General features: G+C 40.3%; 59 protein-coding genes and 1 riboswitch (1 of these 60 running past the window's edge). Of the genes, 41 read left to right on the plus strand and 18 right to left on the minus strand.

Annotation, left to right across the window (positions count from 1 at the left end):
• Positions 1-1,287: Ig-like domain-containing protein (locus tag BUB93_RS09085; protein WP_073271288.1), on the plus strand; the 1,287-nt coding region annotated here is incomplete at its 5' end.
• 28 nt (positions 1,288-1,315) lie between these two features.
• Complete coding sequence (locus BUB93_RS09090; protein ID WP_073271290.1) at positions 1,316-1,510, plus strand: hypothetical protein; 195 nt, start codon at positions 1,316-1,318, stop codon at positions 1,508-1,510.
• Positions 1,511-1,569: 59 nt separating this feature from the next.
• On the opposite strand, the gene BUB93_RS09095 is transcribed toward BUB93_RS09090, so the two are convergent.
• Complete coding sequence (locus BUB93_RS09095) at positions 1,570-2,007, minus strand: universal stress protein (RefSeq protein WP_073271292.1); 438 nt, start codon at positions 2,005-2,007, stop codon at positions 1,570-1,572.
• Between the two features lie 207 nt (positions 2,008-2,214).
• On the opposite strand from BUB93_RS09095, the gene BUB93_RS09100 reads away from it, so the two are divergent.
• The gene (locus tag BUB93_RS09100) at positions 2,215-3,594 is read left to right on the plus strand and encodes an alanine/glycine:cation symporter family protein (protein ID WP_073271294.1); all 1,380 of its coding nucleotides are present in this window, start codon (positions 2,215-2,217) and stop codon (positions 3,592-3,594) included.
• A gap of 46 nt (positions 3,595-3,640) precedes the next feature.
• Here BUB93_RS09100 and BUB93_RS09105 read toward each other — a convergent pair whose 3' ends face one another.
• Positions 3,641-5,260: a peptide chain release factor 3 gene (locus BUB93_RS09105; protein WP_073271296.1), complete on the minus strand. Its 1,620-nt coding sequence runs from the start codon at positions 5,258-5,260 to the stop codon at positions 3,641-3,643.
• Between the two features lie 241 nt (positions 5,261-5,501).
• On the opposite strand from BUB93_RS09105, the gene BUB93_RS09110 reads away from it, so the two are divergent.
• The 22 genes from BUB93_RS09110 (at position 5,502) to BUB93_RS09215 (ending at position 22,730) form a co-directional block, all read left to right on the plus strand.
• Positions 5,502-5,894, plus strand: coding sequence for a hypothetical protein (locus BUB93_RS09110; RefSeq protein WP_073271298.1), 393 nt, complete (start codon positions 5,502-5,504; stop codon positions 5,892-5,894).
• A gap of 47 nt (positions 5,895-5,941) precedes the next feature.
• Positions 5,942-6,742: a J domain-containing protein gene (locus tag BUB93_RS11480; RefSeq protein WP_073271299.1), complete on the plus strand. Its 801-nt coding sequence runs from the start codon at positions 5,942-5,944 to the stop codon at positions 6,740-6,742.
• A gap of 83 nt (positions 6,743-6,825) precedes the next feature.
• Complete coding sequence (locus BUB93_RS09120; RefSeq protein WP_073271301.1) at positions 6,826-8,172, plus strand: APC family permease; 1,347 nt, start codon at positions 6,826-6,828, stop codon at positions 8,170-8,172.
• Between the two features lie 18 nt (positions 8,173-8,190).
• Positions 8,191-9,198: a nucleoid-associated protein gene (locus BUB93_RS09125; RefSeq protein WP_084117184.1), complete on the plus strand. Its 1,008-nt coding sequence runs from the start codon at positions 8,191-8,193 to the stop codon at positions 9,196-9,198.
• Positions 9,199-9,395: 197 nt separating this feature from the next.
• On the plus strand, positions 9,396-10,376 hold the full coding sequence (locus BUB93_RS09130) for a PstS family phosphate ABC transporter substrate-binding protein (protein WP_073271303.1): 981 nt from the start codon (positions 9,396-9,398) through the stop codon (positions 10,374-10,376).
• 95 nt (positions 10,377-10,471) lie between these two features.
• Positions 10,472-11,395 (plus strand): phosphate ABC transporter permease subunit PstC, encoded by a 924-nt coding sequence (gene pstC, locus BUB93_RS09135; protein ID WP_073271305.1) that lies wholly within the window; start codon positions 10,472-10,474, stop codon positions 11,393-11,395.
• 46 nt (positions 11,396-11,441) lie between these two features.
• The gene (gene pstA, locus BUB93_RS09140) at positions 11,442-12,341 is read left to right on the plus strand and encodes a phosphate ABC transporter permease PstA (RefSeq protein WP_073271398.1); all 900 of its coding nucleotides are present in this window, start codon (positions 11,442-11,444) and stop codon (positions 12,339-12,341) included.
• A 14-nt stretch (positions 12,342-12,355) separates the two neighbouring features.
• Entirely contained in the window at positions 12,356-13,135 is a 780-nt protein-coding gene (pstB, locus tag BUB93_RS09145) for a phosphate ABC transporter ATP-binding protein PstB (RefSeq protein WP_073271307.1), read from the plus strand.
• Positions 13,136-13,147: 12 nt separating this feature from the next.
• A complete protein-coding gene (phoU, locus tag BUB93_RS09150; protein WP_073271309.1) occupies positions 13,148-13,795 on the plus strand; it encodes a phosphate signaling complex protein PhoU in 648 nt (215 codons plus the stop codon).
• 152 nt (positions 13,796-13,947) lie between these two features.
• Complete coding sequence (locus tag BUB93_RS09155; protein ID WP_073271311.1) at positions 13,948-14,433, plus strand: Na+/H+ antiporter subunit E; 486 nt, start codon at positions 13,948-13,950, stop codon at positions 14,431-14,433.
• Between the two features lies 1 nt (position 14,434).
• On the plus strand, positions 14,435-14,695 hold the full coding sequence (locus BUB93_RS09160) for an MrpF/PhaF family protein (RefSeq protein WP_073271313.1): 261 nt from the start codon (positions 14,435-14,437) through the stop codon (positions 14,693-14,695).
• Positions 14,692-14,997: a monovalent cation/H(+) antiporter subunit G gene (gene mnhG / locus BUB93_RS09165; RefSeq protein WP_242945486.1), complete on the plus strand. Its 306-nt coding sequence runs from the start codon at positions 14,692-14,694 to the stop codon at positions 14,995-14,997. The genes BUB93_RS09160 and mnhG overlap by 4 nt, the downstream gene beginning before the upstream one ends.
• Complete coding sequence (locus BUB93_RS09170; RefSeq protein ID WP_073271314.1) at positions 14,994-15,548, plus strand: Na(+)/H(+) antiporter subunit B; 555 nt, start codon at positions 14,994-14,996, stop codon at positions 15,546-15,548. The genes mnhG and BUB93_RS09170 overlap by 4 nt, the downstream gene beginning before the upstream one ends.
• Positions 15,538-15,804: a Na(+)/H(+) antiporter subunit B gene (locus BUB93_RS09175; protein WP_073271315.1), complete on the plus strand. Its 267-nt coding sequence runs from the start codon at positions 15,538-15,540 to the stop codon at positions 15,802-15,804. The genes BUB93_RS09170 and BUB93_RS09175 overlap by 11 nt, the downstream gene beginning before the upstream one ends.
• Positions 15,794-16,183, plus strand: a complete 390-nt coding sequence (locus BUB93_RS09180) for an MnhB domain-containing protein (RefSeq protein WP_073271317.1) — start codon at positions 15,794-15,796, stop codon at positions 16,181-16,183. Before BUB93_RS09175 ends, BUB93_RS09180 begins: the two co-directional genes overlap by 11 nt.
• On the plus strand, positions 16,183-16,530 hold the full coding sequence (locus tag BUB93_RS09185) for a sodium:proton antiporter (protein ID WP_073271319.1): 348 nt from the start codon (positions 16,183-16,185) through the stop codon (positions 16,528-16,530). The genes BUB93_RS09180 and BUB93_RS09185 overlap by 1 nt, the downstream gene beginning before the upstream one ends.
• On the plus strand, positions 16,531-18,129 hold the full coding sequence (locus BUB93_RS09190; RefSeq protein ID WP_073271321.1) for a complex I subunit 5 family protein: 1,599 nt from the start codon (positions 16,531-16,533) through the stop codon (positions 18,127-18,129).
• An 18-nt stretch (positions 18,130-18,147) separates the two neighbouring features.
• Entirely contained in the window at positions 18,148-19,749 is a 1,602-nt protein-coding gene (locus BUB93_RS09195) for a complex I subunit 5 family protein (protein ID WP_073271323.1), read from the plus strand.
• 108 nt (positions 19,750-19,857) lie between these two features.
• A riboswitch (cyclic di-AMP (ydaO/yuaA leader) is annotated at positions 19,858-19,993 on the plus strand.
• A gap of 96 nt (positions 19,994-20,089) precedes the next feature.
• Positions 20,090-21,322, plus strand: coding sequence for a KamA family radical SAM protein (locus BUB93_RS09200; protein ID WP_200789498.1), 1,233 nt, complete (start codon positions 20,090-20,092; stop codon positions 21,320-21,322).
• A 133-nt stretch (positions 21,323-21,455) separates the two neighbouring features.
• Positions 21,456-21,968 (plus strand): GNAT family N-acetyltransferase, encoded by a 513-nt coding sequence (locus BUB93_RS09205; protein WP_073271325.1) that lies wholly within the window; start codon positions 21,456-21,458, stop codon positions 21,966-21,968.
• 29 nt (positions 21,969-21,997) lie between these two features.
• Positions 21,998-22,489, plus strand: a complete 492-nt coding sequence (locus BUB93_RS09210) for a hypothetical protein (protein ID WP_073271326.1) — start codon at positions 21,998-22,000, stop codon at positions 22,487-22,489.
• A gap of 1 nt (position 22,490) precedes the next feature.
• The gene (locus BUB93_RS09215; protein WP_073271327.1) at positions 22,491-22,730 is read left to right on the plus strand and encodes a GIY-YIG nuclease family protein; all 240 of its coding nucleotides are present in this window, start codon (positions 22,491-22,493) and stop codon (positions 22,728-22,730) included.
• A 14-nt stretch (positions 22,731-22,744) separates the two neighbouring features.
• Here BUB93_RS09215 and BUB93_RS09220 read toward each other — a convergent pair whose 3' ends face one another.
• Positions 22,745-23,956 carry a cofactor-independent phosphoglycerate mutase gene (locus tag BUB93_RS09220; protein WP_073271329.1) on the minus strand — a complete coding sequence of 404 codons (1,212 nt, stop codon included), beginning with the start codon at positions 23,954-23,956 and terminating at the stop codon, positions 22,745-22,747.
• A 66-nt stretch (positions 23,957-24,022) separates the two neighbouring features.
• Complete coding sequence (locus tag BUB93_RS09225) at positions 24,023-24,688, minus strand: HAD family hydrolase (protein WP_073271331.1); 666 nt, start codon at positions 24,686-24,688, stop codon at positions 24,023-24,025.
• A gap of 158 nt (positions 24,689-24,846) precedes the next feature.
• On the opposite strand from BUB93_RS09225, the gene BUB93_RS09230 reads away from it, so the two are divergent.
• From BUB93_RS09230 to BUB93_RS09240, 3 genes are all read left to right on the plus strand, one after another.
• On the plus strand, positions 24,847-25,749 hold the full coding sequence (locus BUB93_RS09230; RefSeq protein ID WP_159432075.1) for a diacylglycerol/lipid kinase family protein: 903 nt from the start codon (positions 24,847-24,849) through the stop codon (positions 25,747-25,749).
• 100 nt (positions 25,750-25,849) lie between these two features.
• Positions 25,850-26,146: a DUF2325 domain-containing protein gene (locus BUB93_RS09235; protein WP_073271333.1), complete on the plus strand. Its 297-nt coding sequence runs from the start codon at positions 25,850-25,852 to the stop codon at positions 26,144-26,146.
• Between the two features lie 163 nt (positions 26,147-26,309).
• Entirely contained in the window at positions 26,310-27,518 is a 1,209-nt protein-coding gene (locus BUB93_RS09240; protein WP_073271335.1) for an NAD(P)-dependent oxidoreductase, read from the plus strand.
• A 38-nt stretch (positions 27,519-27,556) separates the two neighbouring features.
• On the opposite strand, the gene BUB93_RS09245 is transcribed toward BUB93_RS09240, so the two are convergent.
• Entirely contained in the window at positions 27,557-27,757 is a 201-nt protein-coding gene (locus BUB93_RS09245; protein ID WP_073271336.1) for a cold-shock protein, read from the minus strand.
• Positions 27,758-28,006: 249 nt separating this feature from the next.
• Here BUB93_RS09245 and BUB93_RS09250 point away from each other — a divergent pair, with 249 nt between their 5' ends.
• The 11 genes from BUB93_RS09250 (at position 28,007) to BUB93_RS09300 (ending at position 43,345) form a co-directional block, all read left to right on the plus strand.
• Positions 28,007-29,074, plus strand: a complete 1,068-nt coding sequence (locus BUB93_RS09250; RefSeq protein ID WP_073271338.1) for an NAD(P)H-dependent flavin oxidoreductase — start codon at positions 28,007-28,009, stop codon at positions 29,072-29,074.
• A gap of 187 nt (positions 29,075-29,261) precedes the next feature.
• Complete coding sequence (locus BUB93_RS09255; protein WP_073271341.1) at positions 29,262-30,416, plus strand: ABC transporter substrate-binding protein; 1,155 nt, start codon at positions 29,262-29,264, stop codon at positions 30,414-30,416.
• A 79-nt stretch (positions 30,417-30,495) separates the two neighbouring features.
• Positions 30,496-31,368 (plus strand): branched-chain amino acid ABC transporter permease, encoded by an 873-nt coding sequence (locus BUB93_RS09260; RefSeq protein ID WP_200789501.1) that lies wholly within the window; start codon positions 30,496-30,498, stop codon positions 31,366-31,368.
• Positions 31,369-31,371: 3 nt separating this feature from the next.
• A complete protein-coding gene (locus BUB93_RS09265; protein ID WP_073271343.1) occupies positions 31,372-32,388 on the plus strand; it encodes a branched-chain amino acid ABC transporter permease in 1,017 nt (338 codons plus the stop codon).
• Entirely contained in the window at positions 32,388-33,146 is a 759-nt protein-coding gene (locus BUB93_RS09270) for an ABC transporter ATP-binding protein (protein WP_073271345.1), read from the plus strand. The genes BUB93_RS09265 and BUB93_RS09270 overlap by 1 nt, the downstream gene beginning before the upstream one ends.
• An 11-nt stretch (positions 33,147-33,157) precedes the next feature.
• Entirely contained in the window at positions 33,158-33,865 is a 708-nt protein-coding gene (locus BUB93_RS09275; RefSeq protein WP_073271347.1) for an ABC transporter ATP-binding protein, read from the plus strand.
• A 171-nt stretch (positions 33,866-34,036) separates the two neighbouring features.
• Entirely contained in the window at positions 34,037-38,620 is a 4,584-nt protein-coding gene (gene gltB / locus BUB93_RS09280) for a glutamate synthase large subunit (protein WP_073271348.1), read from the plus strand.
• A gap of 14 nt (positions 38,621-38,634) precedes the next feature.
• Complete coding sequence (locus BUB93_RS09285) at positions 38,635-40,119, plus strand: glutamate synthase subunit beta (protein WP_073271349.1); 1,485 nt, start codon at positions 38,635-38,637, stop codon at positions 40,117-40,119.
• Between the two features lie 150 nt (positions 40,120-40,269).
• Positions 40,270-41,355 carry a DUF362 domain-containing protein gene (locus tag BUB93_RS09290; protein WP_073271351.1) on the plus strand — a complete coding sequence of 362 codons (1,086 nt, stop codon included), beginning with the start codon at positions 40,270-40,272 and terminating at the stop codon, positions 41,353-41,355.
• Between the two features lie 244 nt (positions 41,356-41,599).
• Positions 41,600-41,953 (plus strand): P-II family nitrogen regulator, encoded by a 354-nt coding sequence (locus BUB93_RS09295; RefSeq protein WP_073271353.1) that lies wholly within the window; start codon positions 41,600-41,602, stop codon positions 41,951-41,953.
• 153 nt (positions 41,954-42,106) lie between these two features.
• Complete coding sequence (locus BUB93_RS09300) at positions 42,107-43,345, plus strand: ammonium transporter (RefSeq protein ID WP_423230809.1); 1,239 nt, start codon at positions 42,107-42,109, stop codon at positions 43,343-43,345.
• Between the two features lie 55 nt (positions 43,346-43,400).
• Here BUB93_RS09300 and BUB93_RS09305 read toward each other — a convergent pair whose 3' ends face one another.
• From BUB93_RS09305 to thrC, 3 genes are read right to left on the minus strand one after another with little or no spacing between them, the layout of a single operon-like run.
• A complete protein-coding gene (locus BUB93_RS09305) occupies positions 43,401-43,835 on the minus strand; it encodes an ACT domain-containing protein (RefSeq protein WP_073271355.1) in 435 nt (144 codons plus the stop codon).
• Between the two features lie 13 nt (positions 43,836-43,848).
• Positions 43,849-44,757: a homoserine kinase gene (thrB, locus tag BUB93_RS09310; protein WP_073271357.1), complete on the minus strand. Its 909-nt coding sequence runs from the start codon at positions 44,755-44,757 to the stop codon at positions 43,849-43,851.
• On the minus strand, positions 44,754-46,223 hold the full coding sequence (gene thrC / locus BUB93_RS09315) for a threonine synthase (RefSeq protein ID WP_073271359.1): 1,470 nt from the start codon (positions 46,221-46,223) through the stop codon (positions 44,754-44,756). The genes thrB and thrC overlap by 4 nt, the downstream gene beginning before the upstream one ends.
• 136 nt (positions 46,224-46,359) lie before the next feature.
• On the opposite strand from thrC, the gene BUB93_RS09320 reads away from it, so the two are divergent.
• Positions 46,360-47,592 carry a homoserine dehydrogenase gene (locus BUB93_RS09320; protein WP_073271360.1) on the plus strand — a complete coding sequence of 411 codons (1,233 nt, stop codon included), beginning with the start codon at positions 46,360-46,362 and terminating at the stop codon, positions 47,590-47,592.
• Positions 47,593-47,627: 35 nt separating this feature from the next.
• Positions 47,628-48,836, plus strand: a complete 1,209-nt coding sequence (locus BUB93_RS09325; RefSeq protein ID WP_073271361.1) for an aspartate kinase — start codon at positions 47,628-47,630, stop codon at positions 48,834-48,836.
• Between the two features lie 49 nt (positions 48,837-48,885).
• Here the strand turns inward: BUB93_RS09325 and BUB93_RS09330 are convergent, their stop codons facing one another.
• From BUB93_RS09330 to BUB93_RS09375, 10 genes are all read right to left on the minus strand, one after another.
• Positions 48,886-49,362: an S-ribosylhomocysteine lyase gene (locus tag BUB93_RS09330; RefSeq protein WP_073271364.1), complete on the minus strand. Its 477-nt coding sequence runs from the start codon at positions 49,360-49,362 to the stop codon at positions 48,886-48,888.
• Positions 49,363-49,427: 65 nt separating this feature from the next.
• Positions 49,428-50,156 (minus strand): ABC transporter permease, encoded by a 729-nt coding sequence (locus tag BUB93_RS09335; protein WP_073271366.1) that lies wholly within the window; start codon positions 50,154-50,156, stop codon positions 49,428-49,430.
• A complete protein-coding gene (locus tag BUB93_RS09340) occupies positions 50,140-50,883 on the minus strand; it encodes an ABC transporter ATP-binding protein (RefSeq protein ID WP_073271368.1) in 744 nt (247 codons plus the stop codon). The genes BUB93_RS09335 and BUB93_RS09340 overlap by 17 nt, the downstream gene beginning before the upstream one ends.
• On the minus strand, positions 50,876-51,457 hold the full coding sequence (locus BUB93_RS09345; RefSeq protein WP_073271370.1) for a UbiX family flavin prenyltransferase: 582 nt from the start codon (positions 51,455-51,457) through the stop codon (positions 50,876-50,878). The genes BUB93_RS09340 and BUB93_RS09345 overlap by 8 nt, the downstream gene beginning before the upstream one ends.
• The gene (locus BUB93_RS09350; protein ID WP_073271372.1) at positions 51,457-52,326 is read right to left on the minus strand and encodes a UbiA-like polyprenyltransferase; all 870 of its coding nucleotides are present in this window, start codon (positions 52,324-52,326) and stop codon (positions 51,457-51,459) included. Before BUB93_RS09350 ends, BUB93_RS09345 begins: the two co-directional genes overlap by 1 nt.
• On the minus strand, positions 52,310-53,755 hold the full coding sequence (locus BUB93_RS09355) for a menaquinone biosynthesis decarboxylase (RefSeq protein ID WP_073271374.1): 1,446 nt from the start codon (positions 53,753-53,755) through the stop codon (positions 52,310-52,312). Before BUB93_RS09355 ends, BUB93_RS09350 begins: the two co-directional genes overlap by 17 nt.
• A 17-nt stretch (positions 53,756-53,772) precedes the next feature.
• Entirely contained in the window at positions 53,773-54,738 is a 966-nt protein-coding gene (locus BUB93_RS09360; protein ID WP_073271376.1) for a polyprenyl synthetase family protein, read from the minus strand.
• 6 nt (positions 54,739-54,744) lie between these two features.
• Positions 54,745-55,266, minus strand: coding sequence for a Gx transporter family protein (locus BUB93_RS09365; protein WP_073271378.1), 522 nt, complete (start codon positions 55,264-55,266; stop codon positions 54,745-54,747).
• A gap of 13 nt (positions 55,267-55,279) precedes the next feature.
• Complete coding sequence (locus BUB93_RS09370; protein WP_073271380.1) at positions 55,280-55,627, minus strand: NusG domain II-containing protein; 348 nt, start codon at positions 55,625-55,627, stop codon at positions 55,280-55,282.
• Between the two features lie 81 nt (positions 55,628-55,708).
• Positions 55,709-57,671, minus strand: partial view of an FAD-dependent oxidoreductase gene (locus BUB93_RS09375; protein ID WP_073271382.1) — the 3' portion only. It continues 29 nt past the right edge of the window; 1,963 of the gene's 1,992 nt are visible here — the last part of the coding sequence; the start codon falls outside the window, past its right edge — the gene reads right to left on this strand; its stop codon occupies positions 55,709-55,711.

The raw sequence follows: 57,671 nt of genomic DNA on the forward strand, positions 1-57,671 counted from the left end.
ACCCTAACCATGAAGACAGGTGTCGTGAATCCTGATGGAGTGAAGGCTTCGGCACAGATAGTAGTCAATGAAAAGCCTGATCTCAAGGTAGCAAGCGTAGCCAGCGTATCCACGAAATACGTAGACTATGGCACCCCATTTGGGTCAGTGGGCTTGCCATCAACCATAGAAGCTACCTTAGAAGATGGAAGCAAGACAAATCTCGGAGTGACCTGGAGCAAGGGAAGCTATGACGAAAACGTAGCCGGAACGTACACAGTGGAAGGCACCCTAACCATGAAGACAGGTGTCGTGAATCCTGATGGAGTGAAGGCTTCGGCACAGATAGTAGTCAATGAAGAGCCTAATGCTAAAGTATTTGTTTCTTACAATCCTTATGGCAAGGTAAACTGGGATACTTACAGTCAGAATAAGGCAAATTTTCATACCCATACGAGGGAAAGCGACGGGGGGAGGGTTCCAAATGAAGTTATAGATCTTTATCATGGAGCCGGCTATAAGATACTGTCTCTTACAGACCATGCATATGCAAGTGGACACCCGACAACCTGGCCATGGACAAAATGGGGAAAAGATCCTGTACAGCTTGGTATGCTTGCGGTTGAAGGAAACGAAGTATCAGGAACTGATCATACTGGAAGCTTCTTCAGCAGTTATGATGGAAGTACAAATGATATAAGAACAGCTCTGAATGAGATTAAAAGCAGAAATGGCATGGCTGTATTCTTCCATCCTGGAAGATATAATCGTTCAGATTCTTGGTATCAAACCTTTTACAATGATTTTGACAAAACTCTTGTTGGAATGGAAGTATACAACCAAGGTGACAGGCATCCTGGTGATAGAGCTAAGTGGGATAGAGTAAATGCACTGGTAATGCCAAATGTAGTGGTATTCGGCTACAGCAACGACGATATGCATGCTGATCATGAGTTGTTCAGAAATTACCAGTTTATGTTGATGCCGTCGCTAACAGAAGGAGCATTGAGGGAATCCATGCTAAACGGAGCATTTTACTTCTCCTATGAACCTGGGGGAAGCGGAAACATAAATCCTCCGGTACCTAGAATCAGCAGGATCGAAGTGACATCCGGGGGCACGGTAATAACAATAAGCGCCACTAATACAAGTTCTGTGACATGGAGAACAAATAAAGGGGTTGCAGGCACAGGAGCATCCATCGACCTTAAGACGCTTGATCTGGAAGGCGCCAAATTTATCAGGGCTGAGCTTCAGAACGGATCAGGCAAGTCCTACACCCAGCCATTTGTTTTGCAGTCAAATTAATAAAAATCCTGTAAAAGAGGTCTTTAGAGTGAAGCGTTATTTTATAACAGAAAAATTAAACGAAGCATTGGATGCAGATGCTCATAATTCCATACCGCAGAAAACGATGAAACACCCCAGAGAAGAAAGATGGGCAGTGCTGATTTTGGAGGACAACAGATACATGTTTTCTCAACTGAGCGGGTATTTAGTCAACGAACTTACTAAAGATTGGTACAATTAAAAATAAAGAGATGGCTTCTATCTTTGTATAGAGCCATCTCTTTATTTGAATAAAGAATCTTATGTAACGACTAAAACAGGTACGTGGGTGTTGTGAAGCACTCTGTTGGTTACGCTGCCTATGAGAAGCCCCTTGAGTCCCCCGCTCACACCTTGAGAGCCCATAATGATAAGGTCTATGTCGTTTTTTTCAATGTATTTAATTATGCTGATGGATGAGTCGCCCTCGATTATCTCAGTCTTTACATCTTTAGCAGCATCTTTTAGAAGCTCTTTTGCCTCTTCGAGTATTTTTTTTGAACTTTCTCTAGATTTATCCATCAAAACGTCGAAGGCGCTGCTAAATTTAACTGTGGCTTGACCGGGGATGGCAAATTTTAGGTCTAGGACATTAAGCAATATTACCTCGCTGTTGAAAGCTTTCGCAACTTCGGCTCCTTTTTTTACGGCTTTTTTTGAATAGTCGGATCCGTCAACTGGAATTAAAATTTTCTTCATAACAAAACCTCCCAAAAATAAAATTTGTAAAACCTTTATCTATTACATTGATACCCTTATTGACAAATGTTATTCTTTAAGGTGTAAAGGAATTCACATATAGGCATAAGCCTTGATTTGCCTAGATTTTTATGTTATTATATCGAGGTCAATCGTTCGATCCGGACGGTTTTTTTATTTTCTAATTGAATAAACGGGGGAAGTAAGATGGATAGTATTCATGAGGTAGTAACGGAAATCAATAGCATTCTTTGGGGACCGGTCATGTTGTTTTTGCTTTTAGGCACAGGAGTAATATTTACATTTAAGCTTAAATTTATTCAAATCAGAAAGCTGAAAAAGGCGTTCAAAGAATCTTTTTCCAATGTCTTTGGGAAAAAATACAAGGCCGATGAAGACGGTATGTCCTCATTTCAGGCCCTTTCAACGGCCATAGCTGCCCAGGTTGGTACGGGAAACTTAGCGGGAGTAGCTACTGCAATAGCTGCAGGAGGTCCCGGAGCTATATTTTGGATGTGGATCAGCGGATTTTTCGGGATGGGAACTATATTTGCAGAGGCCATACTTGCTCAGGTTTTCAAGAAGAGGGAAGGTGGGACTGTAGTAGGAGGACCGGCATACTATATCAGGGATGGACTTAAAAATAAGTATCTGGCAGGTTTTTTTTCAGTAGCTATAATACTTGCCCTCGGATTCATGGGTAACATGGTTCAATCGAATTCAGTAGGTGAAGCCGTCAGCGTCGCCTTTGGCATACCTTCCTTAGCAGTCGGCATAGTGGTTGCTATCATCGTAGGGATGATAATTATTGGAGGCATAGGCAGGATAGCCAGCTTTACTGAAAGAATAGTACCATTCATGGCGGTCATATACATTGTAGGAAGCTTGGTGGTAGTTTCTCTCAACTGGGATAGCATTTTGCCTTCCTTGAGAATGATCATCTATGGTGCCTTTAATCCACAGGCGGCAACGGGAGGCATTATAGGGGTGACAGTCAAGGAAGCGTTCAGATATGGAATAGCCAGAGGTCTGTTTTCAAATGAAGCCGGCATGGGCTCGACACCTCATGCTCATGCAGTCGCAAAAGTTAAGCATCCCGGACAGCAAGGGCTCGTAGCGATGATGGGAGTAGTGATTGATACAGGAGTGGTTTGCACCCTGACTGCCATGGTCATACTTACTACGGGAGTATTTGAAACAGGGTTGTCAGGAGCGGCTTTGACACAAGCCGGATTCGTTGAAGGATTTGGCGGATTTGGAGCTTACTTCATAGCTGTTTGCCTTTTCTTTTTCGCATTGTCCACTATTATTGGTTGGTATTATTTTGGAGAGTCAAATGTGCGGTATCTATTTGGGATAAAAGGCTTGATGCCTTACAGGATAATCGTGCTTGCGTGTATCGTAATTGGCACGGTGATGAGAGTTGAAATAGTGTGGGAGCTTGCAGATGCCTTTAACGGTCTTATGGTTATACCTAATCTAATCGCCTTGCTGGGAATGGTATCTTTAGTTGTCAAGGTAGTTAATGATTTCGAGGATTCCTTTGAGAAGGGCAAAAAATCAGTATACATAAATAAAGAAATATAAAAAAATGCGAACACCTGTGATAATAATGGGAGTTCGCATTTTTTCTTCAACCTGCCATGACTTTGTTTCTCAACGATATTTCCTTTAAGCTTATGCTTTCATTTCGTTCTGCAACCCTGGATATGGACCATTCGTTGATGAAGAGAACAACGGGGTTTAAATCCTGATCCTCAACCAAAAGGCTGTCCATTGTAAGATTCAGACTGTCTGGACTGAAGCCTTCGCCGTTGATCCAACGGATATACTGGTATGGAAGACTTTCCATGATGATATCAACCCCATACTCGTTTTTAAGCCTATATTCCAACACTTCAAACTGGAGGGCTCCGACAACTCCTATTATCAGCTCTTCAACACCGATGTTGGGCTGTTTGTATACTTGGATTGTGCCTTCTTCTGAAAGCTGGTTGATTCCCTTTATAAATTGCTTGCGCTTGAGAGCATTTTTAGTGAATACTTTACAAAAATGTTCAGGGGCAAAGAGGGGGATTCCGTGGTATTGAATCTTGGAGTTGTCTTCGCACAAGCTGTCGCCTATTTTGAATATGCCAGGATCATGAATTCCTATTATATCTCCAGGATAGGCGGTTTCTACCACAACTCTTTCCTGGGAAAGGAACTGCTGGGGCTGGGACAGCCTGATCTTTTTATTTTCCTGCACGTGATTTACGCTCATGCCTTTTTTGAACTCTCCAGAGCAGATTCTTAGAAATGCAATCCTGTCCCTGTGGGTAGGGTTCATGTTGGCTTGTATTTTAAAGATAAATCCTGTAAAGTTTTCTTTTTTGGGATCTACCATCCCGAGATTGCTGTCCCTAGGAGTCGGAGGTGTGGTGAGTTCCAAAAATGACTCTAAGAAAGGCTCCACCCCGAAGTTCGTGAGTGCGCTTCCAAAAAATACAGGAGTGAGATTGCCCTTTAATACTTCATCTAAATCGAAGGAATCCCCGGCCACGTCTAAAAGCTCAATATCTTCTTTAAGCTGGCTGTGAAGCTCGTCACCCAGGAGGGAGGATAAAGAAGAGTCTTCGATGTTTAATTTTTCTGTTCTTGTCTTGCTTTGTCCGTGGTTTCCTTCCCCGAAAAGGTTAATAAGATTTTTTTCTCTGTCATAAACCCCTTTGAAATCTCTACCGTTGCCTATTGGCCAGTTCATTGGGTAGGACTTGATATCTAAAACCTGCTCTAGCTCTTCGATAAGCTCAAAAGGATCTTTTCCCATCCTGTCCATTTTGTTTATAAATGTAAATATGGGTATGCCTCTCATTTTGCAGACATGAAAAAGCTTTTTGGTTTGGGCTTCGATGCCTTTGGCACAGTCTATTACCATCACGGCAGAATCAGCAGCCATGAGGGTTCTGAAGGTGTCTTCACTGAAGTCTTGGTGTCCTGGAGTATCCAGGATGTTTATGCAACAATTATTGTACTCGAACTGCAATACGGAGGAAGTGACAGATATTCCCCTTTGCTTTTCAATCTCCATCCAATCGCTCACTGCATGGTTTTGAGCCCTTCTAGATTTGACGGATCCTGCCAGCCGTATGGCCCCTCCAAAGAGCAACAGTTTTTCTGTCAATGTTGTTTTGCCGGCATCTGGATGAGAAATAATCGCAAAGGTACGCCTTCTGTCTACTTCTTTGATTAAATTTGAATTTTTTGTGTTCATTTATTATCTTCCTTATTATAGATTTGCTTTTTAAGAATAACTACTAGATTTTATAATTTATAAGGCCTGATGTCAATTCTAATGCGAAAAATTTACTATATGTTGACTTTTAGTGGATATCTTCTGCATAATAGGTATGTGATTGAACTTAGAGATATTTAGTTTATTAAGTTAAATTTTAGATTCATGGAGTACAATGGATTTTAATTTGGTTTAAATAATAATAAAGCGGAGTGGTAGAATGAATTTAATAAAAAAATTTATGGCGGGAAGATATGGTTCAGACCAACTTTCAGTTTTCCTTCTGATTACATCCATCGCAATGACGATAATTGGCAGGATGACTTCTATAGGACTAATCGCATCATTAAGCTATATACCCTTGATGTTGGTAATGTACAGGATGTTTTCAAAGGATATAGATAAAAGAAGGCTTGAGAATTACAAGTTTGCAATTGCATTTAGCCCTTTGTATTCAAGGGTGCATAAATTTAAAAATAGAATTGAAAATTCAAAGACTCACAAGTATTTTAAATGCCCGACATGCAAAACTCAGATGAGGGCACCAAAGGGCAAATCAAAGATAAGGGTGACATGCCCCAAGTGTTCAGCGAAATTCGAAAAGCGCACCTAAAATAAAAACAGCGGTTCTGGAGAAAAATCAGGGGGATAGATATAGCAATGAATTTGATCGATAATGTTTACGGTAAGACTTTATTCTACATGGGAATAATAATAGAATTTATTTTAAATGGACTGATTGCCTTATTCGGTTTCATGACAAGCATCGTGGATTCCTTGGCAAAAAGCCTTTTGGCCATACTAGGCATGGGAGGGTGCATGTTTTTTTTCTTGATGGCAGGTCCCTTTGGCCTTTATATTCTATTTAATCCGAACGTGATGGCTACGGTTTTGTTTTTGGTGTTGTTTCCTGTAATCGGCAGGAAGCTTCTCTTCTATTTGAATTACCTTAAATATATGGCCACAGAATACCTGTTTGATTACTCTGATGCTTTAACGAAAGGGAAATCCAGAAAGCACAGAAGCTTTTCAGCCTATGGTCAAGACTATATAAACGAATGGGAAGAAAAAAGAAGAAGAGAACAAGAAGAAAGACATAGACAGCAGCAAAAACAATGGGAAGATCAGTTTAAGCAGTGGCAAGGCTTTGGTGGATATCAGCAATATAGTGGCAGCTATGGAAACTTTGGAGGTCATGGACAAAACTCAGGTTATGGTGGACAGTCCTTTGGGGGCACAGCCTTTGATTTCAAAAGCAGATTTGAGAAAAGCTGTGATGTGCTTGGGGTTTCTTATACTGCAGATGCAAGCCAGATAAAATCATCATACAGAAAAAAGGCGAAGCAATACCATCCGGATATAAACAAAAGTGAAAATGCCACAAAAATGTTTCAAAAGATAAACGAAGCCTATGAATTTTTAACAGAGGAAAACATAAGCAGGTATAGGCAAGCGGCTTAAATTAAAAATATTTCAATTAAGTTATTATTGTAGGTAATTTTATTGTATAATATCCCTTGCAATAACTTTATGGGGGGAAAACTTTGAATGGATTAGAGAAAAAATACGGACTTTTTACAGCCATAGCAATGGTTGTGGGAGTTGTAATAGGATCGGGAGTCTTTTTTAAGGCAGATGATGTTTTGACGATGACCGACGGAAATTTGATTTTGGCTCTTGTCGCTTGGGCAACAGGAGCTTTTTCCATGATTTTCGGCGCGCTGGTATTTGCCGAATTTGCTCAGCGGATAGAAAAGGCAAATGGGATAGTAGATTATACTGAAGCCGCATATGGGAAAAAAGCGGGATATTTGGTTGGATGGTTCAACTGGATACTGTATTTTTCACCTTTATCAGCCATACTCGCCTGGGTTTCTGCCATGTACACCATGATTTTAATGGGCAGGGACAATCCGGCAAACTCAACAGCAACCTGGATGCTTGCAGCTGCGTATATGCTTTTAGCCTATGTGCTTAATTCTTTTGCTCCTAAAATTGCTGGAAATTTTCAAGTAGGAACCACTTTGATAAAGCTAATCCCATTGTTTGCAGTTGGAATAGTAGGAATAATCAGCGGAATTTTCAGTGGCGTGACAATAGATAATTTCACAACGGCTGCTATGACCGTGGGCAGCAAAGGCGGGACTTTAGCTTCGGCAGTAGTGGCGACGGCTTTTGCATACGAGGGGTGGATAATAGCAATAACAATAAATAACGAGATAAAAGATTCGAAAAAAAACCTTCCCAAGGCTTTGACTGTGGGGACCTTCATTGTGTTTTTGGTATACATAATGTACTTTATGGGAATAGCAGGAGTTTTGCCTACAGATCAGATAGTTGCTGAAGGGGATAATGCAGTTTCAATTGCAGCCTCTATGCTCTTTGGAACTATGGCCGCCAGCATTTTAACAGGCTTTGTAGTAATATCCTGCTTGGGGACTTTAAACGGTTTGGTACTATCAAATATCCGGCTGCCATACTCCTTGGCCATTAGGGGCCAGGGCCCATTGCCTGGAAAGCTGAGCGTGGTGAACGAAGCCGTGCATATGCCTTTAAGAGCCGCAATGTTTTCGGCAGTGGTATCATTTTTATACCTAGGGCTATGGTACGCAAGCTTAAATGAGCTGTTCGGAAGATTCATAGGCTTAGATGAAATACCCATAGTCATGGTATACGGATTGTATTTTATGCTCTACATCTGGTATATGCGTAATTTTAAAGACCTGAGCTTTGGTAAAAGGTTCATAAAGCCTGCATTTGCTATGCTTGGAGCATTGATCATACTTTACGGAGGGATAACCAACCCTAGCATCGGGTTGTACCTGCTTATATCACTAGGGGTGTTGGTCTTTGGTTTGATTTTTTATAACAGTGATGCAAAGGCCGATTAAGAATCTGCGAGGAGCGTAATGATGGAATCCAATATAACAATTAAAAAAGCTGTACTGCATATCTTGGACAACACCGGTGGAGTGTCGGTGGTGTCGGACAAGGAGCTGATCCTATCGGCGGAAATAGAGGAGTACCTCACAAAACATATCGACAAGTGCTTTTTGGATATTGATGTTAAAAACACCAGATTCATCGAAGATGAAAATGCTTTTTTGGCGGGAGTGAGGGCGTACATAAGCGGTGGCAGTTTTTTAGAATTAAGCAAAAGCATAGCTGAAGACTTTATAACGGCAATGGAGGAGGGAAGCGAAATACCTTCTGCCGACCTGGTGGTGGTGGAGTTTTCAATTGATCATGTTCCTTATTTGGGAGTGCTGAAATTCAACTACAAAAGAAGCTATATACATTTTGTAGAAACTGAGAACGGAATAAGAAATACCATAGTAAGGCAACCTTGTGCTCTTCCTCTTGAGACGCAAAAGCTTGAGGAGTTTGCACTTGTTAATCTAAATGATTATTCAATAAAGCTAAAAGAGCGGTTTTATGAGATTAAAGGGGATAAGACCCTCTACATCAGCAGGGAGATACTCAAGTCCAAAGGGGCGATATCCGAAAAGGGCGTTGTTGACATGGTTGAGAAGACGGTTAAAAAAATTGTAAGAGACAGCTATGAAAATGATCTCTTAAAGTATAATGCTTTCAAGAACACCATAACGGAAGACTACATAAACAATCAGGAAATAAATATCGACAATATAGCAGAGTCCACTTTTGAAGATGAATCCGGGCGGCAGGCGTTCAAAGAAGAGCTAGAGAAGACGGGACTCAGGGACAGCAGGATAAAAATAAGTCATAATGCTGAAAAAAGAGTTTTAAGGAAGCAAAAGCTAGTGACGGATACGGGAATAGAAATAAGCATTCCCGCAAGCTACTTAAATGATTCGAGCATAGTTGAATTTATAAACAATACAGATGGAACCATATCCATAACAATTAAGAACATAGTCAATGTGGATAATAAATGACCATATAGGAAGTGGATCGCTAATAAAGCGGTCCATCTTTTTTTGCCAAAATAACTTAACATGGATTTAATATTCAATTAACTTTAGGAAAACACTACGGGTTTATTTATGTGCTATACTCTGTTTGTAGCAAGTGAGAAATATAACATTTGCGGAAAAGGGAACGACAAAAACAATTGATTTAGGAGGATTTGTTAATGTTGAAAAGAAAATTATTGGCAGTATTATTGGTAGCGGGACTACTCATATCCGCTGTTGGATGTGGTCAGGCAGATGACGACGGTCAAGATCAAGGCGACCAGCTTAGCGGAGCAGTCATCATAGACGGATCAGGAACAGTGTATCCTCTGATGGCGCACATAGCGGAAAACTACATGACAAATGAACAAAGCGGTGTAAGCGTGCAAGTTGGGCGTGCAGGATCAAGCGCAGGGTTTAAAAAATTCATACCTGGTGAGACAGATTTTTCAGATGCTTCAAGAATAATCAAGGATACTGAAATTGAAGAGCTTAAAGCAAATGGAATGGAAATGGGCGAAAATGTAATGGAGATAAAGCTCGCCTACGATGGCCTTACGATGGTAATCAACAAAGATAACGACTGGGCAACTGAGATGACTGAAGAGGAAATCGTAAATATGTACATTTCAGGCGCACACAAAGAGGATGACAAAGTATTATGGTCAGATATCAGATCAGAATGGCCGGCAGAGGAGATTAAGTTCTACGGACCTAATGAAAATCACGGCACATACGAGTTCTTTTACGAAGTAATTCTAGACAAGCAGGATTTGGTTTCAACTGTAAATCTTCAGCAAGAGTACTCAACGCTTGTGGACTTGGTTTCTCAAGATAAAAATGCCATAGCATTTTTCGGGTTTGGATACTATGTTACGAATACAGACAAGCTTACCGCGGTAAAAGTAGATTTTGGCAACGGCCCTGTTGAGCCAAAGCTTGAAACAATTGGAGAAGACTTGGATTATGCTGGTTTTACAAGACTTGTATACACTTACTTGAATCTTGATTTTGCAAAGGAAAAGCCCCAGGTTTTGGATTTCGCAAAATACGTAGTATCAGCTGAGGGTGCCGCTAAACTGGCAGGGGATAACGGCTTTGCACCGCTTCCGGAATCAGTGTATGCGGAATATCTTTCTACACTGGAATCTATCAACTGATAAGTTAAGGTATATGAATTTCAGGATGGGAAGTCTTTGAGCTTCTCATCTTGGAATTTTTTGTGCAGACTGACTTAATCATAAGAGGTGAAAATATGGATAGTAGAACAAAAATAAGACAAATGATACAAGAAAACATAGCGAACAAGAAAAACACTACAGACAAAATAATGCCTAGATTCTTTTTTTTGATGGCCTTTGTATCCGTGGCTACTACTTTTGGTATTATAGTAACGCTTGTCACAGATGCTTACAAGTTTTTTTCCGTAGTGCCCTTGTCAGAGGTGTTCAGCACCAGGCTTGCCCCTTTAAACGCAAATCCCTCCTTTGGAATACTACCGCTAATAACCGGGACTGTAATGACTACGTTGATAGCCATGATGGTGGCAGTTCCCGTAGGATTGACTGCGGCGATTTTTTTAAGTCAGTTCGCATCAGATAAAATGAGAAAAATACTAAAACCCATTATGGAGGTTTTGGCTGGCATACCAACCATAGTGTACGGTTTTTTTGCGTACTCATTCGTAACACCGATATTGATGAGAATAATACCCTCATTAGGTGCCAAGAATGCTTTGAGCCCTGGCATAGTAATGGGAATAATGATAATACCCTTGGTTGCTTCGTTGTCGGAGGATGCTATGAATTCAGTGCCCGAGATCATGAGGGAAGGGGCATTGGGTCTTGGTTCTACAAGACTTGAAGTGACCTTTAAGGTCGTAATCCCGGCAGCGATATCCGGCATAATGGCTTCCATAGTATTGGCTGTTTCAAGGGCTGTCGGAGAGACTATGATTGTAACCATAGCCAGCGGAAGCTCAAAGGCATTTACTCTTGATATAACTCAGTCCATGCAGACGATGACTGCGTATATAGTTGAATTTACCAGCGGAGATGCAGCAAGCGGCACGACAGGGTATTACAGTCTTTATGCAGTGGGACTTTTATTGTTTGCATTCACAATGGGCATAAACCTTATTGCTCAACATATATCGAAGAAATACAGGGAGGAGTATTGATATGAGTCGAGAGACGAATTATATTAGAAAAGACAGCAGAATGATGATGAAAGACATTAATCAAAAACTCCCGGACTTCAAAGTCAACAGCGCCAGGATCTCAAGGAGGGTGAAGCTAAACAATTTATTAAAACACATATTCTCCCTGTCTACCCTGTTTGCGATAATGGTCTTAGTCATATTGCTGTATAGGATAGGGGCGGACAGCATAGGTTGGCTGAATACTGGTTTTTTGACTAGAAATCTTTCGATTTTTCCTGAAAAAGCTGGCATATACGGAGCGATAATCGGTTCTGTTTTACTGATGCTGATTGTAATACCTATAACTACGGTCCTCGGGGTATCTACTGCTATCTACCTTGAAGAATATGCGACCAAAGGAAAAATCCAAGATTTTATTAAAATAAATATATCCAATCTTGCCAGCGTGCCATCAGTAATATTTGGTCTATTGGGACTTGCGGTATTTGGGAGGATGTTGAACTTGGGATCCAGTATCTTGGCTGGAGGTCTGACGATGTCTCTATTAGTACTTCCGATAGTTGTAGTTGCAAGCCAGGAAGCCATTAGGGCAGTGCCGGGATTTTTAAGAGAAGCATCTTATGCAATGGGTGCGGACAGATGGACGACGGTGCGAAAAATAGTTCTTCCGGTAGCCCTGCCCGGGATACTCACTGGATCCATACTCGCCATGTCAAGAGCGATTGGAGAGACAGCTCCTCTTGTAGTGCTAGGGATTCCAACATTGATTTTAAAGATACCATCATCCATAATGGATGATTTTACAGCCTTGCCGATACAGATATACTATTGGACGCTGGATACGGTATTAACACCTGAATATGCAAACCTGGCTGCGGCGACCATTGTAGTACTACTTGTTGTACTGTTCATTATGAACTCTGTGGCTATAATAATTAGGAATAAGTTTCAGAAAAGATTTTAAGGGAGGATATATAATTGACTAATGCTATAAGCAACAATGACGATATAGTATACGATGTAAGAAACCTCAATTTATGGTACGGAGATGACCAGGCTCTCAAAAACATAAACTTGGAAATAGAAAAGAATAAAGTCACTGCTATAATAGGACCTTCGGGATGTGGAAAGTCAACATTTATTAAGACCATGAACAGGATGATAGAAAACATACCTATTGTAAGGACCACGGGTGAAATACTCTATCACGGTCAAAATATCTTTGACAAATCAGTTAGGGTAGAAGAATTGAGAACTAAAGTAGGCATGGTATTTCAGAAGCCGAATCCTTTTCCGAAATCGATATTTGAAAACGTGGTATACGGACCAAGAATTCATGGAATAAAAGACAAGGCCCTTTTGATGGAAATCGCTGAGACAAGCCTCAAGAGCGCGGCTCTGTGGGATGAAGTCAAAGACAGGCTAAGCGACAATGCTTACGGCCTTTCAGGAGGTCAGCAACAGAGGCTATGCATCGCAAGGTGCCTAGCAGTTCAACCTGATGTAATACTCATGGATGAGCCCACATCAGCTTTAGATCCCATAGCCACCTTTAAAATCGAGGAGCTAATAGACAGCCTCAAAAGGGATTATACAATAAGCATAGTAACTCATAGCATGCAGCAGGCGGCCAGAATTTCCGACAAGACGGCGTTTTTCCTGATGGGAGAGCTTATCGAATTTGATAGGACATCGGTTATCTTTGCAAATCCTGCTGATAAAAGGACCGAAGACTATATCACAGGAAGATTCGGTTGATAGGAGGGCCTCATGAGAGATATGATGATTGAAAAAACAGAAGAGATACATCGAAAAATTCGTGAAATGAGCGAATTGTCATCTAAAAGCATCGAAATGGCGATGATGGCGTTTATAAGCCAAAATGAAAAGATGGCTAATGATGTTATAATGAAGGACAAGGTAATAAACGCTTATGAACAGGAGATTGAAAATCTTTGCGTTACATTTGCTGCGACTCAAAGTCCTGTCGCATCGGATCTTAGAAGATTTATGACGGTTCTTAGGGTGGTCGTGGATTTGGAACGGATAGGGGATTATAGCTGCAACATAGCGCAGATAGTAATGGATTTGGGCAAATACGGCCTTATAAAACCAATAGAGGACCTGAAAATAATGGAGAGCAGGGTAAAGGAAATGTTGGATGATTCCTTAAAGGCCTACTTCAATCAGGATGTGGAGCTTGCCTTTGCTACAGCTGAAAAAGACGAAGTAATAGATCAGTTGTATGAAAAAATATATAGAGAGCTGCTATCGTATATTAAAAAAGTCGACGACGAAGAAGACCAGATTATAGGTCTGGTATTCGTAGGAAGATATCTGGAGAGAATAGCAGATCATGCCACCAACATATGCGAAAGGCTAATTTATATGGAAACAGGAAATAGTGTTAAATTTTAAACTTGGGGCTATTTAATAAGAAGACAATTTTGTCTTCTTTTGTTTTTTTGAAAAACCATTGACAATACCACAAAATTCCTATTAGAATTAACCTGTAGTTGGGTTGCGGCTATAAATTTAAACTAGATTAAATCTTGATTAGGGTGAGTGCAATGAAACGAAAGGCAAACTATATCATAATGATACTTGTATTTACGGCCATGTGGGTGATACTCAACGAGAAGGCTGGGCCTTTGCAGATTGTTTCTGGCATGGGGTTTTCTGTCACGTCCATATTTTTCGTAAACTACTACCTGTTAGATGATAGCTACATCGATTCTTATTTCTTAAATCCTGTCTCTCTGATTAAATATCTTATATATCTTGTCTTTCAAATTTACAAATCAGGCATCTCGGCCATCCTTAAAATTTCCAAAGGAGAAAGCTCTGTAAAAATTGTCAAGTACGAATCAGGGCTTGAAAACGATTTGGCAGTGTGTCTTTTGGCAAATGCGATAACCTTGACTCCGGGAACGGTTACCATAGATAAGTCAAAAAATCAGCTGAGCGTTTTATGTTTTGAAGATGATGATGGGTTCAGCGGTGAAAAAGGCGGAAAAGCCTCTGAGCAGTTTGAAAAAATTCTAAGGGAGATATGATATGAGCTTTCTAGATGCAGTTTTAATCGTGGTTTCTGTTTATGCGGCGCTGGTTTTAATAAGAGTGGTCATAGGACCGACTATTTGGGACAGGCTACTTGGACTAAATATGATTTCTTCAAAAATAATAATGTCCATCATCATACTTTCGGTAGTTACAGACAGATCTTTTCTTTTGGACATCGCATTGGTCTATTCGTTTTTAGGTTTTATAGGAACCGTGCTCATAGCCAGATTTGTAGAGACGCGAGGTGAGATATGATCATGGAGACTATATCTAATGCTTTAATAGTGTTGTCCTTGCTTTTTATGTTTTTCGGCGTTTACGGAATATTTAGGTTCACAGATTTTTATTCAAGGATCTTGATCTCCTCAAAAGTTGAGACGGTGGGCTTTTTAACGCTTATGGCGGGAATCATGCTGAAAAGCGGCTTTGGTTATTCCACGTTGAAAATCATGTTGATCTGCCTTGTGGTTATTTTTACGAATCCTTTGTCTACACATGCGGTGGCGAGGTCTGCACTGGTAAGCGGATATAAAATCAGCGAGGAGAATGAGGGATGATAGAAAAAATATTTTTGGTTTTAATGGTGATTTTGGCTGTTATCACCCTCAATACAGTGAAGTTGAGACGGGCAGTCATATACTTGGGTATTTTCTCATTGGTAAGCTCCTTTGTCTATCTATTATACGGAGCGCCTGACGTTGCCATAGCCGAAGCTGTAATAGGAAGTGCCCTGTCCACGGTTTTATATTTGGTGGCTTTGAAGAAATATCAAGTATTTACAATTTACTATACCAACGAAAATTACAATGAAATACACGATGGATATATAATCAAAGGGAGAGCGCAGATTCTAAAAGATGTAGAGCGCTTTTTTCTTAAGAGGGAGATGGAGCCTCAAATAATTTATACCACAGAAAATTGCGAACATGTTTTGGATACCAAAAATTTTGATCTTCTCATACATCAAGATTACGATACAGTTATTATGTTTGGGTGCAGAGAAGATTACCATGTGGATGCGATGGAGGATTACGTTGTGAAAAATCCCTATGAAAATTTGACGGTCGAATTTGTCCGTTTCGAAGCAGGTGATCAAATTGATTCGTAAAGGGTTGGCTATGCTGTTTTGCATTTCAGCTGCGGCGTTCGTGCTATATATATACAGCGATACAAAGATTGTGGCGGATTCTTTTGTTGCAGATTATTACATCAACAATTTCGCCAAGGATACATTTGCACAAAACGGTGTTGCAGCAATATATTTGAATTATAGAGTTTTTGACAGCATTTTTGAAACTTTGATACTTTTAGTGAGCGTCACCGCAGTAATAAATTTTTCTTGGAGGCGTGATAATGAAAAATAATTCAGAAATAATAGCCAGGATGACTGGGTTTTTATTCCCATTCATAATCATGTTCGGTTTTTATATAATATTAAACGGCCACATTACTCCAGGAGGAGGTTTTCAAGGCGGTGCAGTTCTCGCTTCTGTATTTATCAGCAGGTACTTGGTTTCGCCGGATGAGGGGATAAGGATAAAATCACTTCAGTCGGCTGAGAAGGCGCTGTTTTTCTGCATAGTGATGATACCGGTTTTGTTTTTGTTTACTAATAATTACAAAACCTATGAGCTGGCAAATCAGTTTTATTTAGTATCGATGAATATGTTGATCGGATTGAAGGTCTGTAGCGGACTTACGATAATATTTTTTAGATTTGTTTTTTACGAAGGTGGTCAGTAATGGAGTTCATTAATGGAGAAAACATCAGCATAGTCTTGTTTTTTGTTGGAGTATACGGACTTATTGCTAGAAGAAACATAGTAAAGTCAATAATATCATTGGGGATTTTGCAGGTTGCCATAATACTTTATTTTATATCTGCAAATTCTGAAGCGGGAATCGTGCCTCCCATCGGAGATCTGTCATCAGCCGCTGCAGTAGCAGACCCCTTGCCACAGGCACTGATGATTACGGATATAGTCATTGGCATGGGTGTAACAGCTGCCAGCTTGACGATGTTCATCCATATGTACCACAGATACGGCTCTACAAACTGGTTGAAAGTTAAAAGAAAAAGGATGAAATAAATGATTAACTACATTTGGTTGGTGATGCTGCCGATATTGGTGGGCATTCCTTTGCTTTTAATAAAATTTAATACGGCAAAAAAAATCATAATTATTTTCCAGGGATTTATGGTTGCAGCCTCAGTCTTTAATTTTCTTTACATCAAGGAAAACGGAGAGGTGATTCAAAATGTTGCAAATTGGCCGAATTACATCGGAGTGGCTTTAAGGGCGGACCTTTTGGCTGGATCGATGGTGATGTTGACGACCATAATATTCATGTCCATGATACTGTTCAATACTAAAAAGGATTTTTCAGACAATATGTTTCTGTTTCTCTTCACAGCGTTGGAAGGACTTATAATTGGAATCTTTCTTTCAAATGATCTATTCAATATTTTTGTGCTGATTGAGGTGGCAACAGTTATAATAAGTATCTTGATCATGTACAAAAGAGATTCTAGGTCGATATACGACGGAATTTTGTATCTAATGATAAATGTAGTGGCAATGGCGTTTTTTCTCTTTGGAGTTGGAATGGTTTATAAGACTGTCGGGGTTATAGACTTGTATGGGATTAAGGAGAAGGTCGCTCTGCTTTCTGGACCGGAGTCCATGATTCTCCCATATACTTTTATGATAACAGCAATAAGCCTGAAGGCCGCGCTGATGCCTCTTTTCAGCTGGCTTCCCAAAGCCCACGGAACGCCTAGCGCGCCATCGATTATTTCTGCTGTTTTATCCGGGCTTTATGTAAAAAATGGGATATATCTTTTCATTAGGATTCAAGATGTTTTTGCGAGCCAGATTGATACCTCAGCGTTGTTTGTATATATGGGTCTATTTACAGCGGTCATAGGTTTCTTGCTGGCAGTTGTTCAGGACGATATAAAACTCATATTGGCATACAGCACGGTCTCCCAAATCGGATTGATAATGATGGCTGTCAATCTGGGTGACGAAAGAGCGTATTGGGGTGGGCTTTATCATGTATTTAACCATGCTGTCTTCAAATCCACGCTTTTTCTCTCGGCAGGGGTAATCGTGGACCATTACAAGACGAGGGATGCATGCAAGATTCGTGGAGTCTACGAGCAGATGCCTGCCATTTCCACAGTCACGATTTTTGCTATACTTGGAATAATAGGAGCACCTTTTTTCAATGGCAGCGTATCAAAATATTTGATATCATTTGGATTGACGGAGTTTATCGGCGAATTGGGCATTTTGATTGTCAACTTGGGCACGGTTACCATATTCGTAAGGTTCACCGAAATATTTTTTGGAAAGTCAGATTTAAAAAAACCATCCGTGGACATTTATTCTACAGGGGTTATAGTTTTTTTAGGGATTCTTTGCTTCCTGGGAGGAATATTTGGACAAGTAATAATATCTTTTCTGTTCAATGTATCCTTTGATGTAGAATTCGCATTCTATATTCAAAAGACAGCAAGCTTCATTGCGACCCTATTTCTTGGGTATGGTCTTTACTACGGATTCATCAAAAAAATCAATATAGCGAAATTTTTGCAAAAACACGAACTCACTTTTAACGGCGTGTGCACTACAATAGCAATATTTTTTATTTTCACATTGGCTTATGTCAGGATTACTCATTAGGCGAAAGTAGGTAGGAAAATGGTGGATCTGTACTGGTTGATTCTGCTTCCGATAATCGTAGGGAGCTTTTCTATAATGCTATCTCAAAAGATTGCAAGGAAAGTAATGGTTTTGCTGCAAATATTAATGGTTGCATTATCTTTTTTAAGCTTCTACCACGTGCGCACCAGTGGACCTGTAGTACAGAACATAGGCGGATGGACTGATTATATCGGCATTACCTTAAGGGCGGATATCCTGGCTTCTGCGATGGTGTTGCTCACCGCAGGCATGTTTTTAGGCATGGTACTGTTTAATCTTAGGAAAAATTACGCAGACAACCTGTATCTATTTCTATTTATGGCACTGGAAGGCCTCATTATAGGAATATTTCTTTCAAATGATCTTTTTAATATTTTTGTTCTTATTGAAGTGTCAACAGTTGTGATTAGTATATTGATAATGTATAAAAAAGACAGCGGGTCCATATACGACGGAATATTATACCTTCTCATCAATATAGTGGGCATGTCGTTTTTCTTGTTCGGTTTGGGTATGTTGTATAAAAAGGTGGGCGTAATTGATTTATATGGGATAGAAAGAATAGTATCAACCTTGGAAAATCCCAGAATCGTAATACTTCCTTATGCTCTGATAATAACCGCTGTGAGCTTAAAGTCGGCTTTGATGCCTCTGTTTAGTTGGCTGCCTAAAGCACATGGAACGCCCAGTGCTCCGTCAGTGATATCAGCAATACTTTCAGGACTCTACGTTAAAAATGGAGTCTATTTATTCATAAGGATACAGAGCGCGTTTGCTACGGTTGTGGATACTACAGATTTCTTCCTTTTAATGGGGTTCATAACCGCTGTAGTGGGTTTTGTGCTGGCGCTTGCCCAACATGATATCAAGCTGATTTTGGCTTATCATACAGTATCACAGATTGGGTTGATCATGATGGGGATAAATATGAAGGGTACCCATACATATTGGGGTGGCATATACCATATCATGAATCACGCTGTGTTCAAATCTACGCTCTTTTTGACTGCGGGGATGATTACAGATGATTATAAGACGAGAAATATCTACAAAATTAGTGGGGTCATGAAGCGTATGCCTGCGGTAGGATATGCCACTTTATTTGCAGTGATGGGCATTACTGGCGCACCGCTTTTTAACGGCAGCATTTCAAAATACCTTATTTCATATGGAGCAAAAGGGAGCTGGGTGGAGTATGCCTTAATACTGGTAAACCTTGGAACGATACTATCCTTTGTGAAATACTCTCAGATTTTATTCGGAAAATCCCCCAAACCCGGCAGGTCCGACTGCGATAGCCTGAGAAAGGCGGTAGTGCTTACTATGGGAGCCATGTGCTTTGTTGGAGGGATTTTTGGAAGATGGATTGTCATGTTCATGTTTGATGTGACATTTGAAGTAGACCCGCTGTCATATTGGATAAAGATTTTGATATTTATACTGTCTTTTCTGGCAGGAGCATTGATTTATTTTGGAGTGTTGAAAAAAAACAATTTCTTCACTATAGTAAACACTTTTGAGCTGGGTTTCAACGGAGTCTGCCTATCAATAGCGATGTTCTTTACTGTAGTGTTGGGATACGTTGCGATTATTATGTAGTAGTATAAAAAGAAGCTGTACAGGCATCGTAAAACGTTTACAGCATTGCTTGACGATAAACACACAAATAAGTTATAATTATAAGACTGAGAAAATTTAAATAGTGATTGCGATCTGCTGCTGAATTTTTGCTTGTGCAAAATACGGGGGAACCAAAAACAGGGGTGAATTCGATAATTCGATAGGGCGATTACCTTCGGCCCGAATCCGTCAGCTAACCTCGGAAGCTAGGAAGGGAAAATGCGGAATAGCTATGTATTTTTGCTTTCAAAGCAGTTTTTACCGAGATGGTGGGGGCTGTTTATTTTTTTCTATAAATATTTTACAGGAGGTCAGAAACATGACAATAGAAGATTACAACATCTGCGATGAACAGGATCGTTTTATAAAGCTGGAAAAAAGCATCAAAGCATATGAAATGGCAAAGGGGTCTATAAAGACCGGAATTGAAGATTTTGAAATAGTTGAAGCTCAAAAACAGAAAATACTAAAAAAACTGAGAGGGACGGAAGAAGATTGGAAAGATTATAAATGGCAGCTTAATAGCAGGTTTGACAGCGTAGAGGACATCAGCGACATTTTGAATTTAACAGACGACGAAAAAGAAAAGATGAAAGTCGTTGGAGATAAATTCAGGTTTGCTATTTCTCCCTATTATATGTCCGTCATCAATCCGAATGATCCAAACTGCCCTGTAAGAAAGCAATCCATACCTTGTGGAGAGGAATTGGATGAATCGGGGGTGCTAGATCCTATGGACGAAGCAGGCTGGTCTCCGGAGGAACTTGTAACAAGACGATACCCGGACAGACTAATCATTAAGGTTACAAATATGTGCGGCATGTACTGCAGATTTTGTCAAAGGCGAAGAATGATCGGTGAGCATGATGTAAATGCCCCAAAGGATAAGATAAAGAAAGCCATAGATTATGTCAGAAATCATCCTGAAGTCAGGGACGTACTGGTTACTGGGGGAGATTCATTTATGCTCTCGGACAGTATGATAGATTGGCTTTTATCAGAGCTTAGAAGCATCGAACATGTGGAAATCATCCGTTTTGGAACAAGAACTCCTGTCACTTTGCCTCAAAGAATCACGCCTGAACTGGTTGAGATACTAAAAAAGTATCATCCGATATACGTAAATACTCACTTTAACAGTCAAAGAGAAATTACCGAAGAATCTAAGAAAGCTTGCGAGCTGCTTGCAAATGCAGGCATACCTTTAGGCAATCAGATGGTATTGCTAAATGGAGTCAATAACGACCCTCATACAGTAAGAAAGCTAAACCAAAGTCTATTGAGAATAAGAGTCAAGCCTTACTACATATTTCATCCCAAAACGGTAAAGGGCACCTCCCATTTCTGGGTTAACCTCGAAGAGGGGATGGAAATAATGGAAACCCTCAGAGGCAGAACTTCAGGTCTGGCAATACCCACATACATAGTAAATGGTAGCAAAGGACTTGGGAAAACTCCTGTTCTTCCGAATTATCTGCTATACATAGGTAAGGAAAAGGCAGTATTGAGAAACTGGGAAGGATTGCCTTTTGAGATAGACAATAAAAAATAACACGGATAAAATCGCCTGGCAAATGTCACATGCTCACTCGCCATTGCGATTTTATTTTTTTGTTGAAGGGGAATGAGTAATGGATTATACTTTTGGTAAGAGATAGATTTATCACTTAAAAGGGGGCTTGGAAATGGATTTGTATATCAGACCGATTCAACTTGAAGATGCAAAGGAAATCAATAATTTAAGGCGCATGGAAGGAATAATGGAAAACATAATGGGGCTTCCATCAGAAACCGTTATGGACAGCAAAGGATATATCGCCAAGGAAGACTCTTTGAGACATCAATTCGTAGCAGTGCTTAAAAAAGATAGAAGCAATGAAGTCATAGTCGGTACAGCCGGACTTCATCTAAATGAACTGCCCAGGAAAAGACACTCTGCAACTATCGGTATTATGGTTCATACAGAGTATCAGGGCATGGGGATAGGAAAGCAGCTGATGAATGCCGTCTTAGATGTTGCCGACAACTGGCTTATGCTCACTAGAATCGAACTGGAAGTTTTTGCAGACAATGAAAAAGCCATAAATCTATATCAGAAGCTTGGCTTTAATGTGGAAGGCGTAAAGAAAAAAGCAGCGATAAGAAACGGCAGATATGCTGATGAGATGCTTATGAGCAGAATAAGGGAACAGGACTGAAAGTTGCCAGAGTCCAAAGGAGGTGCCCAGTGAAAAAGTTTATGCTTTCGATAATCATTCTTTCGATGGTTTTGTCATCTACAGCGTGTTTCTCGCCAGACGAACCGGATGAAACAGTTGCGAGCTTAGATACAGCAGAGTATAGAGCTCAATGGAGCGAAGACTATGAATATGATGTGCCTATAGAAATAGACAGCTATGCAAATTTTGAAATATTTTTGAGCGACCACCCTCAGCAGGATTTGGAAATTGAAGAGCTAACGCTAAAATTTAATGAAGAATTCTTTGTGAATAACCTCATTTATGCCTATGTCAAGTCCGAACCTAGCGGCTCTAATGAGCTTGAAGCAGACAAGGCTGTGCTGGAAAACGGCACATTGATATTGAAAATGGATAGATATGTTCCTGAGATAGGCACTACCGATATGGCAGCAAGAGTATGCATCTTTGCCCTGAGCAGAGAAACGATGACCCAGGTATCGACGGTAATTGGATTAATAACCGAAACAGAGCGTGAATAATATGTACTTCGTATACATGCTGAGATGTGCGGACAAAACCATATATACGGGAATAACCAAGGATATTGAAAAAAGGATAGCGCGACACAATGCGGGTAAAGCATCAAAATACACGAGAGCTAGGTTGCCGGTAGAAATAATTTACTGGGAAAGGTCAGAGGATAGATCTGCTGCGTCAAAACGTGAAGCTCAGATAAAAAAAATGCCCAGAAAAGATAAAATGAAATTAGTGATCGGATGAACCGATCACTAATTTCATTTTTTGAAGAAATAATTGGCAAGGGCCACTCCGCTGTCGAAGTAATTGCCGGATTCGCTAGCTGAATCTTCTGTAAATCGCTGATTTTCTTTTCTTGAAATCTTGTTGCTGTCAAACAGCACGTAAGGGACCGGATCGCTTGTATGTGTCCTAAGGGCAACAGGGGTTCTGTGATCTGGAAGTATCAGGATTCTAAAAGGTTCTTCCAATGCCTTCAAACCTTTAAAAACAGGTGCAACAACCTTCTCATCTATAAGCTCTATTGATTTGATTTTGCCATTTAAGTCTCCTTGATGGCCGCATTCGTCAGGAGCCTCAAGATGGATATAGACAAAATCGTCGCCGTTTTTTAAAGCCTCTACTGCTGCTAAAGCCTTTCCGTCGAAGTTGGTATGAATGGTTCCTGTTGCGCCTTCGACTTTAATTGGATTCAAGCCGGCCAGCACGCCTATGCCCTGAATCAAATCAACAGCTGAAATTACGGATCCGCCTACTCCGTACTTGTCCTTGAAAGAATCGAGGCTAGGTTTTTTACCTTCACCCCATATCCATGCAGAATTTGCAGGATTTAAACCCTTTGAGATCCGATTAAGATTTACAGGGTGATCTTTAAGCATGTCATAGGATTTTTTCATTATCTCCAGTATTATATCTTTGTACGGTCCTTTGGGCAGATGTGGCTTTATGTTTTGACCGAGGACATCGTGGGGAGGTGTCAAATCGTAATCGTAAGGTCCGTTTTTCCAAAGAATCAAGTGTCTGTAGCTTACCCCGGGATAATACTTGATATCATCAGTTTCAAGCTCAGCAGCCAGATGTTCTATAAGAATTTTGGCCTCTTCCGTGCTAATGTCGCCTGCCGAGTGGTCTGTTATGGTCTTTGATTCATAAGGGCCGTCCCCCTCCAACGTAACGAGATTGCACCTGAAGGTTACGTCTGTGGCTGTCAAGTCTACGCCCATGCTCGCCGCCTCCAGGGGAGATCTGCCTTTGTGATATATCTTTGGGTCATAACCCATTACTGAAAGATTGGCTATGTCGCTGCCTGGAGACATTGCTTCGGGGATTGTTTTAACCATTCCTATTTCTCCACTTTGTGCTAGGTTCGTAATAGCTGGAATATCGGCTACATCCAAGGGAGTTTTCATGCCGAGGGATTCTATTTTATAATCTGCCATTCCATCTACGAGGATTATTACGTATTTCATTTGATCAACTCCGATTCAATTTATGATTTTGTATATTGTACCACGAAAAATTGCTTGTCATCAACATTAGTGATCAAGGGATTTAATTACGTTTATAAGTTCCGAGGGTTTATCTATCCAATATGGAGGATTAAACGGCTCCAGCTCTTGCTTTTTTCGAAAGCCCCAAGTGACTGAAACAGGAGTCATGCCTGCATTTTGGGCTGTTTGGATATCGACGCCGGTATCACCTACATAAAGACAGCGCTTTAAATCTACTCCTGCCTGGCGGGCTATGTGAATTGCGGCTGCAGGGTCTGGTTTTTTTTCAAAGCCGAAATCGGAACCTATTATCGTGGTGAAAGGCCAATCGTTAAGGTAGGCTTTTGCTATTTTTTGAGTGATATAATGATTCTTATTGGTGTTTACAGCTATTTTATAGTCGTTATCAACCAGATAATCCAACAATTCAGCGACTCCATCGTATAAGCGCATGTATTTGTCATAGTTGGCATCGTATGTTTCCATCATTATTTTGTAAAAATAATCGATATCCTCATCACTTCGTTTGTTCTCCGGCAAGGATTCGAACACCAGGTTTTTGAGTCCTTTGCCCACAAAAAGCCTGTATTCCTCTAAAGAGTGGAGAGGGAGAGAATGTTCATTAAGTATTTTGTTCATAGAGTATTGGATGCCCTCTAAAGATGCTATCAGGGTTCCGTCCAAATCAAAAATAACCAATTCAATTGCCATGAAATCAGTCCTTCCAATTAAGTTTGTATACATTATACCATAATGGAGGTGTTTGCGCATAAACTAAAAACCCGATTCAAAAAAATGAGTCAGGATGCTGTTTTGGGGAATAATATATTAAAGAACGTAATAAAATAGAGCAGATGGCAGGTGTTATCATGAAAAATATGGAGAAGACGATTCTATTGATATACAATCCGGTCTCCGGAACGAGGAGCTTTGCATCTTATTTGGATAACTTTATTCATTCGTTTCAAGAACAAGGTTATCAGGTGCATCCGATTAGAAGCAGAAGTGAAGATGATTTCAAGGATGTCATCGAAAAAAAGGATTTGAATATGTACAGTGCATTGTTTATAGCAGGAGGAGACGGATCTGTAAGCATTGCAGTTAATAAGCTGCTTCAAATAGGAGCAGATATTCCTCTTGGGATAATACCTGCAGGAACTGTCAATGACATAAGCTACAATCTTGGCATACCCCAAGATATCTCCAAGGCTATCAAGGTTCTTTCAGAAATGAAGACGGGGAGGTTCGATATAGGAAAGGTAAACGACAGGTACTTCATGAACTCATGTGGAGCTGGCTTGTTTATCGAGGTCGCCCATACCACTGAGAGGGAGCTTAAAAACATAATGGGAAGAGTGGCATACTACCTAAAAGGAATAAGCGAATTGCCCAACTTCAAGGCTATGAACACTAGAATTACGGTTGACGGAAAAGTATACGACGAGGACCTGTTTTTATATCTGGTGGTTAATGGCAAGAGCGTAGGAGGGTTCAGAAGCCTTGCTTCAGACGCGTCCATGCAGGATGGACTTTTAGACTTCATTGGTATTAAAGAATGTCAGCTGAACGAGCTTTCGGTTTTGTTTGCGCAAATCTTGTTGGGAAATTACAAGAACAGTAAAAATGTAATTCACTTTCAAAGCGATAATATAAAGATTGAATGTTTGGGAGAGTATTGCCAAAACATCACAGATGTGGATGGAGAGAAAGGTCCCACCATGCCTTTGGAAATTGGGATGGTGAAAAGAGGGATTTCAGTCATAATCCCATAATAAATGTATTGACATAGAAGTCGGCATAGAGTATGATAGTAAATAACAAATGATAATGATTATCAATATCTAAGATTTACCGACAAAGGAGTTGGGTATAATGAGTATAGTTTTGGTAGGTGGGCACGATAAAATGCACTCTCAATATAAAAATGTAGCCTCGAAGCACGGGCACAAGGTTAAGGTTTACACACAGTTGACGGCAGGATTTGAAAAAAGCATTGGACATCCAGATGCCATAGTTCTTTTTACTGACAAGATCTCCCACAAGATGGTTTGGATTGCAACTAAAAAGGCAAAGAAGGAAAACATACCGATTATAAGAAACCATAGCAGCAGCATTTCTGCTCTTGAAAGTGTATTAAAAAACATGGAAAAAAATGAAAAAGTTCATTAAAGATAGCAACGGAGCTATAATAGAATGCAAAAGCCTCTTTACATGATGTAAGGAGGCTTTTAAGATAACGTTAATAATAAAACTAGCGTTTACAAAATTATGCCAGATTGCTATACTCAAACGTATTAAGCTTTAAAATTAATATTTTGCAAGGAGGAACAAGATGCCGTTTCATGTAATAGAAGAGGCTAAGAGATGTTTGCAATGCAAAAAGCCCTTGTGCAGACAGGGTTGTCCTGTGAACACTCCCATACCTCAGATGATCCAGCTACTGCTGGATAAACAAATAACCGAATCTGGACAAATGCTTTTTGAGAACAATCCCATGACTTTGGTTTGTTCACTGATATGCGACCATGAAAGACAATGTGAGGGCCACTGCATATTGAATAAGAAAGGCATGCCGATACACGTCAGCAGTATTGAAAACTTTATTTCAGGCAATTATTTCGACAAGACTAAACTTGAACACCCGGAAACAAATGGCATAAAGACTGCTATTATAGGATCAGGCCCAGCTGGGATAACTATAGCAATCCTGTTGGCTCAAAAAGGTTATGAAGTGACTGTTTTTGAATCGAAGGATAAAATAGGAGGGGTTTTGCGTTACGGGATTCCTGAGTTTAGATTGCCGAAAAAAATATTGGACCAATTCTACGATAAGATGCTAGCCATGGGCATCAAAATACGTCCGAATACATCAATAGGCAATGAAATGGATATAGACAGTCTATTTAGAGATGGATACAAGTCGGTTTTTATCGGAACCGGTGTATGGAAGGCCAATGCACTTGGCATAAAGGGAGAGACCCTTGGAAATGTTCATTATGCGATAAATTACCTGACCAATCCCGATGTATATAGGCTGGGAGATACGGTTAACGTCATTGGTGCAGGAAATGCGGCCATGGATGTTGCTAGAACAGTCCTTAGAAAAGGTGCCAGAAGTGTTACCGTATTTGCCAGAAGAGACAGGATTTCTGCCAGCAAGAAAGAATTTGATTACGCTTCAATAGAGGGCGTGGAATTTGTATACCATAGAACTCCTGAGGAAATCACAGATGACGGAGTTTGGTTCAAGGACACCATCACGGGAGAAAAGATGTTTTATCCATCAGATTCGACGATAATTTCAGTAAGCCAAGGACCTAGAAATCAAATCGTTTCTACGACAAAGGGGATAGACGTAAATGATAGAGGACTGGTGGTTGCTGATGGATGCGGCAGAACTACAAGAAAAGGAGTTTTTGCTTCAGGCGATGTAGTCCAGGGTGCGAAGACTGTAGTTGAAGCAGTCCATTATTCGAAGCTGGTGGTAGATGCTATGGATGAATACATGAAAAATACTGCAGCGGATGAGACTGGAGATTAAGCTAAATAAAAAAAGCCCTCATAGCAGGGCTTTTTCAATTAAACTGGAGTTACGTTTGAGGCCTGAGGTCCTTTGGCACCATCAGTTATCTCGAATGTAACTTTTTCACCTTCTTCAAGAGTTTTGAAGTTGCTTTTGTTGATTTGAGAATAGTGAACAAAAACGTCCTTTCCGTCCTCTGAAGTAATAAATCCATAGCCTTTGTCTGCGTTAAACCATTTAACTGTTCCGTTGGTCATGTTAGAGCCTCCTAAATATTTTTTCTTATATTGATTAAAAATTTATTCCAGAAGTACATGACCGGCAAAGCAGTTATGTAAACGATAAACTTTAACAATATAAAAAGATACACCATAATTATATAACCCGAAGAATTTATTTGCAAGATTAATTTAAGATGGATTGTTATTGACAAAAAAAAAGTTATGGAATATCATTTGATTATCAAACAATTTGCTAATCAAATTATTATTAATGGAGTTGATAAAATGAATTTGCCTGAACTTAAAATAGGAGATTTAACAGCAAGGCTTCCGATAATCCAAGGAGGAATGGGCATTGGAGTTTCCTTGTCATCATTGGCAGGTACCATTGCTAATCAAGGAGGTATCGGCGTAATTAGCGGGGTGCAAACCGGATTCAACGAAGAGGATTTCCGAACAAATAACCTGGCAGCTAATATAAGAGCTATTCAAAATGAAATAAGAAAAGCCAGAGAAATTTCTCCAAAAGGCATAATAGGCATCAATATACTGACAGTCGCTACTCAGTACAAGGAATTGGTAGAAGCGGCCGTTAAGGAAAAAATCGATGTAATTATATCTGGGGCAGGACTTCCTAAAGATCTTCCAAAATACGTTAAGGGAACAAAAACAAAAATCATACCAATAGTTTCCTCGGGCAAAGCTGCAAAGATTATGGCCAAGCTCTGGATAAGAAACTATGACTATATACCAGATGCAGTCATAGTAGAGGGACCTGAAGCGGGAGGACATCTTGGTTTTTCTGCTGATGAACTTAGGGAGAATCCTCCGACACTATCGGATCTATTAAAGGATGTCATTGAAAACCTAAAGCCATTTGAAGAAAAATACAACAAAAAAATACCGGTAATAGCGGCGGGAGGCATCTTTGACGGTAAAGATGTTGCGAGATACATAAGTGAAGGCGCTGCCGGGGTTCAAATGTCTACAAGGTTCGTAGCGACAGAAGAGTGCGATGCTCACATAAACTATAAAATGGCTTATGTCAATGCAAGAAAAGAAGATGCAGTAATCGTTCAAAGCCCAGTAGGATTGCCGGGAAGGGCTATTATGAACAAATTGATCAAGAGACTGGAGCTTGACAAGGTTCCGGTTAAAAAATGCTACAGATGCATTGACCATTGCGATCCAAAAACAACTCCTTATTGCATATCGGATGCATTGATTGCCGCAGTTCAGGGAGATATAGACAACGGTCTTTTGTTTTGTGGAAGCAACGTCGACAAGACAACAGAAATTACTACGGTAGAAAAAGTAATAAACAGCATAATAAGTGAAGCGAAAGAGTATTAATAAAGGCTTCACCAGCTCTATTGGCTATATTAGCAGCAACCATGCGCGCCTTAATTTACTTAGGCGCGTTTTTTAGGTTTGTTTTTTGTTTTTATTGTGCAGACTTAAAAAATGCTTGAATTTTCTGATAATTTATATTAATATTATATCTGAATTACACAAAAATGTAGGACAAGGGGGAAAAGAAATGAAAAAAAGATTACTTAGCGGCGTATTGGCTATTATGCTGATCGCATCAGCATTTACCTTTGCGGCATGCGGAGGCGGAGATGCAAATGGTGACGATAGCGGTCCTATCAAAATAGGCGTATTTGGTCCCACGACAGGTCCCATCGCAGCTTATGGAAGTGCCGTGGTTAACAGCGTAAAGCTTGCTGTTGAAGAGATCAATGAAAACGGCGGTATCGACGGAAGATTGATCGAGGTATATGATTATGATACAAAAGGAGACAGAGCAGAGGCTATCAGTACTTACAACAGGCTTAAAGATCAAGATCAAGTTGTAGCTATTATCGGCGGAACCATCAGCGGCGAGACTCTAGCGGTTAAAGAGCTTGCAATTGAAGACAACATGCCAATGCTTACGCCAACTGCTACAGCAGCAGATGTAACCTTGGATGCACCTTCGATTTTCAGGGCTTGTTTCCTAGATCCTTATCAGGCTGCGGCAGCTGCTAGGTTCAGCATAGATTATTTAGAGGCAGAGTCTGTTGCGATTCTTTACAACAGCGACGATGCATATTCTGAAGGCTTGGCTGAGTCCTACAGGTCTGTTTTCAACGACGAAAACCTGACTGTCACAAACTACATTGGATATACAGCAAATGATGTCGACTTTAGCACAGCACTTACTCAAATCAGAAATGCAAATCCTGATGTTATCTTCCTTCCGGATTATTACGATTCAGTTGGACAGATCACCACTCAAATCAGAGACATGGGACTTGAGCAGATTTGCGTAGGAGTAGATGGCTGGGACAGTGTCGAGATTGATTATGCAGAGCAGGTTGAAGGTTACTACTTTGTAAACCACTTTGCAAAAACAGATCCAGACCCGACTGTACAAGACTTCATAGCAGCATTTGCTGCAAAGTACAATCAAGAGCCTAATGCACTCGGAGCATTGGGATATGATGCTACTTTTGTAATGGCTGAAGCAATCCAAAATGCAGGCTCGACTGATGGACAGGCAATTATAGATGCTTTATCAGCAATAGAGTACAAAGGCGTAACCGGAACGATAAGATTCGACGAGCAGGGAGATGCTACTCAGAAGGATATAGCTATTATTAAAATAGTTGACGGAAAGCACGAGCTGGTTGAAAAGTTAGTTGTAGAGTAGTATATAAAATGAATAAATAAGATAATATAGGAGAGATTATCTCTCCTATATTAATTTAAAGTAGAAAGGAGGAGCTAGCTTGGTTTTCATACAACAAATGATCAACGGACTTCAAGTAGGCAGTATTTACGCAGTAATAGCTTTGGGATACACCATGGTATACGGAATAGTCAAGCTGATAAATTTTGCCCACGGTGAAGTTATGATGATGGGTGCTTATTTTGCTTTTTTGGCTGCAACTGCAGGAATGCCGGTGTGGGCGGTTTTTTTAATATCCATGTTGGGAAGCGCTGTCTTGGGCATGGCTATCGAGAGAGTTGCATATAAACCCTTGAGAGACGCGCCGAGGATTTCAGCTCTTATCACAGCAATAGCGATGAGTTTGTTTTTGCAAAATTTAGCATTGGTGATATTCAAGGCGGATCCAAAAGTAATGCCTAGAATTGTTCCGAACACACCGATTCATATTGGAGACTTGAGAATAAGCAGCATAACAGTAATTACGTTTTTAGTGTCAGTGGCATTTATGGCGCTACTTACCTTTTTTGTAAACAAGACAAAACCGGGAAAGGCTATGAGAGCAGTATCAGAAGACAAGGAAGCCGCAACGTTGATGGGCATAAATGCCAATACGACTATTTCCATGACATTTGCCATAGGTTCAGCCTTGGCTGCCTTGGGAGGAATATTATATGGGGTTGCTTACACGCAGGTAGCTCCTACAATGGGACTTCTCCCCGGACTTAAAGCATTTGTTGCTGCCGTATTGGGAGGAATAGGCATAATACCCGGCGCTATGCTTGGAGGATTCATAATGGGGTTTGTTGAAACATTTGCGAAAGCATATATTTCCGGAAGGTGGGCAGATGCAATAGTATTTGGAATCTTGATAGTGGTATTGTCAGTAAAACCCACAGGAATATTGGGAAAGAACGTAAGAGAGAAGGTGTGACCGATGAATTTAAACAACAAGAAAAGCTATATTATAAATATCGTTGCAGTCACCCTGCTGTACATAGTATTACAGGTTCTTATGCAAAACAATATAATTAACAGATATTATCAAGGAATCATCGTCTTTATATGCATCAACGTCATAGTAGCCAGCAGCCTTAACCTGACGCTCGGATTTTTAGGACAGTTGGCCTTGGGACATGCAGGTTTCATGGCTGTTGGAGCGTACAGCTCCGCGCTTTTATCTATAGGCATGAGGGGCATGGAGCTCCCTGTAATCATGCACCTTGGAGTTGCATTGTTGTTTGGAGGCATTATGTCGGGAGTCATCGGTTACCTTATAGGATTGCCGGCCCTTAGACTTAGAGGGGATTATCTGGCAATTATTACTTTGGGCTTTGGAGAAATAATCCGTGTTGTTATTAACAACATCAGATTTACAGGGGGAGCTCAAGGATTGACGGGGATTCCCAGACTTGCAAACTTTACCAATGCATATTGGATAACGGTAGCGGTTTTGGCGATTCTCTTTGCACTCATAAAATCTCGTCACGGAAGGGCTATTATGTCTATAAGGGAGGATGAAATCGCTGCAGAGGCTGTGGGCATCAAAACAACCCAGTACAAAGCTATAGGATTTACAATTTCGGCTTTTTTTGCCGGCATAGGCGGAGGGCTGTTCGCCCACTACATGGCATATTTAGACCCTGCGATATTCAACTTCATGAAATCAGTTGAAATAGTCGTAATCGTAGTTCTCGGAGGCATGGGCAGCCTCACAGGCACTATATTGGCAGCTGGGGTGCTGACGTCATTGCCAGAAGTCCTAAGAGGTTTTTCAGAATATAGATTGTTGATTTATTCATTCGTATTAGTAGTTATGATGATTTTCAGGCCCCAAGGAATATTTGGGACAGCTGAGTTTTCTATGGATTCCCTTATGCACTCGCCGAAAGCTTTTTTAAAGGAAGTAAAGAAGGAAGCCGGCGGAGATGACGATAAAGGAGGGAATGTATAATGGCTCTTTTAGAAGTAAAAGATCTCACTATAAGATTTGGCGGGCTCACAGCCGTTGACGGATTTGAAATCAGAATAGATCAAAGCGAGCTTGTTGGCTTGATAGGGCCAAACGGTGCGGGGAAGACCACTGTTTTCAATATGCTTACAGGAGTATACCTCCCTACCGAAGGATCCATAACTCTTGACGGTAAAAACACGGTGGGCAAAAAACCATATGATATAGTCGAAATTGGAGCAGCTCGGACATTTCAGAACATAAGGCTATTCAAAGACCTGACTGTTGAGGATAATGTAAAGATTGCATATCATAATCAGATGAGCTACAATTTAATTCAGGGAATATTCAGATTGCCCACATACTGGAAAGAAGAAAAGAAAGCACATGAAAGCGCGATGGAGCTTTTAGACATTTTTGACATGAAGATGTATGCCAAGACATTAGCTAAAAATCTGCCCTATGGCAAGCAGCGTAAATTGGAAATAGCCAGAGCGCTGGCTACAAAGCCTAAGATACTGATGCTTGATGAGCCAGCGGCAGGCATGAATCCATATGAAACCAAAGAACTGATGGAGACTATACACTTTATTAGGGACAAGTTTAATATTGCGGTTCTTTTGATAGAACACGATATGAGTCTGGTAATGGGAATTTGTGAAAAGATAACGGTAATAGACTATGGAAAAATAATTGCTGAAGGAAAGCCGGATGAGATCAAATCTAATCCGAATGTCATCAAAGCTTATCTTGGAGAATAGGAGGAAACCAAATGTTAAAAGTACAGAATATTGATGTTTACTACGGGAAAATCCATGCTATCAAGGATATAAGCTTTGAAGTCAAACAAGGGGAAGTAGTTACTTTGATAGGTGCCAATGGCGCCGGAAAAACAACTATTTTAAAAACCTTGTCTAAAGTATTGAAACCGACCAATGGAAGCGTATTCCTGAAAGGTCAGGATATCAAAAACGTACAACCACATAATATGATAAACCTGGGCATGGCTCATGCCCCTGAAGGAAGAAGGATATTTGCCCAGATGACCGTGCTTGAGAACTTGGAAATGGGGGCTTTCATCAGAAAAGAGAGCAAATCGGAACTTGAACAGGACATGGAAAACGTATTTACAAGATTTCCAAGATTAAAAGAAAGAAGAAAACAGATAGCAGGAACTTTAAGTGGCGGAGAACAGCAGATGCTGGCCATCGGAAGAGCGCTTATGTCAAAGCCTGAAATTCTACTTATGGATGAACCCTCTATGGGACTAGCACCAATCCTGGTAGATCAGATTTTCAATATTATTGAAGATATAAACAAAGCCGGAACTACAATATTACTTGTGGAGCAAAATGCAAACAGAGCTTTGCAAATAGCAAACAGGGCATATGTTTTGGAAACCGGAAAAATTGTTGCAGAAGGCGATGCTAAGGAACTCTTGAACAAGGATGAAATTAAGAAAGCTTACCTGGGAGGATAAAAGGATTGCCGATTGAGCAATTCTTTTATCCTCTTAGTCTTTATACATCGTTTAAAAATAAACGATTCTGTAATTGGTTTCACTAAAAAAAAAGTTTGTAATTTAAAGGGAAAATCAATATAATAATTAGAAAACAAAATATTCTGAAAATTCTTACAAAGGGTGTGTATTATGCGAACTAACGATTTACCAACGAAACAAGGACTTTATGATCCGGCTTATGAACACGACGCATGTGGAATGGGATTTGTTGTTAACATTAAGGGAAACAAGTCTCATGATATCATAGATGAGGCTATGACTGTACTTGAAAACCTTAGCCACAGAGGTGCAAGCGGCGCTGACGAAAATACCGGAGACGGTGCGGGAATCATGGTTCAAATACCTCATGTGTTTTTCCAGAGAGAATGTGAAGTGCTGGGATTTGAACTACCTGAACAAGGCAACTACGGCGTAGGTATGATATTTGCCCACAGATACGATGACTTTAGAAAAACCCAAAAGGAAGTATTCGAGAAGATTGCGATTGAAGAAGGTCAAAAGATACTTGGATGGAGAGAAGTTCCCATTGACAAGACTCAAATCGGTGACGGTGCAAGATCTGTTATGCCTAGATTCATACAGGTGTTCATAGAAAAAGGCGAAGACATCAAAGATTATATGGACTTTGAAAGAAAACTCTACACTATCAGAAAAAGAGCTGAAAAAGCAATAGTACCTATGTGCGAAGACAAAGGAGGAACATTTTATGTGGCCAGTTTGTCTTCAAGAACAATTGTTTACAAAGGTATGCTAACAGCCTCTCAACTTAGAACCTTTTATCTCGACCTGTCAGATTTGGATTTTATTTCAGCTTTGGCGATGGTTCACTCAAGATTCAGCACAAATACCTTTCCAAGCTGGGAGAGGGCGCATCCGAATAGATACATCGTTCACAACGGTGAAATCAATACTATCAGAGGTAATGTAAACTGGATGAAAGCCAGACAAAAATGTATAGATTCTCCCTTGTTTGACGACATAGAGAAGGTATATCCCATTGTTGACGAAACGGGAAGCGACTCTTCCATGTTTGACAACAGCTTGGAATTCATGTATCTTACGGGAAGATCCCTGCCCCATGCGGTGATGATGATGATACCTGAACCATGGGAGAAAGACAATATGATGTCGGAAGAAAAAAGAGGCTTCTATGAATTCAACAATTTCCTGATGGAACCATGGGATGGTCCTGCGGCGATGGGATTCACCGACGGTCAAGTGATAGGTGGCGTTTTGGATAGAAACGGTCTTAGACCTTCAAGATATTATGTGACCAAAGACGACAAGGTAATCCTTGCATCTGAGGTGGGCGTTGTGGATATCAAGCCTGAAAACGTAAAGTACAAGGGTAGGCTTGAGCCAGGAAAGATGCTTTTGATCGATACGGAGGCACAAAGGATAATATCTGATGAAGAAATCAAGAAAAACGTATCTCTGCTTCATCCGTATAAAAAATGGACAGAAAAGCATATCTTGAAAATGAACGATCTTCCTGTGGAGGTTGAAAAACCATCTGCAGCCAGAGAAGACCTTATAGCCCAACAAAAAGCCTTCGGGTATACTTTTGAAGATATTACAAAAATAGTTCAACCTATGGCCTGCGAAGGCGTGGATCCTATAGGATCCATGGGCATGGACTCTCCTTTGGCGGTATTGTCTGAAAAGCCCCAGATGCTGTACCTTTATTTCAAGCAGCTATTCGCACAAGTAACCAATCCACCGATTGACGGAATCAGGGAGGAAATCATAACATCGAGCAGCGTGCTTCTCGGAGGAGCAGGGAATTTACTGGAACCTGATGATGAAAAATCCAATAGCATGTTTTTGGATCATCCAATTTTGACGAACGAACAATTAAACACGATAAAACATTTGAACAACAAAAAGTTCAAATCTGCAACTTTATCAATTCTATATAATCCAAAAGGTGGAGCAAGAGCTCTCGAGAGAGCACTGGATAAGCTTTTCAAAGAGGCTGACAAAGCTCTTGAAGAGGGAGCCAACATTATAATCCTTACAGATAGGGGAGTAAGCAAGAAGCTGGCTGCAATTCCTGCACTGCTGGCATCATCTGGCCTGCACCATCACTTGATCAGACGTGAAATAAGAACCAGCGTTGGAATTGTGCTAGAATCGGGAGAACCACGAGAAGTACACCATTTCTGTACACTATTAGGATATGGTGTGACTGCCATAAATCCTTACCTTGCTTACGAGACCATCAAGGACTTGGCAAAAAATGACCTGCTTGAGGGACAGACTTATGAGGAAGGAAAGAAGAACTTTATAAAGGCTTCTGTCAAAGGCATACTGAAAGTCCTTACCAAGATGGGAATATCGACTATCAGAAGCTATCACGGAGCCCAAATATTCGAAGCCATAGGATTGAAAAGGGACATGGTAGACAAGTACTTCACGATGACTCCATCCAGATTGGAAGGTATCGGACTTGAAGAGATAGCTATAGAAAATCTTATGAGGCATGAAAGTGCATATGATGAGAATTCTCCATATGCAGACAGCCTGGAAATCGGAGGATATTTCCAGTGCAAGGATGACGGAGAGGTTCATCTCTACAACCCTGAAACTATATATATGCTGCAAAAGGCTTGTCGGGAAGGTGATTACAAGCTGTTCAAAGAATACTCCCAAAAGATCAACAACGAAGAAGTTTATACCTTGAGGCATCTTTTGGATTTCAATATGGGAGAGGGCGATTCGATTCCAATTGAGGAAGTCGAATCGGTAGATTCAATAGTAAAAAGATTTAAGACAGGAGCAATGTCTTACGGATCAATAAGCAAGGAAGCCCACGAATGCTTGGCCATAGCAATGAACCGTTTAGGGGGAAAAAGCAATACTGGCGAAGGTGGAGAAGATACAGAAAGATACAAAACCATGGAGAACGGGGATACAAAATGCAGCGCCATAAAGCAGGTTGCATCAGGTAGATTCGGAGTTACCAGCAGTTATCTGGTAAATGCACAAGAGATTCAAATTAAAATGGCTCAAGGTGCTAAGCCAGGAGAAGGAGGGCAGCTTCCGGGAAGAAAGGTATACCCTACGATAGCAAAAACCCGTCACTCAACTCCAGGGGTTGGCTTGATATCGCCACCTCCCCACCACGATATATACTCAATCGAGGATCTTGCTGAATTGATTCACGACCTTAAAAACGCCAACAGGAATGCAAGGATAAACGTAAAGCTCGTTTCTGAAGTAGGCGTTGGAACAGTCGCTGCGGGTGTTGCAAAGGGTAAAGCAGATGTAATACTTATCAGCGGATATGACGGAGGCACAGGTGCTTCTCCAAGAACAAGCATAAGAAATACAGGACTGCCATGGGAATTGGGCCTTTCTGAAACTCATCAAACCCTGCTGCTTAATAAGCTTAGAGACAGAGTGGTGCTGGAAACCGATGGCAAGCTTCTGTCTGGTAGAGACGTTATAATTGCGGCCATGCTGGGGGCTGAAGAATTCGGATTTGCTACGACTCCCCTTATCGTTTTAGGATGCATTATGATGAGGGTATGCAACCTGAATACCTGCCCTGTGGGTGTTGCGACTCAAGATGAGAATCTAAGAAAAAATTTCACAGGAAAACCGGAGCACGTAGAGAATTTTATGAGGTTCATAGCAGAAGAGATGCGAGAAATCATGGCCAAGCTTGGATTCAAAACCATACCCGAGGTTGTGGGAAGAACTGACAAGCTGAGACCAAAAGAAAATGTCAAGCATTGGAAAGCTGCCAGATTAGATTTGTCACAAATATTGTATCAGCCATATGTAGGAAGCGATGTGGGAAGGTTCAACACCAAAGAGCAAAACCACGATTTAGAACTGTCACTTGATATGAAAAAGCTTCTTAGAATGTGCAAGCCTGCTCTTGAAGACAAGAAGCCGATAAGAGCAAAGCTTAAAATAAACAACATAGATCGTGTGGTAGGCACGATAATAGGTAGTGAAATAACCAAAAAATATGGCGAAGAAGGTCTTCCTGAGGATACCATTAAGGTTACGTTCGTAGGCTCCGCCGGTCAAAGCTTCGGTGCTTTCGTACCTAAGGGCATGACACTTGAACTTGAAGGCGATGCCAATGACTATATAGGCAAAGGATTGTCAGGTGGAAAGATTGTCGTTTATCCTCCTAAAACTGCAGACTATGCTCCGGAAGATAATATTCTTATCGGGAATGTAGGTTTCTATGGAGCTACAGAAGGAGAAGCGTATATCAACGGTATTGCCGGTGAGCGTTTCTGTGTCAGAAATAGCGGAGCAATAGCAGTAGTCGAAGGTGTAGGCGATCATGGTTGTGAGTATATGACAGGTGGAAAAGTCGTGATTTTAGGTAAAACAGGACGCAACTTTGGGGCTGGAATGTCTGGTGGAATAGCATATATTCTTGATTTTGACGAGATTTATTGTAATAAAGCGATGGTCAATCTTGAAAAAATCGAGTCATCAGAAGAACTTGACCAAGTCAAGGCTATGATAGAAAGGCATGTACAATATACAGCAAGCCCACAAGCTCAAAAGATTCTTAAGGATTGGGAGAGTTATTCCTCAAGATTTACCAGAGTTATACCCAAGGATTACAAGAGAATGCTTGAAAATATCGAAAGGGCACACCAGGCGGGTCTTAGCGGTGATGAGGCTTTGATGGTGGCTTTCGAGGAGAACTACAAAGATGTTTCAAGAGCAAGTGGAAACTAGGAGGTATATAAGATATGGGAAAAGCAACTGGATTTTTGGAATATGAAAGAAAAGAATCAAATAAAAGACCTCCTCAGGAACGAATAAAGGATTGGAACGAATACAAGGTTTCACTTACAAAAGAGGAGATGAAAATACAGGGAGCTAGGTGTATGGATTGCGGGATTCCTTTCTGTCACGGGGGGGTGCTTCTGGCTGGCATGGCTGCAGGCTGTCCTGTCAAGAACTTGATTCCGGAGTGGAACGACTTGGTTTATAGAGGCCAATGGATGGAAGCTTATAAAAGGTTGACAAGAACAAATCCTTTTCCTGAATTTACATCCAGAGTGTGTCCTGCACCCTGTGAAGGCTCGTGTACGGAAGGCTATCAGATGGAGTCTGTAACTATAAGCAATATCGAGTACGAAATTATAGAAACGGCTTTTACTGAAGGTTGGGTAAAACCTTTTAAAGCAAAGTCAACCGGGAGACAAATCGCTGTGGTAGGTTCAGGTCCTGCAGGTCTTTCCACTGCCCATTACCTGAGTGCGGTAGGACATGACGTGACTATTTATGAAAGAAGCGACAGGGCAGGCGGATTGTTGATGTATGGAATTCCCAACATGAAGCTGGAAAAGAGATTTGTAGATAGACGCCTTAAAGTAATGGAAGAATCAGGCATTAAATTCATTTACAATACGGAAGTGGGCAAGGACGTGCCGGCTAAAAAGCTTTTAGAGGAATTTGACGCAGTGGTATTATGCTGTGGGGCTACCAAGGCAAGGGGATTGAATGTAGAAGGCAAAGATCTTGACGGAGTTCATTTTGCAGTAGATTTTTTAAGTGCAAATACAAAAAGCCTGCTGGATTCAAACTTAGAAGATGAAAACTACATAAGCGCTCAGGATAAAGACATAATTATAATCGGTGGAGGAGATACAGGCACAGACTGCGTGGGGACATCCATCAGGCATGGATGCAACAGTGTATACCAGTTTGAGATAATGCCTGAGCCCCCTGAGAAGAGGCAGGAATCATCAAACCCATGGCCGGAGTGGCCTAAGAAGCTAAAAGTCGATTATGGCCAGGAAGAGGCTATCAGCCTGTATGGAAGAGATCCAAGGAATTATCTCATAAACACTAAAAAAATCATTGGAGACGAGAATGGAAAGGTCAAAGAGGTCCATACTGTTCAAATTGAATGGACCAAGGATGATCAAGGCAGAATGTATCCAAAGGAAATACCGGGAACTGAAAAGGTGTGGAAAGCTGATATGGTTCTCCTTGCAATGGGATTTTTAGGCCCGGAAGATACCATACCCGAAGAGCTTAAGCTAGACAGAGACCCCAGAAGCAACGTAATGGCAGAATACGAGGACTTTGAGACCAGTGAAGAAAAAGTGTTTGTAGCAGGAGACATGAGACGTGGTCAGAGCCTTATTGTTTGGGCTATTCAGGAAGGTAAGCTGGCAGCAAGAGAAGTTGACAAGTATTTAATGGGAAAAAGCGTAATAAAGTAAATATCAAAGCCCTGGATGATTCGTTTTTTGAATTGTTCAGGGCTTTTTTAGGTATTAATGCATAATTAATTTTGTATGAGTCGTATATATGGGACATTGCATCGTGCAAGCTATTGTTATAGGATAAGTTATGTAAAGGAGGGACAGATAATGAATAGAAATGATATTTATGTAGTATACGGGAGCAATCCAAAAGAGATGGCTAAAAAGATTTTGCATGAGGTTCAAATAGAAGATCTGATTGGAGACAGAAAAAAGAAAATAGGTATAAAGCCTAACCTGGTTGTCGCTAAACCTGCACAGGAGGGGGCTACGACTCATCCGGAAATGGTAGCTGGAGCTATCGAATATCTTAAAGATAAGGGGTATGAAGACATTTCTGTCATTGAAGGCTCTTGGGTTGGGGACAGGACCTCTGAAGCATTTGACATATGCGGGTATAAGGATTTAAAAAGAAAGTACGGAGTCAAACTTGTGGATACCCAAAAGGACTCCTTCAGCTCATATGATTGTAAAGGAGTCAACATAAACATATGTGACAGTGCAATGGAAGTTGATTTTATGATCAACATGCCGGTGCTTAAAGGACATTGTCAGACCGGCGTAACATGTGCCCTGAAGAATAACAAGGGGGTCATAACCAACCAGGAAAAGCGCAAATTCCACACCATGGGACTTCACAAGCCCATCGCCCATTTGAACACTGTTGCAAAGAATGATTTTATATTGGTGGATGGGATATGTGGAGATTTGAATTTTGAAGAAGGAGGAAATCCTGTATCCATGAATAGGATAATCGCTGCAACTGATCCTGTATTATGTGATTCTTATGTTTGCGAACTAATGGGATACTCCTTGGATGAAGTTCCCTACATAAAAATGGCTGAAAAATTAGGCGTAGGCAGCTCAAGAACTGAAATTGCAAACATCCTTGAAATCAATGAGGCAAAAAACACCACCAACTCAATCACATCGAAAAGAAAAGTTAAGAAGCCAAAGTTTGTTGAGGAAGTGGATGCCTGCAGCGCTTGTTATGGAAGTTTGTTACGTGCCCTTGATAGACTCGACGAAACAGGTGATTTGAGAAATATAAAGGACAAAATATGCATAGGACAGGGGTTTAAAGGTAAGAATGGAAACTTAGGAATTGGAATCTGCACATCAAATTTCGACAAGTCACTGCTAGGTTGTCCTCCTAGAGCCATAGACATTGTGGACTTTTTAAAAAACATCTGAAATGAAACATTTTGAAAAACAAATCAAAAAGTTTTGAAAAAGTATTGACATAGACTTGAATTGTAGGCTATAATAAGTCCAACAAGTTGAAACAAGTTAATAACGACGATGAAGTCTGTATTTACCCAAATGCAGACTTTTTTTATTTTACAGTTTTGAAATTGTAGAATAATTAAATTGAAAGACAACGGCGTCTATATAGAAATATATAGGCGCCGTTAGTAATTTATGAGGAGGAATAAACATGTCAGACAAATTGACGAAAATTGAAATCATCACAAAGGGAAGCAAACTCGAAGACTTGAAAGATGGGCTTAACTCAATAGGAATCACCGGCATGACGGTTACTCAGGTGCTTGGATGCGGAATGCAAAAAGGAAAAACAGAGTTTTATCGAGGAAATGAGTACAAAATCGACTTGTTGCCAAAGATAAAAGTTGAGGTGGTAGTCTCAGTCGTACCTGTCAAGGAAGTAGTAAGAATTGCGAAAGAAGTTTTGGGATCAAATGAAATTGGTTCAGGTAAGATCTTCATTTATGAAATTCAAAATGCAATAAGAATCAGAACTGGCGAAGAAGGCACATCGGCACTGAATTAATACAAAAAAATGCATCCCGGGTTTATATGGCGCCCGAAATGCAAATCAGCCATCCTGCAAGATGGCCTTACACTACACAGTGAAATTATATCACAAATAAGAGGAAAAATTAATAAAGATGAAATAAACGGAGGGATAGATATGGATATGGAAATGGCAGTTTCTTTGGATACGGTATGGGTATTGCTTGGTGCGGTGCTAGTGTTTTTTATGCAAGCGGGGTTTGCGATGGTTGAAACAGGTTTCACCAGAGCAAAAAATGCAGGTAACATAATAATGAAAAATATTATGGACTTTTCAGTAGGTTCAATAATCTACTGGGTATTTGGATTTGGAATCATGTTTGGAGACAGCATAGGCGGGGTCATAGGAAGCCTGGACTTGTTTGTAAAAGGGACGTATGATTTTGGAGTTCCTACTTTCGCATTCCTGATTTTTCAAACGGTATTTTGCGCAACGGCAGCTACAATAGTTTCAGGAGCTATGGCGGAAAGGACAAAGTTTGTTTCTTACCTTTCTTACAGCTTTTTCATATCACTGATTATTTACCCTATAGTAGGACACTGGATTTGGGGTGGCGGATTCCTTGCAGAATTAGGATTTGTTGATTTTGCTGGATCAACAGTTGTACACTCTGTTGGTGGATGGGCAGCTCTTGTTGGAGCGGCAGTAATAGGACCGAGAATAGGAAAGTACACAAAAGAAGGAAAAGCGAAGGTTATACCAGGTCACAGCATAACATTGGGAGCACTAGGAGTATTTATACTTTGGTTCGGATGGTTTGGTTTTAACCCAGGATCTCAATTGGCTGCATCCGGTCTTGAAAATGCTGAAGCTATAGCGAGCATATTTATTACCACGAACTTAGCTGCTGCAATGGGCGCAATAATGTCAATGGCAGTTACATGGATAAAATATGGCAAACCTGATGTAAGTATGACTTTAAATGGTGCATTGGCAGGACTTGTTGGAATTACAGCAGGAACAGCATCAGTAACACCGATAGGTGCTGCTATAATTGGAGCTATAGCAGGTGTAGTTATTGTATTCTCAGTAGAGTTTGTAGATCATGTTCTTAAAATTGACGATCCGGTTGGTGCGGTAAGCGTTCACGGAGTATGTGGAGCTTTGGGAACATTGATGGTAGGATTTTTCGCAGTAGACGGCGGGTTGTTCTATGGTGGTGGCGCATCTTTGCTGCTGACTCAATTGATAGGCGTATTGGCTGTCGCAGCTTGGACAATGACTACGGCATTCATACTCTTTAAATCAATAGACAAGCTTGTAGGACTTAGGGTATCAAGAGAAGAAGAACTGGAAGGTTTGGATATTACCGAACACGGCATGGAAAGCTATGCAGACTTCCAACTGAAATCAATTATAAAGGAATAAAAAGCAAGACATGAGAAAAGCCCTTAATAGGGCTTTTCTCATGTCTTGAATTATCTCATTCGATAGCAAGCAGCCTGACTTTTGTTATACCCTCCAGACCTTTCAGCTTATCCATAAGCTGGTCCATCGACAGGTTTAGCTCCAGTACATCCAAAGTAATATTGACGATGGCGCTGTTGTTGATTGGTATATCTTGATTGATGGTAAGTATGTTGGCATTTTCCTCAGCTAATATATTAAGAAGGTGAGACAGGATGCCTTTTTTGTGTTCGAGTATAAAGCTGAGGGTCGCCTTTCTTCCCAAGTGATTTGAAGGAGAAAAAATGAAATCTTTGTATTTATAATATGTGCTGCGGCTTATGCCTACAGCTTTTACTGCATCGCTTATGTTCTTTTGTCTGCCGCTTTCAATTAAGTTTCTTGCTTCCAGAACTTTGTCGTAATACTCCGGAAGTATATCTTTACTTACGATTAGGTATTTGGTGAGCATGCCTACACATCCTTTATAAAATCTCGAAAAAGGCCCCAAAATCATCCACTGGAAGATTAACCAGCATCCATCCTTCATCGAGGAGGTATAAATGACTTTTAATTTTAGCCGTGTTCAACATATTGTTTTTGCTTACGCACAAAAGGGCAGGGCCGGAACCACTGAAGGTACAGCTTAATCCTCCGTTTTTAATGACGGATATCTTGATTGAATCAAAGTTTTTCACCAAGGTTTTTCTTTGATCTTCATACATATGATCTTTGGAGCCAATAACTATTCCTTCGGCATCTCCAGAAATCAGAGATAAAAGAAGTATTGAGCTGTTGGCTATATTCAAGCTTGCAGTTTTCAAGGACACGCTGTCGGATATAATTTCACGAGCCTCTCTAGTGGAAATTTCAAACCCTGGGATAATAACGTGAAATTTTAATTCCGAAGATAAAGGAGCTTTTTTACAATAAAAACCCGTGTCTGTTTTAGTGCTGACTGTCAGCCCGCCAAAAAAAGCTGGAGAAATGTTATCAGGATGGCCTTCCAGTTCGCATGCGATCTGAAATAACTCATTTGTATCATAAGGCTCGTCCAATATCAGGTTTGCTCCCATAAGTCCTGCTACTATGCATGAAGCACTGCTTCCAAGTCCCCGACCTGTAGGTATATCTGTATTAAATTCGATATACAGGTTCTCAGCATATGAATCATCTTGGTGGTGTTTTTTAAATAGCGCCATTGCAGATTGGTATACAAGATTTTCCTCGTTTTGATACTTTGGATCACATCCCTTATACACCATTTCATCTGATCGTCCAATAGTAAAGCTATTGTACAAGCCAAGGGCTAGTCCGAATGTATCAAATCCAGGCCCAAGGTTTGCCGATGTTGCCGGGACAGTTACCTTGAAAAGTCTATCTTTATTAATCATAACAGTATTTCAGTTATGCTTTCCTTCATTTTATGAGAGTCGCATACTTTTTTATGTAAATCTTCTGATGTGCACATGGCAATCAGTTCATTGGGCAGGGACAAACCCGTGCTTTCTGACAGCTTTTCAATCAATGTGTAATCATCAAGTTCAGACGGACCGAATATGGCTTCGTAAACTGATTTTGTAAACTTGTAAGGGCTGGCGGTTGACAGTATTATATTATAAGTGTTGTCTCCTGTCTCTAATTTGTAGTCTTCGTATACCTTGCACCCTACTGCAGTATGGGGATCAATTACATATCCGTATTTGTCATAAACATTCTTTATGGTTTTTAGAGTATCTTTTTCATCACAGTAATTGCCATAAAAATTCTCGGATATTGTATTTTTGATTTCATCGGATACTTTGTATTTTCCTAGGCTCGATAAGTCGTCCATTGCTTTTTTTACAAAATCACTATCAAAGTTCGATACGTGGTATAAAAGCCTTTCAAAATTGCTTGAAACCAAAATATCCATGGAAGGGGATATGGTTTTGATGAAAGGTCGGTTTTTGTCGTATTCTCCGGTTTTGAAGAAATCGAACAAAACATTGTTATCGTTGGAAGCACAAATTAGCTTATTTATTGGCAATCCCATATTTTTTGCATAATAGCCTGCAAGGATGTTCCCAAAGTTGCCTGTAGGAACAGTAAAGTTTACAGGATCGTTCATTTTTATTTTTCCAGATTCTACAGATTTGATATAAGAGTCGAAATAGTAGACTATCTGCGGAACGAGTCTTCCTATATTGATAGAGTTGGCGGAAGAGAGAACGAATCCATTTTTTTTCAACAATTTATTATAGTCTTCGTCGCTGAAGATTTCCTTGACTCCCCTTTGCGCATCATCGAAGTTGCCTTCAATAGCAATTACATGAACATTCTCTCCGGATTGAGTCGTCATTTGTTTTCGCTGTATCATGCTGACTCCGTCATTTGGAAAAAACACAACTATGCTTGTGCCTTTTACATTTGCAAATCCTTCCAAAGCGGCTTTGCCTGTATCTCCGGAAGTTGCTGTAAGTATGACTATTTCATCATCTACATCTTGAATTTTAGCTGAAGCAGTCAAAAGATGAGGCAGTATGCTCAAGGCTACATCCTTAAAAGCCAAAGTTGGACCGTGGTATAATTCCAGAAAATTTAGATCTCCAAAAGCAGCCAAGGGGGTTACTTCCTTGGTGTTGAATTTACCATAGGATTGGCTAATCATATCTTTCAAGTCCCCTTGGTCAAACTCGTGGAAATATCTTGAAAGCACCTGGAAACAAATTTCTTCGTAGCTTTTGCCGTTTAAACTTTCGACTTCTATTTTTGGGAAATCCTCGGGTACAAACAAACCTCCATCTGAAGATATGCCTTTCAGAATAGCTTCAGATGGCATCGCAGTGATATTGGAACGTGTGCTGTTGTATTTAAGCATTAAAAAAACCTCCATTAAAATTTACTATCGTTGTTGTATTTGTCTATTATCTATGATAAAATGTTTTCGTGTAAAAAACAAGTGTTTTTAGTATAAATACAAAATAAATAATATAAAGAAATTTTGAGGTGAAGGCATGAAGATAGCACTGCTGGGAATGGGCACCGTGGGTACGGGCGTATACGAGATAATAAATGAAGAAAAAGGCAATTATTTTGCAAATGCTCAAGAAAAAGTAAATATAAAGAAGGTTTTGGTTAGAGATAAGACGAAAAAGAGAAAACTGGATGTCTCTGAGGACTTGCTGACAGATTCCTTTGATGAAATTCTTGAGGACCAAGAGATTGAGGCTGTCATCTTCGCCATGGGGGGGATGGAACCGGAATACAGCTACATGAAGGATGCAATGAGAAACAAAAAACATGTAATTACAGCTAATAAGGCAGTTGTATCTGAATATCTTGACACGCTTTTAAAACTTGCCGAAGAAAATAACGTGATGTTTTTGTTCGAGGCCAGTGTGGGAGGCGGAATACCGATAATCACTTCATTGAAGGAAACACTTAAGATCAATCGGATAGATGAAATAAAAGGAATACTGAACGGAACTTCAAATTTCATACTCTCTAAAATGTCCAGCGAAGGCAGAGATTTCGATGATGTATTAAAAGAGGCTCAAGAGCTGGGCTTTGCTGAGGCGGATCCAAGCGCGGATGTTGACGGATTCGATGTTTCCAGAAAACTCGCGATATTGTCATCATTGGCATTTGGATGTCATATAAAAGATGAAGATATTTACAAGAGGGGCATCAGAGAGGTTTCAAAATCGGACATGGAAATGTTCGATAATCTAGGGTATGTACTCAAGTATCTTGCACATTCAAAAATGGATGATGGTAAATACTGCGCAACGGTAGAGCCTGTGCTCTTGTCGTCAAAGAATATCATGAGCAATGTAAATGAAGAATTCAATATCGTATCAATCCACGGAAACATTATAGGAGAATTGCAGTTTTACGGCAAGGGAGCAGGGAAAAACGCAACTGCCAATGCAGTAGTTGGAGATCTCTTGTACATAATCAACAACTCCGAGAGGCGAGACGACATCATTCTGGATAAAACGGTGGAAAACAAGAAACTGGATATTTTCCAAGGAAAGTATTACTTAAGAGTTGATATAAAAAATCACGAAGAATTTAAAAAAATAATTGATATGATAGATGAGACATCAAGAGTCAAAAAGATGATGGTTGAGAAAAGTCAGATATTCGTAGTAACTGAAGAGCTAAGGGCATACACAGTGAATGATCTGGCACAAAGAATTGCAGATATGGGTAATGAACTGTTTTATGCAAGAATAGTTCAATAAATCAGCTTGAATCATATCCAAGAAAGGAATAACAAATGAAAAACTTAATAGTGCAAAAATACGGTGGTACAAGTGTTGGAGATATAGACAGAATTAAAAATGTCGCTAAAAGGGTCATAAAGACAAAAGAATCAGGCAACAATGTGGTCGTGGTGGTATCGGCTATGGGAGACACTACAGACGATTTGGTTAAAATGGCTTACAAGATTAATGAAAACCCCCATAAAAGAGAGATGGATATGCTTTTGTCCACTGGGGAACAAATATCAATAGCTCTGCTTGCCATGGCCATTCAAAGCATGGGCCAGGATGTTATATCACTGACAGGTGCTCAGTGCGGGATACTTACATCCTCTAGGCACAGCAAGGCCAAAATAGATGCTATAAATACTGAGCGAATTGAAAAAGAGCTCAAGGCTGGGAAGATCGTAATAGTTGCGGGATTTCAAGGAATAAACAAGGATCTGGATATAACTACCCTTGGTAGAGGGGGATCAGATACGACAGCGGTAGCACTGGCTGCTGCTCTAAAGGCAGACAAATGTCAGATTTTCACTGATGTCGATGGAGTCTATACCGCCGATCCGAGAATAGTGCCTAGTGCAAAGAAGATAAATTCGATTAGCTATGACGAAGTATTGGAGCTGGCGGCTCTTGGTGCTAAAGTGCTTCATCCAAGATCCGTGGAGATGGCCGGAAGGTTCAATGTAGCATTGGAGGTCAGATCCAGCTTCAATGACAATGAAGGAACTATAATAGGGGAGGTAAACAAAATGGAAAAAGTATTGATCAGGGGCATATCCCTAGATGAAAATATCGCAAAAATATCTGTAATGGAGGTGCCGGATAAGCCGGGTATAGCTTTCAATCTATTTTCGCTTCTTGCCAGAGCTGATATCCACGTTGATATGATAGTTCAAAACGTAAATAGGAACAATGTTAACGACATTACATTTACAGTTGCATTGGATGAGCTGCAGACAGCTGTGGATATAGCTCAAAAGTTTGCATTTGAAGTTGGTGCAGAAAAAGTAGAATACGACAAAGGCGTTGCAAAGCTATCAGTGGTTGGGACTGGAGTTGTTGCTAACGCTGAGGTAGCATCCAAGTTTTTTGAATCTTTATACGAAATAGGGGTGAACATTCAGATGATTTCCACATCTGAAATAAAGATATCCTGCATAATCAATAAGGATAAAGGAAAAGAAGCCATGAAGCACATTCATGAAAAATTCGATATGTAAATAAATACAAGGAAAAATCCAAAGATCAAAAGATGATCTTTGGATTTTTTCAGCTAGGGTAGCTTAAGTTTTCCTCGGGAATGTCCTTTAACAGATTGTAAAACTCTGCAGCCTCGTTTCTGGCGGTTTCTAAATCCATATCCGAATAATTGCCACACTCTACTGGGCTTGCGCCAGGCACGGCATCAGTGAAATCCTTGACGAATTGGAACAAGTCCTTGAGAAGAGGAACGATGTCCCTAGATTGATATGAACCCTCTAAAATCAGGTAGAAACCGGTTCTGCAGCCCATAGGTCCAAAGTAGACTGTGTGGGATGAGTACATTTCATGGTTCCGCAAAAAAGTCGCACCAAGGTGTTCAATTGCATGAATATCACCGGTGCCCAATACTGCATCGACGTTTGGTTTTTTCATTCTGATGTCAAACGTAGTTAAGGTGGTATCTCCAAATTTGTCTATTCGAGATACATATACACCCTTTTGAAGTTTTTCGTGGTCGACTGAAAAGCTTTCAATTCGTTTCATATGTAATCCTCCATTTCGTTATTACACAAATTTATACCCTTGATTTCAAAAGATAATATTTGTTTTTAATGATTGATAATTTTTTTTTCGATATACTCAGTTGCTGTAAAGAGCAATAGGCCTAAAATGCTCAAAGTTAAAATTCCGGAAAACATGCCTATGTAGTCGATTCTCATCATGCTGTCCATGATAAAATAACCGAGACCATATTGGGAACCGAATGTTTCAGAAAAGAAAAGAACTGCAATTCCCGTTCCCAGTGCGATTCTTATAGAGGATACTAGTGAAGGCAGGCTGTAAGGAGCAAGTACGTGGATGAAAATCTGTGTTTTTGATGCCCCCAATACTTTCAATGGATAAAACAACGAGGGATTTATGACCCTGACAGTATCTCTGGTATTGACGAGTATCTGAAAAAATATGATTATATATATCATGGAAATTTTAGTCGCGTCTCCCAAGCCGAATAAAAGCATGAAAATAGGCAAAAGGGCTATCTTGGGAACAGGATAAAGAAGGTAGATTACAGGTGATATCAAGCTGTCCAGCTTATTATGATAACCCAGCATTATTCCAATAGGCCATGCTGTTAATGCGGCTAACGTTATTCCTAGAAATATTCTCTTTAAGCTGTACAAACTGTGCATCAATAGCTTCCCGTTGAAATTTTTTATAGTATTCGATATCACAGGATAGGGAGCAGGCAGTATGTTGCTATCCATCAAAATACTTCCGACTTGCCATAAAAGAATGAGGAAAACAGCTGCAGCGAAAAGCTTAATAATGTTTTTCATCAAAATTCTCTCCTCTAACGAGCGTTTCAATTATGCTTAAATGCTCCAGGTAAATCTTATCGGTCTTCTTATGTCCCTTTGCCTTGTTATTCAATTGCCGGCATTCTCCACGACTTAAGACGACGATGCTGTCAGCTAGATACAAAGCTTCATCAAGGTCATGGGTGATGATTAGAGTCGTAGGCTTGAATCTTTCATGTAAGGACAAAAACAGATTGTATCCGGACAGCTTGCTAAGGGCGTCTAGAGAAGAAAATGCTTCGTCCACTAGGAGTATTTCAGGGTTTAATATCATCCCTCTAGCCAGAGCCACGCGTTGTCTTTCGCCACCGCTTAAGTTATTGGGGTAGCGGTCAGTCAAATGAGAAATCCCAAGATTGTCTACAATTTCTTTAAATAAAGATTCTTTTGGTTGCATTTTTTTTATTTTGCAAGGTAGCAAGATGTTGCTTTTAACCTTGAGCCAGGAGTAAAGACCATGATCCTGGGGAACATAGCCTATTTTGAGTTCTTTGTTGCTTATGGGATTGCCCTTTAAGCTGATCTTGCCAGAAGTCTTATCTATTATTTGCCCTACTGTCTTTAATAAGGTTGTCTTTCCGATTCCCGAAACTCCAGTGACGCAGGTGATAGAACCTATTTTTGAAGAGAAGTCTATATTATTGAGTATTTGGTTGGAGTCGATAGTTACATTTAATTTTTCAACCCTGAAGCAATTATCAATCATCAGTTTGCCCCCAACGTTTGGCATTCTGATTTTCAATTTCCAAAAGGTCAAGTACTCGCGAACAATGATGATTTATTATGTCATCCAAGGTTTTGGGGAAGTTGTAGAATCCGGGACTGACAGGAGCGATGCAGGCACCGGCATCGTTTAATGCAAGCATGTTCTTCAGGTGAATCCCATTATAGGGTGTTTCCCTTGGACAAATAATAAGCTTGCGTTTTTCTTTAAGGCATACATCTGCAGCCCGGATAATTAGGTTGTCAGATGAACCACCGGCGATTTTTCCCAACGTGCCCATGGAGCATGGAAGTATTACCATGCCGGAGGTTTTAAATGAGCCACTGGCAACAGGTGAGAAAAAATCATCCTCAAGCTCCACATGAAAATTGCTAGATACGTTAAATTCTTTAATAAAACATTCATAGGATATAAGCAACTCGTGAGATAGAACCTGCATTCCGGTTTTAGATACGATCAAATGAACTTCGTGACCCAAATGCAAAAGCAATTCTACAATTTTTTTGCCGTAAATGCTTCCCGAGGCCCCCGTTATGGCAATTATATATTTAGACATTAAAATCCTCTCCTAAGCCAAAAGTCTAAAAATGAAAATATAAAAAAGATTACGCTTACTATTTGGTTGATGTGATAACTTGCCCAATTCATAAACTTAGCATTTCCCGGACGCACCAACCTGTGCTCCGTGGCAAACAGCACTCCAATGATTATCAAACCTGTAAGATAAATGTACCCGTTGTTTAAAACAAAAAACAAAGAAAAAAGTATGAGCCACGAAGCAGCGTGAAAAAATGCGGCGATTTTCAAGCTGTTTTTATATCCGAAATAAGCAGGTATAGAGTATAGACCTAGTTTTTTGTCAAAATCGATATCCTGTGTTCCGTAAAGCACGTCGAATCCTCCAATCCATAAAGCAACTGCAGAGGATATTAGAAAAGGCTCATAAGATAGCTTCCCGGTTACGGCTATCCAAGCTCCAAATGGAGCGCCGGCACAAGTAATTCCAAGGATTAAATGGCATGCCCATGTAAATCGCTTTGTGTATGAATAGGCTACAAATAAAAACAAAGCAATGGGGGACAGATAAAAACAAAGGGGGTTTATCAGGTGTGCCGCAGCGGAAAAGATTAGGAACAAAACTGCAGATAGGATAGAAGCCTCTTTTTCCGTGACGATATTTTGCGGAATATGGCGGTGGGCTACCCTAGGATTAATCTTATCATATGGTGAGTCAATAACGCGGTTTATGGCATTTGCCCCATTCCTTCCTGCAAAGAGCGCAACAATTATTAATGCTATAAGACGTGGTTCAGGGAATCCTCCTGCCGCCCAAATCATGGAAATCATTGCAAAGGGAAGTGAAAAAAGGCTATGAGAGAACATCACAAGTTCACCATAGTTTTTTATCTTATTTGCCAAACCCATAATCTGACCACCTTTTATCAACCATCTTTTTGATATCCTCGCTCATGGTAATGTCGTTTGGCCATTCTCTGTCATACCCTTCGCTTTTTAATTTTTTTGTCGCGTCTATGCCTAGCCGGTTGCCGAAGAAAGGAGTATTTGAAGAGTGATCCAATGCATCAAGAGGGCCCTCGGATATCATCAAGTCTCTTTTGGCATCTATATTGTTAAATACTTTCCACATTACTTCAGATAAGTTTTGAACATCGACGGTATCGTCAACGACGATTATCATTTTAGTATACATCATCTGACCTAATCCCCAGAGTGAGTTCATAACCTTAAAGGCGTGTTTTGGGAAAGCTTTTTTAATTGATACTATTGCACAGTTGTGGAAGACTCCTTCCAGGGGAAGATTCATGTCGGTAATTTCCGGTATGAGCATTTTAATAAGGGGAAAGAATATTTTTTCTGTCGCCTTTGCGATGTAACAGTCTTCCATAGGAGGCTGTCCCACGATTGTCGCAGGATACACAGGATCTTTCTTTCGGGTTACCTTCTCTACATGGAATACTGGGTACATGTCTTCCAATGAATAATAACCGGTATGATCGCCAAAAGGCCCTTCTTTTCTTAATTCATCGATTTCCACATAGCCTTCCAAAATAAACTCGGCGCATGCAGGGACGTAAATATCACAGGTTACGGCTTTTACGGTCTCTACAGGAGATTTCCTTAAGAAACCTGCAAATATCATTTCGTCTATCATCTTGGGCAATGGAGCAGTGGCAGAATAAATCAGTGAAGGGTCGCATCCTAAAGCTACGCACACGGGCATTTTCTTAATGCCTAACTTCCGATGATTATCATAAATTTCCTTTCCGTCTTTATGAAGGTGCCAGTGCATTCCTGTAGTTTTTTTATCATATTTTTGGAGTCTGTACATCCCCATGTTTTGAGTGCCACTGATGGGATCTTTTGTTATAACTAGAGGCAGAGTGATAAAAGGGCCGCCGTCTTCGGGCCAGCAAGTTAGGATAGGCAAGGTATCTAAATCTGCATCCTCTATGACTTCTTGACAAGAAGCCCTGTTGATTTTTTTTGGAAAGATAAAAGGAAGTGGAGCTAATTTAGGTATGGACTTGATCTTCCCCATCAAGCTTGAATATTGATCCAACTTGATAAGATTCTCGATTTCATCGGCTATAACTTTAACATCTTTTACTCCAAGTGACATTGCCATTCTTTCGTAGGTACCCATAGCATTTATTAAAAGAGGATACTTAGAACCCTTTACATTTTCAAAAAGAAGAGCAGGTCCGTAAGACTTTGACACGCGGTCAGTTATTTCGGTTATTTCTAAATATGGATCAACTTCTCTTTTTATTCTGTGAAGCTCACCTTTTTTGTCTAAAAATTTAATGAATTCTTGAAGATCTTTATGATACATTTAATCCTCCTTGATGTTTAATATTTTCTGTTGAGCATCCCTTTGATTATATCCTCTAGGATATTCTTGTTCTCGGAATCAGGAAGCTTGGATATATAGTTGAAAGCTTTATTTGTGTATTTTCGTGCTAGAAGCCTGGCAGCATCCAGACCGTTGTTGGATTTGACCAGATGGTGAACCCTGTTGAGATCATTCTCGTTAAAATTAGTTGTTTCCAATAGCGTTTTCAGCTCGTTGCTTTTATCATTGTTTAGGGCGTATATAACCGGAAGTGTCAGATAACCTTGTTTTAGATCGTTCATGGTACTTTTTTTGATAGTTTGATTGTCGGAATAATCGAGACAATCATCGATTATCTGAAAAGCCATGCCGGTTAGGTATCCTATCCGTGTAAGTATTTTTACTTGCCTGTCTGATAGATCGCTGTTCATAGCACCTATGTGAAAGCTCATGGCAAACAACGCAGCTGTTTTTCCGGTTATTATCTTCAAGTAACTGAAGATTCCGTTATCGTATTTATATCTTAAGCTGTATTGCTTTAATTCACCCTTGCAGATACTAAGTATGGCTCCTGAAAGTTTTTCCATAGTTTTAGTTTCAAAGTGGGAAGATATTAAAGTAAAACATTTGGCAAATAGGTAATCGCCGATAAAGACCGCACTATCCTTACCATATTTACTTTGGACGCTCTCAACGCCTCTTCTTAATTTTGCCTCGTCTATAATATCGTCATGGACAAGGGTTGCGATATGAAGCATTTCTATTACAGCTCCAAGTCTGATTGCGTTCTCCCTTTTGTATGAGCCAAATTCAGCGGAGATGATCAAAAAAGCGGGTCTTAACATCTTCCCCCCTGATGTCACAGCACCGGAGATGGCTTCGGTGATGAAATCATCCGAGTCCTTGGTTGTATCTATAATCAACTGAGTTACTTCACTCAAGATGTTTCCTATATGAGGATAGTCTTTCCAAAATTCATTCATTATCAATCACCTGTTATTTTTGTAGTTAAAATTATTTTTAGATAAGTATTTAAGTAGATAATTGGAAACTAGCCCTACAAACAAACCTGTCGGAATTGCTATGATGAACAGGTATGGGAGCAATATTGCAAGTTTGGGATTTGACAGGATAAGCATAGCTATTCCTAGCTGACCCAAGTTGTGAAATATCGCACCTACGATACTTACACTAACCAAACTGAGTTCATTTCTGAACAACTTTATGATTATATACATTGCCAAAAGGCTTAGAACTCCTCCGGTCATTGAATAAATAATTGAAGCCATATTGCCGAAGAGAAGACCGGTTAACAAAGTTCGCGCAATGACAATCAATAGGCAGCTTTTAAAATTCAAGGTGGACAACGCAAGAACTGTTGCAATATTGGCTAGCCCTAATTTGGCACCTTGTATCGGGATTGCGGGCAAAAGTGACTCTATGTAGCTGAGTATCATTGCCTGTGTGACGAGCATGGATATGTATACGAGTTTTTTTGTATTATTTTTCATTTTGCACTCCAATTCAATCGTTTCTGGTTACTTCCACAATTACCCTGTTTGGAAGGCATACGATCATTTCTCCGTTTTCATCTGCAGGTGTCGTGTGAACGCAAATTTGATCCGGACAAGTAGCTTCCACAATTCTGACTACGCCACTATCTATTATTACGATGTTTACGTCACCGTTTTGTTCGACGCGTATCTCTTCGTTGGTGTCTTTAGTCAAAGGAATTTCTCGAAACACCTCTCCATCTATAGTTATGACTACCTTGAGATCAGCGGCGTCGCTGCTGTAAATATGGGAAAACAACAGTCCTATAACGGCGATAATTAATACAACAGCCATTAAAACCAGGTCCTTCTTTTTCATAAATTCACCTCTATTGAAACGTTATATATATTTTATTAAAAATATCCTTCCCCGTAAAGAAGAAGGATATTTTTCAATCTATTATTCAAAATAATCAAAGTATAGATATGATTTTTGAGCGAACCTTGTTTTAGACCAAAGAGACTTGATTTTTGGTAGAACGTAGTAATCCAGTCCAAAAGCGCTGCCTGATCCTTGAAGCATTGCAAAAGCTGCTACGATATACCAAATCATAGTCGCATCCGCCATGCCCGTAAAGATTATTCCGATGCCCATTCCTATGCTCATTGCAGAGCTTAAGAAAGTAAATAATCCAGCTATTAGGCACAAGCCTATTAGTATTTCGGCAATTACCATGAAAGATTGAACTGGAACCTCGATAGGAGTCATCCATTTGTTCATGATATCAAGCATGAATTCAGGTGCCTGCATCAATGAATCGCCGTATCCTGAAGGCTTATGGTTTACCGCCCATTGAACGAATCCAGGCAGGTCAAGCCCTTCGGCTACTTCTGCAGCACCTTCTGCAGCCTCAGTAGCCCATGTTCCGCTGTCCGCCAAAGGAGTGGCGATGACATTTGAGCCGTTGGCAGATGCTTGGATAATCCCCTGTGAGGATTGAGTTGCACCCGCGCCTGCATCAGTTGCGCCTGATCCTCCGTCTGTGTTGTATCCGGCGATGGCATTCATCATATTAATGACCTTAGGGCTTTCAAGCCAACCTTCTGCTACCTTGACCACACCTTCTACCAACCACATATAGCCTAACCAGAGTCTTAACGGCAGCTTCCAGAAGTTCTTTGATGAGGCAGAAAAATGTCCTCCCACAAAGGAACGCCTGTTTCTAATGTGAAAAAACTCATGTCTAGCATAATTCCATATCTGTCTCAATCCACCAACCGTGAATTGATAGTAGATGTTTACCATGTGCTTGATAAACTGAGCGAAAAAGCCAGAAGTTTTAAATCCGGTGTCGGCTACGGCATATCTCGAACCTACAGAAACCATGAAACCGTGGTATTTTTGGCTGTGTTTGTGCAAATCTTTACCTTGCAACAAAGCGGCTACGTTTAATGCTGCTGTATGTGCTGACTGCTCAGCGGCCTCAACGATTTGAGGCATTGGACCTTCTTCCTCAGTTATATAGCAGGCGCTATCTCCAACAATAAAAATATTGCTTTGAACTTTGCCTTCTACGTGAGGTTGCATATAGTCATTTACATTGACGCGGTCGCATCGTCCCATGTCAAGTCCCAAGCTTGAAGTGAATTTGGTATTTTTAATTCCTGCTGTCCAAATTAGGGTGTAAGAAGGGATTTTTGTTCCGTCTTTTAATGTGAAGGAGTCTTTTGCTATATTAACGATGGGAGCTTTTTTGAGAAGCTGTATCCCTAATTTTTTATAGCGCTTTTCCACCTTTGCAACTTGGGAGTCGCTTTCAAGCATATTTAAGATACGATCCATTGCTTCTATATTATATATAGTAACTTCATTGATATTCACACCGTGCTTTTTGGCCAGGTGGTCCTTGGCTTCTCCTAGTTCGCCTGCCATTTCCACTCCTGTGAATCCACCGCCGCAAACGGCAAAAGTCAACAGTTTTCTTCTTTCGACTTCGTCAGGCTCAGACGAAGCCTTTATGAACATTTCTTCAACATGTTCTCTTAATTTCACTGCATCCTCATAGGACCATAGTGTATGGGAATTTTCAGCAGCACCTTCTATTCCAAAAAAATTAGGTTCGTTTCCTGTTCCCATTATAAGATAATCGAATGGATATACTTTGCTATCAGATGATAACTGTTTGTTTTGAAGATCGAACTTGGTTATTTCATCTACGACTACGTTTACTTTTCTGCCGGCAAATATTTTTTTAAGATCGATTTTAATAGATTCAGGCTCAGTTCTATGACCTGCAACTTCATGAAGCTCTGTCATGAGTGTATGGAAGTTGTGTCTGTCTATCAAAGTAATCTCTACGTTTTCATCATTCTTGAAGATTTTATGGAGAGTCTTTGCGGCTTTTACTCCGGCATAGCTTCCT

It is taken from the genome of Alkalibacter saccharofermentans DSM 14828 (assembly GCF_900128885.1).
Taxonomy (GTDB): Bacteria; Bacillota; Clostridia; order Eubacteriales; family Alkalibacteraceae; genus Alkalibacter; species Alkalibacter saccharofermentans.

Excerpts from the sequence above, each read along its gene's own strand:
- BUB93_RS09095 (WP_073271292.1), bottom strand. The coding sequence starts at position 2,007 with ATGAAGAAAATTTTAATTCCAGTTGACGGATCCGACTATTCAAAAAAA.
- BUB93_RS09100 (WP_073271294.1), top strand. The coding sequence starts at position 2,215 with ATGGATAGTATTCATGAGGTAGTAACGGAAATCAATAGCATTCTTTGG.
- BUB93_RS09105 (WP_073271296.1), bottom strand. The coding sequence starts at position 5,260 with ATGAACACAAAAAATTCAAATTTAATCAAAGAAGTAGACAGAAGGCGT.
- BUB93_RS09110 (WP_073271298.1), top strand. The coding sequence starts at position 5,502 with ATGAATTTAATAAAAAAATTTATGGCGGGAAGATATGGTTCAGACCAA.
- BUB93_RS11480 (WP_073271299.1), top strand. The coding sequence starts at position 5,942 with ATGAATTTGATCGATAATGTTTACGGTAAGACTTTATTCTACATGGGA.
- BUB93_RS09125 (WP_084117184.1), top strand. The coding sequence starts at position 8,191 with ATGATGGAATCCAATATAACAATTAAAAAAGCTGTACTGCATATCTTG.
- BUB93_RS09130 (WP_073271303.1), top strand. The coding sequence starts at position 9,396 with ATGTTGAAAAGAAAATTATTGGCAGTATTATTGGTAGCGGGACTACTC.
- pstC (WP_073271305.1), top strand. The coding sequence starts at position 10,472 with ATGGATAGTAGAACAAAAATAAGACAAATGATACAAGAAAACATAGCG.
- pstA (WP_073271398.1), top strand. The coding sequence starts at position 11,442 with ATGAAAGACATTAATCAAAAACTCCCGGACTTCAAAGTCAACAGCGCC.
- phoU (WP_073271309.1), top strand. The coding sequence starts at position 13,148 with ATGAGAGATATGATGATTGAAAAAACAGAAGAGATACATCGAAAAATT.
- BUB93_RS09155 (WP_073271311.1), top strand. The coding sequence starts at position 13,948 with ATGAAACGAAAGGCAAACTATATCATAATGATACTTGTATTTACGGCC.
- BUB93_RS09160 (WP_073271313.1), top strand. The coding sequence starts at position 14,435 with ATGAGCTTTCTAGATGCAGTTTTAATCGTGGTTTCTGTTTATGCGGCG.
- mnhG (WP_242945486.1), top strand. The coding sequence starts at position 14,692 with ATGATCATGGAGACTATATCTAATGCTTTAATAGTGTTGTCCTTGCTT.
- BUB93_RS09170 (WP_073271314.1), top strand. The coding sequence starts at position 14,994 with ATGATAGAAAAAATATTTTTGGTTTTAATGGTGATTTTGGCTGTTATC.
- BUB93_RS09180 (WP_073271317.1), top strand. The coding sequence starts at position 15,794 with ATGAAAAATAATTCAGAAATAATAGCCAGGATGACTGGGTTTTTATTC.
- BUB93_RS09185 (WP_073271319.1), top strand. The coding sequence starts at position 16,183 with ATGGAGTTCATTAATGGAGAAAACATCAGCATAGTCTTGTTTTTTGTT.
- BUB93_RS09190 (WP_073271321.1), top strand. The coding sequence starts at position 16,531 with ATGATTAACTACATTTGGTTGGTGATGCTGCCGATATTGGTGGGCATT.
- BUB93_RS09195 (WP_073271323.1), top strand. The coding sequence starts at position 18,148 with ATGGTGGATCTGTACTGGTTGATTCTGCTTCCGATAATCGTAGGGAGC.
- BUB93_RS09200 (WP_200789498.1), top strand. The coding sequence starts at position 20,090 with ATGACAATAGAAGATTACAACATCTGCGATGAACAGGATCGTTTTATA.
- BUB93_RS09205 (WP_073271325.1), top strand. The coding sequence starts at position 21,456 with ATGGATTTGTATATCAGACCGATTCAACTTGAAGATGCAAAGGAAATC.
- BUB93_RS09215 (WP_073271327.1), top strand. The coding sequence starts at position 22,491 with ATGTACTTCGTATACATGCTGAGATGTGCGGACAAAACCATATATACG.
- BUB93_RS09220 (WP_073271329.1), bottom strand. The coding sequence starts at position 23,956 with ATGAAATACGTAATAATCCTCGTAGATGGAATGGCAGATTATAAAATA.
- BUB93_RS09225 (WP_073271331.1), bottom strand. The coding sequence starts at position 24,688 with ATGGCAATTGAATTGGTTATTTTTGATTTGGACGGAACCCTGATAGCA.
- BUB93_RS09230 (WP_159432075.1), top strand. The coding sequence starts at position 24,847 with ATGAAAAATATGGAGAAGACGATTCTATTGATATACAATCCGGTCTCC.
- BUB93_RS09235 (WP_073271333.1), top strand. The coding sequence starts at position 25,850 with ATGAGTATAGTTTTGGTAGGTGGGCACGATAAAATGCACTCTCAATAT.
- BUB93_RS09240 (WP_073271335.1), top strand. The coding sequence starts at position 26,310 with ATGCCGTTTCATGTAATAGAAGAGGCTAAGAGATGTTTGCAATGCAAA.
- BUB93_RS09245 (WP_073271336.1), bottom strand. The coding sequence starts at position 27,757 with ATGACCAACGGAACAGTTAAATGGTTTAACGCAGACAAAGGCTATGGA.
- BUB93_RS09250 (WP_073271338.1), top strand. The coding sequence starts at position 28,007 with ATGAATTTGCCTGAACTTAAAATAGGAGATTTAACAGCAAGGCTTCCG.
- BUB93_RS09255 (WP_073271341.1), top strand. The coding sequence starts at position 29,262 with ATGAAAAAAAGATTACTTAGCGGCGTATTGGCTATTATGCTGATCGCA.
- BUB93_RS09265 (WP_073271343.1), top strand. The coding sequence starts at position 31,372 with ATGAATTTAAACAACAAGAAAAGCTATATTATAAATATCGTTGCAGTC.
- BUB93_RS09270 (WP_073271345.1), top strand. The coding sequence starts at position 32,388 with ATGGCTCTTTTAGAAGTAAAAGATCTCACTATAAGATTTGGCGGGCTC.
- BUB93_RS09275 (WP_073271347.1), top strand. The coding sequence starts at position 33,158 with ATGTTAAAAGTACAGAATATTGATGTTTACTACGGGAAAATCCATGCT.
- gltB (WP_073271348.1), top strand. The coding sequence starts at position 34,037 with ATGCGAACTAACGATTTACCAACGAAACAAGGACTTTATGATCCGGCT.
- BUB93_RS09285 (WP_073271349.1), top strand. The coding sequence starts at position 38,635 with ATGGGAAAAGCAACTGGATTTTTGGAATATGAAAGAAAAGAATCAAAT.
- BUB93_RS09290 (WP_073271351.1), top strand. The coding sequence starts at position 40,270 with ATGAATAGAAATGATATTTATGTAGTATACGGGAGCAATCCAAAAGAG.
- BUB93_RS09295 (WP_073271353.1), top strand. The coding sequence starts at position 41,600 with ATGTCAGACAAATTGACGAAAATTGAAATCATCACAAAGGGAAGCAAA.
- BUB93_RS09300 (WP_423230809.1), top strand. The coding sequence starts at position 42,107 with ATGGCAGTTTCTTTGGATACGGTATGGGTATTGCTTGGTGCGGTGCTA.
- BUB93_RS09305 (WP_073271355.1), bottom strand. The coding sequence starts at position 43,835 with ATGCTCACCAAATACCTAATCGTAAGTAAAGATATACTTCCGGAGTAT.
- thrB (WP_073271357.1), bottom strand. The coding sequence starts at position 44,757 with ATGATTAATAAAGATAGACTTTTCAAGGTAACTGTCCCGGCAACATCG.
- thrC (WP_073271359.1), bottom strand. The coding sequence starts at position 46,223 with ATGCTTAAATACAACAGCACACGTTCCAATATCACTGCGATGCCATCT.
- BUB93_RS09320 (WP_073271360.1), top strand. The coding sequence starts at position 46,360 with ATGAAGATAGCACTGCTGGGAATGGGCACCGTGGGTACGGGCGTATAC.
- BUB93_RS09325 (WP_073271361.1), top strand. The coding sequence starts at position 47,628 with ATGAAAAACTTAATAGTGCAAAAATACGGTGGTACAAGTGTTGGAGAT.
- BUB93_RS09330 (WP_073271364.1), bottom strand. The coding sequence starts at position 49,362 with ATGAAACGAATTGAAAGCTTTTCAGTCGACCACGAAAAACTTCAAAAG.
- BUB93_RS09335 (WP_073271366.1), bottom strand. The coding sequence starts at position 50,156 with ATGAAAAACATTATTAAGCTTTTCGCTGCAGCTGTTTTCCTCATTCTT.
- BUB93_RS09340 (WP_073271368.1), bottom strand. The coding sequence starts at position 50,883 with ATGATTGATAATTGCTTCAGGGTTGAAAAATTAAATGTAACTATCGAC.
- BUB93_RS09345 (WP_073271370.1), bottom strand. The coding sequence starts at position 51,457 with ATGTCTAAATATATAATTGCCATAACGGGGGCCTCGGGAAGCATTTAC.
- BUB93_RS09350 (WP_073271372.1), bottom strand. The coding sequence starts at position 52,326 with ATGGGTTTGGCAAATAAGATAAAAAACTATGGTGAACTTGTGATGTTC.
- BUB93_RS09355 (WP_073271374.1), bottom strand. The coding sequence starts at position 53,755 with ATGTATCATAAAGATCTTCAAGAATTCATTAAATTTTTAGACAAAAAA.
- BUB93_RS09360 (WP_073271376.1), bottom strand. The coding sequence starts at position 54,738 with ATGAATGAATTTTGGAAAGACTATCCTCATATAGGAAACATCTTGAGT.
- BUB93_RS09365 (WP_073271378.1), bottom strand. The coding sequence starts at position 55,266 with ATGAAAAATAATACAAAAAAACTCGTATACATATCCATGCTCGTCACA.
- BUB93_RS09370 (WP_073271380.1), bottom strand. The coding sequence starts at position 55,627 with ATGAAAAAGAAGGACCTGGTTTTAATGGCTGTTGTATTAATTATCGCC.